The 56,044-nt window shown below is 65.2% G+C and carries 53 protein-coding genes (2 of these 53 only partly in view); 32 read left to right on the top strand and 21 right to left on the bottom strand.

The window, feature by feature from the left end; translation table 11 throughout:
• The 4 genes in view from F8197_RS19945 to F8197_RS19930 are tightly spaced (at most 2 nt apart) and all read left to right on the top strand, a layout consistent with a single transcriptional unit that may run on beyond the window.
• Positions 1 to 1,658 carry the 3' end of a response regulator gene (locus F8197_RS19945; protein ID WP_152883302.1) on the top strand. The gene continues 1,897 nt to the left of window position 1, outside the view, so only the last 1,658 of its 3,555 coding nucleotides appear in the window; its start codon lies beyond the left edge, outside the window; it ends in the stop codon at positions 1,656 to 1,658.
• Positions 1,658 to 2,473 (top strand): protein-glutamate O-methyltransferase CheR, encoded by an 816-nt coding sequence (locus F8197_RS19940; protein ID WP_019923940.1) that lies wholly within the window; start codon positions 1,658 to 1,660, stop codon positions 2,471 to 2,473. Before F8197_RS19945 ends, F8197_RS19940 begins: the two co-directional genes overlap by 1 nt.
• A gap of 2 nt (positions 2,474 to 2,475) precedes the next feature.
• Positions 2,476 to 3,099, top strand: a complete 624-nt coding sequence (locus tag F8197_RS19935; protein ID WP_056142421.1) for a chemotaxis protein CheB — start codon at positions 2,476 to 2,478, stop codon at positions 3,097 to 3,099.
• Positions 3,099 to 4,298, top strand: a complete 1,200-nt coding sequence (locus tag F8197_RS19930) for a hybrid sensor histidine kinase/response regulator (RefSeq protein ID WP_152883301.1) — start codon at positions 3,099 to 3,101, stop codon at positions 4,296 to 4,298. Before F8197_RS19935 ends, F8197_RS19930 begins: the two co-directional genes overlap by 1 nt.
• Positions 4,299 to 4,348: 50 nt before the next feature.
• Here F8197_RS19930 and F8197_RS19925 read toward each other — a convergent pair whose 3' ends face one another.
• The 5 genes from F8197_RS19925 to F8197_RS19905 form a co-directional block, all read right to left on the bottom strand.
• Complete coding sequence (locus F8197_RS19925) at positions 4,349 to 4,789, bottom strand: EF-hand domain-containing protein (RefSeq protein WP_227012330.1); 441 nt, start codon at positions 4,787 to 4,789, stop codon at positions 4,349 to 4,351.
• 160 nt (positions 4,790 to 4,949) lie between these two features.
• The gene (locus F8197_RS19920) at positions 4,950 to 5,438 is read right to left on the bottom strand and encodes a nucleoside deaminase (RefSeq protein ID WP_152883300.1); all 489 of its coding nucleotides are present in this window, start codon (positions 5,436 to 5,438) and stop codon (positions 4,950 to 4,952) included.
• Between the two features lie 10 nt (positions 5,439 to 5,448).
• Positions 5,449 to 6,528, bottom strand: coding sequence for a BMP family ABC transporter substrate-binding protein (locus tag F8197_RS19915; RefSeq protein WP_019923935.1), 1,080 nt, complete (start codon positions 6,526 to 6,528; stop codon positions 5,449 to 5,451).
• Positions 6,529 to 6,559: 31 nt separating this feature from the next.
• On the bottom strand, positions 6,560 to 7,426 hold the full coding sequence (locus F8197_RS19910) for a hypothetical protein (RefSeq protein ID WP_019923934.1): 867 nt from the start codon (positions 7,424 to 7,426) through the stop codon (positions 6,560 to 6,562).
• Between the two features lie 80 nt (positions 7,427 to 7,506).
• Complete coding sequence (locus F8197_RS19905) at positions 7,507 to 8,220, bottom strand: GntR family transcriptional regulator (RefSeq protein ID WP_056142410.1); 714 nt, start codon at positions 8,218 to 8,220, stop codon at positions 7,507 to 7,509.
• Positions 8,221 to 8,479: 259 nt separating this feature from the next.
• Here F8197_RS19905 and F8197_RS19900 point away from each other — a divergent pair, with 259 nt between their 5' ends.
• From F8197_RS19900 to F8197_RS19880, 5 genes are all read left to right on the top strand, one after another.
• Positions 8,480 to 10,030: an ABC transporter ATP-binding protein gene (locus F8197_RS19900; RefSeq protein ID WP_152883299.1), complete on the top strand. Its 1,551-nt coding sequence runs from the start codon at positions 8,480 to 8,482 to the stop codon at positions 10,028 to 10,030.
• On the top strand, positions 10,017 to 11,093 hold the full coding sequence (locus F8197_RS19895) for an ABC transporter permease (protein WP_227012329.1): 1,077 nt from the start codon (positions 10,017 to 10,019) through the stop codon (positions 11,091 to 11,093). The genes F8197_RS19900 and F8197_RS19895 overlap by 14 nt, the downstream gene beginning before the upstream one ends.
• Positions 11,090 to 12,016, top strand: a complete 927-nt coding sequence (locus F8197_RS19890; RefSeq protein WP_152883298.1) for an ABC transporter permease — start codon at positions 11,090 to 11,092, stop codon at positions 12,014 to 12,016. Before F8197_RS19895 ends, F8197_RS19890 begins: the two co-directional genes overlap by 4 nt.
• A 167-nt stretch (positions 12,017 to 12,183) precedes the next feature.
• Entirely contained in the window at positions 12,184 to 13,845 is a 1,662-nt protein-coding gene (locus F8197_RS19885) for a PAS domain-containing methyl-accepting chemotaxis protein (RefSeq protein ID WP_152883297.1), read from the top strand.
• Between the two features lie 69 nt (positions 13,846 to 13,914).
• The gene (locus tag F8197_RS19880) at positions 13,915 to 14,226 is read left to right on the top strand and encodes a 2Fe-2S iron-sulfur cluster binding domain-containing protein (protein WP_152883296.1); all 312 of its coding nucleotides are present in this window, start codon (positions 13,915 to 13,917) and stop codon (positions 14,224 to 14,226) included.
• Here the strand turns inward: F8197_RS19880 and F8197_RS19875 are convergent.
• The gene (locus F8197_RS19875) at positions 14,174 to 15,079 is read right to left on the bottom strand and encodes an AraC family transcriptional regulator (protein WP_152883295.1); all 906 of its coding nucleotides are present in this window, start codon (positions 15,077 to 15,079) and stop codon (positions 14,174 to 14,176) included. The genes F8197_RS19880 and F8197_RS19875 overlap by 53 nt on opposite strands.
• Positions 15,080 to 15,189: 110 nt before the next feature.
• Here F8197_RS19875 and F8197_RS19870 point away from each other — a divergent pair, with 110 nt between their 5' ends.
• Positions 15,190 to 15,726: a carboxymuconolactone decarboxylase family protein gene (locus F8197_RS19870; RefSeq protein ID WP_152883294.1), complete on the top strand. Its 537-nt coding sequence runs from the start codon at positions 15,190 to 15,192 to the stop codon at positions 15,724 to 15,726.
• Positions 15,727 to 15,729: 3 nt separating this feature from the next.
• Here the strand turns inward: F8197_RS19870 and F8197_RS19865 are convergent, their stop codons facing one another.
• The 5 genes from F8197_RS19865 to F8197_RS19845 all read right to left on the bottom strand — a co-directional run bounded on the left by F8197_RS19865 (position 15,730) and on the right by F8197_RS19845 (position 19,981).
• The gene (locus tag F8197_RS19865) at positions 15,730 to 16,050 is read right to left on the bottom strand and encodes a hypothetical protein (RefSeq protein ID WP_152883293.1); all 321 of its coding nucleotides are present in this window, start codon (positions 16,048 to 16,050) and stop codon (positions 15,730 to 15,732) included.
• Positions 16,051 to 16,131: 81 nt separating this feature from the next.
• Positions 16,132 to 17,367: an ABC transporter permease gene (locus F8197_RS19860; protein WP_152883292.1), complete on the bottom strand. Its 1,236-nt coding sequence runs from the start codon at positions 17,365 to 17,367 to the stop codon at positions 16,132 to 16,134.
• Between the two features lie 9 nt (positions 17,368 to 17,376).
• Positions 17,377 to 18,057, bottom strand: coding sequence for an ABC transporter ATP-binding protein (locus tag F8197_RS19855; protein WP_152883291.1), 681 nt, complete (start codon positions 18,055 to 18,057; stop codon positions 17,377 to 17,379).
• Positions 18,054 to 19,307 (bottom strand): efflux RND transporter periplasmic adaptor subunit, encoded by a 1,254-nt coding sequence (locus F8197_RS19850; protein WP_193333487.1) that lies wholly within the window; start codon positions 19,305 to 19,307, stop codon positions 18,054 to 18,056. The genes F8197_RS19855 and F8197_RS19850 overlap by 4 nt, the downstream gene beginning before the upstream one ends.
• The gene (locus tag F8197_RS19845; protein ID WP_193333486.1) at positions 19,307 to 19,981 is read right to left on the bottom strand and encodes a YIP1 family protein; all 675 of its coding nucleotides are present in this window, start codon (positions 19,979 to 19,981) and stop codon (positions 19,307 to 19,309) included. Before F8197_RS19845 ends, F8197_RS19850 begins: the two co-directional genes overlap by 1 nt.
• Before the next feature lie 855 nt (positions 19,982 to 20,836).
• Between F8197_RS19845 and F8197_RS19840 the strand changes: the two genes are divergently transcribed.
• Genes F8197_RS19840 through F8197_RS19810 form a run of 7 tightly spaced genes read left to right on the top strand, consistent with a single transcriptional unit; the run spans position 20,837 to position 28,203 of the window.
• Positions 20,837 to 22,783 (top strand): hypothetical protein, encoded by a 1,947-nt coding sequence (locus F8197_RS19840; protein WP_152883288.1) that lies wholly within the window; start codon positions 20,837 to 20,839, stop codon positions 22,781 to 22,783.
• Entirely contained in the window at positions 22,776 to 23,606 is an 831-nt protein-coding gene (gene mpaM, locus F8197_RS19835; RefSeq protein ID WP_152883287.1) for a daptide-type RiPP biosynthesis methyltransferase, read from the top strand. Before F8197_RS19840 ends, mpaM begins: the two co-directional genes overlap by 8 nt.
• Positions 23,603 to 24,778, top strand: coding sequence for a M50 family metallopeptidase (locus F8197_RS19830; protein WP_152883286.1), 1,176 nt, complete (start codon positions 23,603 to 23,605; stop codon positions 24,776 to 24,778). The genes mpaM and F8197_RS19830 overlap by 4 nt, the downstream gene beginning before the upstream one ends.
• Before the next feature lie 4 nt (positions 24,779 to 24,782).
• The gene (locus F8197_RS19825) at positions 24,783 to 26,030 is read left to right on the top strand and encodes an aminotransferase class III-fold pyridoxal phosphate-dependent enzyme (RefSeq protein ID WP_193333485.1); all 1,248 of its coding nucleotides are present in this window, start codon (positions 24,783 to 24,785) and stop codon (positions 26,028 to 26,030) included.
• Between the two features lie 24 nt (positions 26,031 to 26,054).
• On the top strand, positions 26,055 to 26,696 hold the full coding sequence (locus tag F8197_RS19820; protein ID WP_152883284.1) for a YIP1 family protein: 642 nt from the start codon (positions 26,055 to 26,057) through the stop codon (positions 26,694 to 26,696).
• Positions 26,693 to 27,457 (top strand): SDR family NAD(P)-dependent oxidoreductase, encoded by a 765-nt coding sequence (locus tag F8197_RS19815; protein WP_152883283.1) that lies wholly within the window; start codon positions 26,693 to 26,695, stop codon positions 27,455 to 27,457. The genes F8197_RS19820 and F8197_RS19815 overlap by 4 nt, the downstream gene beginning before the upstream one ends.
• Positions 27,457 to 28,203 carry a hypothetical protein gene (locus F8197_RS19810; RefSeq protein ID WP_152883282.1) on the top strand — a complete coding sequence of 249 codons (747 nt, stop codon included), beginning with the start codon at positions 27,457 to 27,459 and terminating at the stop codon, positions 28,201 to 28,203. The genes F8197_RS19815 and F8197_RS19810 overlap by 1 nt, the downstream gene beginning before the upstream one ends.
• A gap of 48 nt (positions 28,204 to 28,251) precedes the next feature.
• Here F8197_RS19810 and F8197_RS19805 read toward each other — a convergent pair whose 3' ends face one another.
• The gene (locus F8197_RS19805; RefSeq protein ID WP_152883281.1) at positions 28,252 to 28,785 is read right to left on the bottom strand and encodes a DUF2812 domain-containing protein; all 534 of its coding nucleotides are present in this window, start codon (positions 28,783 to 28,785) and stop codon (positions 28,252 to 28,254) included.
• 9 nt (positions 28,786 to 28,794) lie between these two features.
• Positions 28,795 to 29,109, bottom strand: a complete 315-nt coding sequence (locus F8197_RS19800; RefSeq protein WP_152883280.1) for a PadR family transcriptional regulator — start codon at positions 29,107 to 29,109, stop codon at positions 28,795 to 28,797.
• A gap of 166 nt (positions 29,110 to 29,275) precedes the next feature.
• Here F8197_RS19800 and F8197_RS19795 point away from each other — a divergent pair, with 166 nt between their 5' ends.
• The gene (locus F8197_RS19795) at positions 29,276 to 30,010 is read left to right on the top strand and encodes an ATP-binding cassette domain-containing protein (RefSeq protein ID WP_152883279.1); all 735 of its coding nucleotides are present in this window, start codon (positions 29,276 to 29,278) and stop codon (positions 30,008 to 30,010) included.
• Positions 30,007 to 31,167, top strand: coding sequence for an ABC transporter permease (locus F8197_RS19790; RefSeq protein WP_152883278.1), 1,161 nt, complete (start codon positions 30,007 to 30,009; stop codon positions 31,165 to 31,167). Before F8197_RS19795 ends, F8197_RS19790 begins: the two co-directional genes overlap by 4 nt.
• Before the next feature lie 20 nt (positions 31,168 to 31,187).
• Here the strand turns inward: F8197_RS19790 and F8197_RS19785 are convergent, their stop codons facing one another.
• A complete protein-coding gene (locus tag F8197_RS19785; protein ID WP_152883277.1) occupies positions 31,188 to 31,796 on the bottom strand; it encodes a TetR/AcrR family transcriptional regulator in 609 nt (202 codons plus the stop codon).
• An 82-nt stretch (positions 31,797 to 31,878) separates the two neighbouring features.
• Here F8197_RS19785 and F8197_RS19780 point away from each other — a divergent pair, with 82 nt between their 5' ends.
• Complete coding sequence (locus tag F8197_RS19780) at positions 31,879 to 32,967, top strand: MBL fold metallo-hydrolase (RefSeq protein ID WP_152883276.1); 1,089 nt, start codon at positions 31,879 to 31,881, stop codon at positions 32,965 to 32,967.
• Between the two features lie 21 nt (positions 32,968 to 32,988).
• Here the strand turns inward: F8197_RS19780 and F8197_RS19775 are convergent, their stop codons facing one another.
• Positions 32,989 to 33,246 (bottom strand): hypothetical protein, encoded by a 258-nt coding sequence (locus F8197_RS19775; RefSeq protein WP_373996916.1) that lies wholly within the window; start codon positions 33,244 to 33,246, stop codon positions 32,989 to 32,991.
• A gap of 328 nt (positions 33,247 to 33,574) precedes the next feature.
• Between F8197_RS19775 and F8197_RS19770 the strand changes: the two genes are divergently transcribed.
• The gene (locus F8197_RS19770) at positions 33,575 to 34,588 is read left to right on the top strand and encodes a substrate-binding domain-containing protein (RefSeq protein WP_152883275.1); all 1,014 of its coding nucleotides are present in this window, start codon (positions 33,575 to 33,577) and stop codon (positions 34,586 to 34,588) included.
• Here F8197_RS19770 and yjjJ read toward each other — a convergent pair.
• The 5 genes from yjjJ to F8197_RS19745 form a co-directional block, all read right to left on the bottom strand.
• Complete coding sequence (yjjJ, locus tag F8197_RS19765) at positions 34,585 to 35,934, bottom strand: type II toxin-antitoxin system HipA family toxin YjjJ (RefSeq protein WP_152883274.1); 1,350 nt, start codon at positions 35,932 to 35,934, stop codon at positions 34,585 to 34,587. The genes F8197_RS19770 and yjjJ overlap by 4 nt on opposite strands.
• Before the next feature lie 89 nt (positions 35,935 to 36,023).
• Entirely contained in the window at positions 36,024 to 36,437 is a 414-nt protein-coding gene (locus F8197_RS19760; RefSeq protein WP_152883273.1) for a RidA family protein, read from the bottom strand.
• 64 nt (positions 36,438 to 36,501) lie between these two features.
• Positions 36,502 to 39,798, bottom strand: a complete 3,297-nt coding sequence (gene icmF / locus F8197_RS19755) for a fused isobutyryl-CoA mutase/GTPase IcmF (RefSeq protein ID WP_152883272.1) — start codon at positions 39,796 to 39,798, stop codon at positions 36,502 to 36,504.
• Between the two features lie 11 nt (positions 39,799 to 39,809).
• Positions 39,810 to 43,361 (bottom strand): indolepyruvate ferredoxin oxidoreductase family protein, encoded by a 3,552-nt coding sequence (locus F8197_RS19750; RefSeq protein ID WP_152883271.1) that lies wholly within the window; start codon positions 43,359 to 43,361, stop codon positions 39,810 to 39,812.
• Between the two features lie 262 nt (positions 43,362 to 43,623).
• Positions 43,624 to 44,559, bottom strand: coding sequence for a LysR substrate-binding domain-containing protein (locus F8197_RS19745; RefSeq protein WP_152883270.1), 936 nt, complete (start codon positions 44,557 to 44,559; stop codon positions 43,624 to 43,626).
• Between the two features lie 145 nt (positions 44,560 to 44,704).
• Between F8197_RS19745 and F8197_RS19740 the strand changes: the two genes are divergently transcribed.
• Positions 44,705 to 45,922: an HD-GYP domain-containing protein gene (locus tag F8197_RS19740; protein ID WP_152883269.1), complete on the top strand. Its 1,218-nt coding sequence runs from the start codon at positions 44,705 to 44,707 to the stop codon at positions 45,920 to 45,922.
• Here F8197_RS19740 and F8197_RS19735 read toward each other — a convergent pair.
• Positions 45,919 to 46,962, bottom strand: coding sequence for a GGDEF domain-containing protein (locus tag F8197_RS19735; RefSeq protein WP_193333484.1), 1,044 nt, complete (start codon positions 46,960 to 46,962; stop codon positions 45,919 to 45,921). The two genes, F8197_RS19740 and F8197_RS19735, sit on opposite strands and share 4 nt — an antisense overlap.
• A 285-nt stretch (positions 46,963 to 47,247) precedes the next feature.
• Here F8197_RS19735 and F8197_RS19730 point away from each other — a divergent pair, with 285 nt between their 5' ends.
• From F8197_RS19730 to F8197_RS19685, 10 genes are all read left to right on the top strand, one after another.
• The gene (locus tag F8197_RS19730) at positions 47,248 to 47,433 is read left to right on the top strand and encodes a Flp family type IVb pilin (RefSeq protein WP_040378099.1); all 186 of its coding nucleotides are present in this window, start codon (positions 47,248 to 47,250) and stop codon (positions 47,431 to 47,433) included.
• 60 nt (positions 47,434 to 47,493) lie between these two features.
• Positions 47,494 to 48,048 (top strand): prepilin peptidase, encoded by a 555-nt coding sequence (locus F8197_RS19725; protein ID WP_152883268.1) that lies wholly within the window; start codon positions 47,494 to 47,496, stop codon positions 48,046 to 48,048.
• Positions 48,049 to 48,162: 114 nt separating this feature from the next.
• Positions 48,163 to 49,569 (top strand): ATP-binding protein, encoded by a 1,407-nt coding sequence (locus tag F8197_RS19720; RefSeq protein WP_152883267.1) that lies wholly within the window; start codon positions 48,163 to 48,165, stop codon positions 49,567 to 49,569.
• Positions 49,566 to 50,411: a Flp pilus assembly protein CpaB gene (cpaB, locus tag F8197_RS19715; RefSeq protein ID WP_152883266.1), complete on the top strand. Its 846-nt coding sequence runs from the start codon at positions 49,566 to 49,568 to the stop codon at positions 50,409 to 50,411. The genes F8197_RS19720 and cpaB overlap by 4 nt, the downstream gene beginning before the upstream one ends.
• 7 nt (positions 50,412 to 50,418) lie before the next feature.
• Complete coding sequence (locus tag F8197_RS19710; RefSeq protein ID WP_152883265.1) at positions 50,419 to 51,858, top strand: type II and III secretion system protein family protein; 1,440 nt, start codon at positions 50,419 to 50,421, stop codon at positions 51,856 to 51,858.
• Positions 51,859 to 51,873: 15 nt separating this feature from the next.
• Positions 51,874 to 52,143: a hypothetical protein gene (locus tag F8197_RS19705; RefSeq protein WP_019923908.1), complete on the top strand. Its 270-nt coding sequence runs from the start codon at positions 51,874 to 51,876 to the stop codon at positions 52,141 to 52,143.
• A 9-nt stretch (positions 52,144 to 52,152) separates the two neighbouring features.
• A complete protein-coding gene (locus F8197_RS19700; protein WP_152883264.1) occupies positions 52,153 to 53,325 on the top strand; it encodes a CpaE family protein in 1,173 nt (390 codons plus the stop codon).
• Between the two features lie 9 nt (positions 53,326 to 53,334).
• A complete protein-coding gene (locus tag F8197_RS19695) occupies positions 53,335 to 54,726 on the top strand; it encodes a CpaF family protein (RefSeq protein ID WP_152883263.1) in 1,392 nt (463 codons plus the stop codon).
• A gap of 3 nt (positions 54,727 to 54,729) precedes the next feature.
• Positions 54,730 to 55,716, top strand: a complete 987-nt coding sequence (locus F8197_RS19690; RefSeq protein WP_152883262.1) for a type II secretion system F family protein — start codon at positions 54,730 to 54,732, stop codon at positions 55,714 to 55,716.
• A 14-nt stretch (positions 55,717 to 55,730) separates the two neighbouring features.
• Positions 55,731 to 56,044: the 5' portion of a type II secretion system F family protein gene (locus tag F8197_RS19685; RefSeq protein WP_152883261.1), read on the top strand. 619 nt of this gene lie beyond the right edge of the window; 314 of the gene's 933 nt are visible here — the first part of the coding sequence; it begins with the start codon at positions 55,731 to 55,733; its stop codon lies off the right edge, out of view.

Raw genomic sequence — 56,044 nt, 5'->3', positions numbered from 1 at the left:
TGGGCGACGATGCGGTGGCGTTCTCGGTGCACGATACCGGCATCGGCATCCGCCCCGAAGACCAGCAGGGTATCTTCAATGCATTCCAGCAGGCCGACGGCACCACCAGCCGCAAGTACGGCGGCACCGGCCTGGGCCTGTCGATTTCGCGCGACCTGGCGCACTTGCTGGGCGGCAGCATCAGCCTGGCCTCCGAAGTGGGACAGGGCAGCTGCTTCACGCTGACCATGCCGCTCGCCTTTACCGCGCCCGAAGCCGGTCCCCGCCTGGGCAGCGCCAGCGCGCCGGCCGAGCTCGATGACACCGGCCGTACACATGCCCCGGTAACCCTGCCACCGGTCGCGCTACCGGCCGCCGCGCCGTGGAAGGCGATGGCGCCCAAGCCGGCTGCCGCGCCCACCGAACCGCCACCACCGCGCGTGCGCGCGTTTGCCGATGACCGCGACCTGCTGGCCGATCATGGCGTCAACCAGCGCACCGTGCTGGTAATCGAGGACGACCCCAATTTCGCCCGCATCCTGTACGACCTGGCCCATGAAAAGCAGTACCGCTGCCTGGTGGCGTTCCACGCCGACGAGGGCCTGGAACTGGCGCGCAAATACCGGCCGGATGCGGTATTGCTCGACATCCGCCTGCCCGACCGCTCCGGCCTGTCGGTGCTGCAATTGCTGAAAGACGACGCCACCACCCGCCACATCCCGGTGCACGTGGTGTCCGGCAGCGAGAACGGCGAAGCCGCGCTGCACCTGGGCGCCATCGGCTACGCCTTGAAACCGGCCACGCGCGACCAGTTGATGGACGTGTTCCGCCTGATCGAAACCAAGCTCACGCAAAAGATCAAGCGCGTGTTGCTGGTGGAAGACGATGACCGCCAGCGCGACAGCGTGGTGCAGCTGATTTCCGACGACGACGTGGAAATCGTGGCGGTCGGTACCGGCGAAGAAGCGCTGGCGCTGCTGCGCACCAACATCTACGATTGCATGATCATCGATTTGAAATTGCCCGACATGCAGGGCAACGAGCTGCTGCAAAAAATGGCGGCCGAACAGCTGGCGGCATTCCCGCCGGTGATCGTGTACACGGGCCGCAACCTGTCGCGCGCCGAAGAGGCGGACCTGCACAAGTATTCGCGCTCTATCATCATCAAGGGCGCCCGTTCGCCGGAACGCCTGCTCGATGAAGTGACGCTGTTCCTGCACAAGGTGGAAGCGGACCTGTCGTCCGAGCGCCAGACCATGCTGCGCACGGTGCGCTCGCGCGACCGCGTGTTCGAGGGCCGGCGCATCCTGCTGGTCGATGACGACGTGCGCAACATCTTCGCACTGACCAGCGCGCTCGAACAAAAAGGCGTGCTGGTGGAAGTGGGCCGCAATGGTTTCGAGGCAATCGAGAAAATGGACGCCAACCCGGACATCGACCTGGTGCTGATGGACGTGATGATGCCGGGCATGGACGGCCTGGAAGCAACCCGCCGCATCCGCGCCGACGCCCGCTTCGAACGCCTGCCGATCATCGCCATTACCGCCAAGGCCATGAAGGACGACCAGGAGCAATGCCTGGCCGCCGGCGCCAGCGACTACCTGGCCAAGCCGATCGATTTGTCGCGCCTGTACTCGCTGCTGCGCGTGTGGATGCCCAACGGTGAACGGGGCGCATAATGCACAGCGATACCGACATTGAAATCAAAGTGTTGATGGAAGCCATCTACATGAAGTACAGCTATGATTTCCGCGATTACACGGGCGCCTCGCAAAAGCGCCGCGTGCTGCATGCCATGCGCGACATGGAGTGCGAAACCATCTCGGCGCTGCAGGCGCGCATCATGCACGAGCCGGCCGCGTTCAGCCAGCTGCTGCAATATCTGACCATCCCGGTGACGTCGATGTTCCGTGACCCCAGCTACTGGCTGGCGCTGCGCGAACAGGTGATGCCGGTGCTGCGCACGTATCCGTCGCTGAAAATCTGGATCGCCGGCAGCAGTACCGGCGAAGAAGTGTATTCGATGGCGATCCTGCTCAAGGAAGAGGGCCTGCTGGAGCGCAGCATGATCTACGCCACCGACATCAACCCGCAGTCGCTGGAAAAAGCCCGCAAGGGTGTATTTCCGCTCGACGCCATGCGCGAATACACGGCCAACTACCAGGCTGCCGGCGGCACCCGCAGCTTTTCCGATTACTACACGGCTGCCTACAACGCCGCCCTGTTCGACGGCGCGCTGTGCGAAAACGTCACCTTTGCCGACCACAGCCTGGCCACCGACGCCGTGTTTGCCGAAACCCATTTGATCAGCTGCCGCAACGTGATGATCTACTTTAAAAAGAAACTGCAGGAGCGCGCGTTCGGCCTGTTCCACGAGTCGCTGTGCCATCGCGGCTTCCTGGGACTGGGCAGCAAGGAGAGCATCGACTTTTCCGCCTACGGACCCGCGTTCGAGCCGATCGTCAAACGCGAACGGCTGTTTCGCAAGCGCTAGCCATGCTCGATGCCGCCACCGCGCTTGCCGCGATCGACGCCGTCCTGGCCAGCCACCGCACCCGCATCGAGGCGGTCATCATCGGCGCCTCGGCCGGTGGCGTCGGGGCGCTGCTCAAGCTGCTGCCGGGCTTGCCCAAGCAGTATGCGCCGGCCGTGGTGGCGGTGCTGCACGTGCCGGAAAACCGGCAAAGCCAGCTGGCCGACGTGTTCGCCCAGCGCATGGCGCTGCCGGTGCGCGAAGCGGCCGACAAGGAAACCTTGACGTCCGGGACGCTCTACTTTGCCGGTTCCGGCTACCATTTGTCTGTCGAGTCGGATTACTGCTTTTCGTTAAGCTGCGAAGCGCCGCGTAATTTTGCCCGGCCATCGATCGACATCCTGATGGAGTCGGCGGCCGATGCCTACGGGCCGGCCCTGATGGGCATATTACTGACCGGGGCCAACCATGACGGCGCCGCAGGCATGGCGGCCATCGGCCGCGCCGGCGGCCTCACCGTGGTGCAAGACCCGCAAGATGCCGAAGTGGCGACCATGCCGCAGGAAGCGATCCGCGTGCGCCACCCCGACCTGGTGCTGCCGCTGGACGCGATCCATACATTGCTGTTGAAGCTGGAGAAGAACTGATGCAAGCCGAGCAACCGACCAAACTGCTGATCGTTGACGATCTGCCGGAAAACCTGCAAGCCCTGAACGCCGTGATCCGGGGCCCGGGCCGCGAGATCTTCCAGGCCGGTTCGGGCGACGAAGCGCTGGCGCTGCTGCTCCAGCACGACTTCGCCATGGCCTTCCTCGACGTGCAGATGCCGGGCATGGACGGTTTCGAACTGGCCGAACTGATGCGCGGCACCGAGAAAACCCGGCAAATCCCGATCGTGTTCGTCACTGCCGCCGGCAAGGAACTCAATTACTCGTTCAAGGGCTACGAGGCCGGCGCCGTCGATGTGCTGTACAAGCCGCTCGATTCGCGCGCCGTGCGTGGCAAGGTCGAAGTGTTCGTGGCGCTGTGGGAACAGCGCGAAGCGATGCGGCGCCAGGTGCAGGCCCTCGAGGAAGCACGGCAGGCGCAGGAAGCCATGCTGGCCGAACTGAACGTGGCGCAAGCGCAGTTGCAGCGCGCGCTGGCCATGCGCGACGAATTCATGTCGATGGTCTCGCACGAAATGCGCACGCCGCTCAACACGCTGTACCTGGAAACGCAATTGCGCAAGATGCAGCTCGAACGCGGCAACATGGCGGCCTTCGGCGCCGAGCAGCTGCAGCGCATGGTCGCGCGCGACGACCGCCAGATCCAGAGCATCATCCGCCTGATCGACGACATGCTCGACGTCTCGCGCATCCGTTCCGGCAAGCTGTCGTTGCGGCCGGGCTGGGTGGAAATGTCTGGCCTGCTGCGGCGCGTGGTGCACGACCTGACGCCGCAGGCATCGACTGCCGGTTGCAGCATCGGCCTCGACGCCGGCACGCCGGTGTCCGGCTGGTGGGACGAGTTCCGCATCGAGCAGATCGTCGTCAACCTGCTGACCAACGCCATGCGCTACGGCGCCCAGCGGCCGGTGGCGGTGGTGCTTACCGTGCAGGAGGAACAAGTGCTGGTGGAAGTGCGCGACCAGGGCCCCGGCATCGCGCCCGAGCTGCAACAGAAAATTTTCGAACCGTACGAGCGCGGCGTGGGCAACGAAGTGCCGTCCGGCCTGGGCCTGGGCCTGTACATCTCGCGCGAACTGGCCGAGGTGCACCAGGGCAGTCTGACCGTGCGCAGCGTGCCGGGCGAGGGCGCAATCTTTACGCTGGCGCTGCCCCGCTCGGACGCGCCGCCGGTATAGGGCGCAAACCTGCTGCGCGTCCCGCGACGGTTTTCGAGGCCCTATGCTCCCTATCTGGAATTGGCTTCTTCGCGGCGGCGGATCAGGTAGGCGTTGACGTCGTCGATGGTGACGTGGCCGCGCTGGGCGGTGTCGATATTGTCGAAATTTTTCTCGACCACCGACAGGCCGGCCTGGTGCGCTTCCTCGCGGTTGAGCGTGCCGCTGTTGTCGAGGTCGGCATCATTGAACCGCTTTTTCAGGTTCTGCATCGGTTGCAGGCGCAGCAGTATCGGCCCCGGACCGGTTGCAGGAGCAGGGGCGACATCGCGCTTTGGCTGGCGCATCGAGCGCGGCACATAGGCATCGGAATACGGCGTGGACACGGCTGCCTTGGCCGTCATATTCGCGGTCAGGTCGGCAGGTGGTGTCTGGGCCTGGGCCGGCGTCGGCGCCATGGACAGGCTGCCGACCGTTGCCGCTGCGGCGGCTAATAATTGTAATCTCGTCATAGTTATCTCCCCCGCATCGCGTGATGCCTGGTTCAGGGTGATACTGTGATCCGATTACGAAAAATTAGCAATCGCTGTCGATTGCAGCCAGCCCACGCGCCCGCATGCCAGCCCCGGTTGTGGCCCGGAAGCATCACTTGCGGGCAACAACCTTGTTCGATCAGCTATTTCCACCGCCATCCCAAAACCCCGCATGCGCCAGCCGGGCCTCGTCCTCGCGCAGCGGCCCGATCACTTCAGTCGGGCGCTGGCCGGCTGCGAAGACGGTGCGGCATGGCAGCGCCAGGGTCGGATTTTCGGGATCGCTACCGGTCAGTTGCAACAGGCTTGCTTCCGACAGCGCATACACGACCCTGCCCACGCCGCTCCAGTAGGTGCCGCCACTGCACATGGCGCATGGTTCGGCGTTGGCGTACAACGTGGCCGTGGCCAGTTCGGCCGGGCCGTACTGCTGCGAGGCCAGGCGCAGCGCGTTCATCTCGGCGTGCGCGGTGCGGTCGCTCGATGACGCATTCATCGCCGACGAAATCACCGTGCCGTTTGCCGCCACGACCATGGCGGCAAACGGATGGTGGCCCTCGTCGCGCGAGCGCTGCGCCAGCGCCAGCACTTCGGTGATGAATGCGTGATCCTGCGCGGTGGCGGTCATTGTGCGCTCCTTATTTTGGAATCTTGCCATCGACGCCCTGCACGTAGAAATTCATCTGCAGCAGGTCTTTTTCCGGCGCGCGCACACCAGCGGCGTACTTGACGGCGCCCGTCTGATCCTTGATCGGACCGGTGAACGGGGCAAACGTGCCGGCGGTCAGCGCAGCCTTCTTCTCCTCGTAAATCTTGGCCGCATCGGCCGGCACCACCGCGTTCAGTTTCGACATCTTGACCATGCCTTCCTTCAGGCCGCCGCGATAGTCGCTGGTCTTCCAGGTACCGGCGATGACTGCCTTGGCGGTGTCGATGTAGTAGCCCGACCAGTCGTTGGTGGCGGCCGTCAGGTGGGCCTTCGGTGCGAAGCGCGACATGTCGGAATCCCATCCGAATGCGTACACGCCTTTTTCCTGCGCCACTTGCAGCGTGGCCGGCGAGTCGGTGTTTTGCGCCATCACGTCCGCGCCTTGCGCCACCAGGGTTTCCGCTGCCTGGCGTTCCTTGGCCGGGTCGTACCACGAGTTCACCCAGATCACCTTGGTCTTGATTTTCGGATTGACGCTTTGGGCGCCGAGCGTAAACGCGTTGATGTTGCGGATCACCTCGGGTACCGGGAACGAGGCGATGAAACCGAGCGTGTTCGACTTGGTCATCTTGCCGGCCAGGATGCCGTTCAGGTACGAGCCTTCGTACAGGCGCGATTCGTACGTGGCCAGGTTCTTGGCGCTTTTGAAACCGGTGGCATGGACAAAGGTGACACCGGGCGCCGACTTGGCGACTTTTTCGGTGGCGTTCATATAGCCGAACGACGTGGTGAAAATCAGTTTATTCCCTTCGGCGACCAGCTTGCGGATCACGCGTTCGGAGTCGGCGCCTTCGGGCACGTTTTCAACGAAGGTGGTTTTCACCTGGGCGCCCAGGGCTTTTTCCAGCGCCAGGCGACCCTGGTCGTGGGCGTAGGTCCAGCCGGCGTCGCCGACGGGGCCCACGTACACAAAACCCACCTTCAACGGCTCGGCGGCGAACGACGGGATGGCGGCGGCCAGGGTGCAGGCGGCGGCGATGGCGGTCAATGCGGTGCGGCGATTCATCATGCGTTTTCCTTGAAGGGTGAATTAAAAGTGATCAGAAGTGATATTCGGCGCGGACCATCGGCGTGCGGGCGGTGGCGCCGTTGTTGTTGCGGTCCGGGTTGCCGAACTTGTTCTTCCAGTACTGGTACTCGACGCCGACCTTGAACGTGTTCTTCCCCGCGCCGATGGCGCCGCTCATGTCGTACATGATCTGCATGTCGATATTGGTTTCCGGCGCGGTGCCGCCGCCGAATTCATTGGTGCCCTTGGCGGTGATGAAGTTGGCATAGCCCTCGAAGCTGAGCGGAATGCCGATGTCGAACGGGATGCCCCAGGCGCCGGTCAGCATGGCGTGGGTCTTGTACGAGTAGCGCGGCGTGGCCTGGTTGGTGAAGGTGCTGTACGGCGCGTTCGATTCCCAGATCGCCAGCACGCTCACGTCGAGAAAGCCGGGTACGTCGAACATCAAGGTCGGGCCGGCGACGACCATGCGCTTCTTGGAGTTGTAGCCGGCGTCGGTCTTGCTGTTGTAGTCGAAGCCCAGGGTGGCGCCCACGCCGCGCACGGGGCCGAAGGCGTAGCTCTTGCCGGCGATCTTGCCGAAGTCCAGCGTGTGGCGGTACACCGCGTACGCCTCGTGGGCGCCGCTGTTGGAGCCGGCCGACGACGGGTCGAGATTGGACGACATCAGCAGATCGACGCTGAAAAAGTTCTTGCCGTACTTGTAGCCGGAGACGTGGCTGAAGTTGACGATGTTCTTGGTGATGTCGTTGTCGTTGAACGGCTCGGCGAACTTGGTGCCGTAACGGTAGCTGAGCGACGTGTCGCTCCAGTCGGCCGCCTGGCTGGTGCCGACGGTGCTGGCGGCAAGAAGTGCGAGAACTGCGGTGCAGCGGATCAGACGTGAACGACGTGGCATGTGCGGGCTCCGGTAAGTTGATGGTCAATGCATTCCTGCCTATCCCTTTAGCAAGGATCAGGCCAGCGTTTTTAATTCATTTACAGGCCGCTGAGCGCCTGCGCCAGGTTCACCTTGCGGTCCTGTCCCGCCAGGTGCAGGCGCGCTTCGATCGCCAGCAGGTGATGTTCGATCAGGTGGATCGCTTCCTTCACTTTGCCCTGCTCGATCAGCGTGGCCAGGTCCTGGTGTTCGTCGTTTTCGCACATGGCGCTGCCCGGGGTTTCATACAGCGCGATGATCAGCGAGCAGCGCGACACCAGCTCTCCCATGAAGCGCAGCAGCACGTGGTTGCCGGCCAGTTGCGCCAGCAGCAGGTGGAATTCGCCGCCCAGGCGTATCCACGCGGCGCGGTCGCCGCTGCGCCGGGCCGCGTCTTCCGCTGCCAGCGCGGCGCGGATTTGCTTGAGCGATTCCGGCGTGGCGTGGCGGATTACCAGCGGCACGATCTCGCGTTCGAGCGCGCGGCGGGCGGCGAAAATCTCGCGCGCCTCCTGCGGCGTGGGCGAGGCGATTACTGCGCCACGGTTGGGCCGCAGCTCGATGATGTGGTCGTGCGCCAGGCGTTGCAGCGCCTTGCGCACGGTGGTGCGGCTCACCTGGTAAAGCTCGCAGAAATCGGCTTCGCCCAGGTGGGTGCCGGGCGGCAGGCGGTGGCTCATCACGGCGGTAACGACCGCCTTATAGATACGCATGTCGATGGCGGTGGTACCGCGTTTGACGGCAGCTGGATCGGCTTTGCGCGGGTCGGGCATGGTTGGGCTCCATATCAGTAGTACTGCCCGTACAAAGCAGGAAGCGTGCTAGCAGAAGCAACAGAATCGCCGCACGATTGTGTACGAAATCACTTTGTTTTTGCATCCACTCGCACCCTTTTGGGGAGCCGTGCATCCTGCTTTAGTGCGGCGCGCACAGCGAGGCGGCATGCGTACCCACAGGCTCCGGTGGCATGTTACTTGCGTCTGTTGGCGTATTCGACGTGACTTCACTTTGTATACGATAAAGGACCGGCAGATGACTGAACCACGCTTGCAGATGCTGGGCATCTCCAAGATCTATCCCTCGGTGGTAGCCAACGCCGATGTCAACCTGACTGTCATGCCCGGTGAAATCCACGCCGTGCTGGGCGAGAACGGCGCCGGCAAGAGCACGCTGATGAAGATCATCTACGGCGTGGTGAAACCCGACGACGGCCAGATCATGTGGGAAGGCCGGCAAGTGCATATCAACTCGCCGCACGATGCGCGCAAGCTCGGCATCGGCATGGTGTTCCAGCACTTCGCGCTGTTCGAAACGCTGACCGTGGCCGAGAACATCGCGCTGGCGCTCGACGAGAAAACGTCGCCGGCGGCACTGGCGCCGCGCATCCGCGCCGTCTCGGAACAATATGGCTTGCCGCTCGATCCGGCGCGGCTGGTGCACAGCATGTCGGTGGGCGAGCGCCAGCGCGTGGAGATCGTGCGCTGCCTGCTGCAGTCGCCGAAACTGCTGATCATGGACGAGCCGACGTCGGTGCTCACGCCCGACGCGGTACTGAAACTGTTCGAGTCGCTGCGCCGGCTGGCGGCGGAAGGCGTGAGCATTGTCTACATCAGCCACAAGCTCGACGAAATCCAGACGCTGTGCGACAAGGCCACCGTGCTGCGCGGCGGGCGCGTGTCCGGCACCGCGTTGCCGAAGCAGGAAAGCGCGCGGTCGCTGGCCGAGTTGATGATCGGCCGCGAGCTGCCCGTGTGCGTCAGTACGCCGCAGCAGCCGGGCGACGTGGTGCTGCACCTCGACGCCCTCAACATCGAGAGCGACGACCCGTTCGGCACGCGTTTGAAAGATATCAGCCTGGCGCTGCGCGCAGGCGAGATCGTGGGCATTGCGGGCATTTCCGGCAACGGCCAGCAGGAGCTGCTCAAGGCCATCTCGGGTGAGCGGCCGCTGGGCCGGCGCCAGGGGGCGATCCAGTTGTTCGGTCAGGACGTGGGAGCGCTCAACGCGGCGCAGCGGCGCCAGCGCGGCCTGGGCTTCGTGCCCGAGGAACGGCTGGGCCGTGGCGCCGTGCCCGACCTGTCGCTGGCCGATAACGCGCTGTTGACCGGCTATGTGCCGCCGGCCACCGGCATGGTCAAACGTGGCCTGGTCAAACGCGGCGCCGTGGGCGCGTTCGCACGCGATGTCATCGAGCGCTTCAAGGTCAAGTGCGGCGGCGAGCGGTCGGCCGCTGCCAGCCTCTCGGGCGGCAACCTGCAAAAATTCATCGTCGGGCGCGAGATCATGCTGGCGCCGACCGTGATGGTGTTCGCCCAGCCCACCTGGGGTGTCGATATCGGCGCGGCCATGCTGATCCGCCAGGCCATCATCGACATGCGCAACGCCGGCGTGGCGGTGCTGGTGCTGTCGGAGGAAATCGAGGAGCTGTTCATGCTCAGCGACCGCATCGCGGTGCTGGCCGATGGCCGCCTGTCGCGCGCGGTGCCCACGGTGGACACCAGCATCAACGAAGTCGGCGTGTGGATGAGCGGCGATTTCAACTATCAAGGCGCAGTCAAAGGAGATTCGAATGTCCCGGCTTGAAAAACGTCCCGAACCGTCCCGGCGCATGATGCTGGCCTCGCCCCTGATCGCGGCGGCGGCCATGCTGGCCACCGGCTCGCTCTTGTTCCTGTTCCTCGGCCAGGAGCCGCTGCACGCGTTCTACGTGTACTTCATCAAGCCGTGGACCACCCTGTACGGCGTGGGCGAGCTGCTGCTGAAAGCGACGCCGCTGATCCTGTGCGGCGTGGGCCTGGCCATCGGCTTTCGCGCCAACGTCAACAACATCGGCGCCGACGGCCAGTTGACGGTGGGCGCGATCGCGGCCGGCGCCGTGGCGCTGCAATTTCACGAGGTGGAGGCGTGGTGGGTGCTGCCGCTGATGATCCTGGCCGGCGCCGTGGGCGGCATGCTGTGGGCGGCAATCCCCGCCTTGCTGCGCACGCGGTTCAACACGAGCGAAATCCTGGTGAGCCTGATGCTGGTGTACGTGGCGTACCACCTGCTCAGCTACCTGGTGCACGGGCCGATGCGCGACCCGGACGGGTTTAACTTTCCACAATCGAAAATGTTCAGCGAGTCGGCGACGTTGCCATTGCTGGTGGAAGGCTTGCGGCTGAATGCGGCGTTCATCCTGTCGCTGATCGCCGCCGGTGCGGCGTGGTTCTTTTGCCGCCATACCTTTGCCGGCTACCGCATGCAGGTGAGCGGCATGGCGCCGGCCGCCGCGCTGTACGCGGGGTTTAGCGAACCGCGCAACGTGTGGCTCGCGTTCATGGTCAGCGGTGCGCTGGCCGGCGTGGCCGGCGTGGGCGAGGTGGCCGGGCCGCTGGGCCAGTTGCAGCCGTCGGTGTCGCCCGGCTACGGCTTTGCCGCCATCATCGTCGCGTACGTGGGCCGGCTGCATCCGCTGGGCGTGGTGCTGTCGGCGCTGTTGATGTCGCTGCTGTACATCGGCGGCGAGACCGCGCAGATCGAGCTGGGCGCGCCGTCGGCAATCACCGGCGTGTTCCAGGGGCTGCTGCTGTTCTACCTGCTGGCGGCCGATTTGTTCATCCACTATCGCATCAAACCGCATAAGCGGATTTCAGGAGTACCAGCATGATGACCACCGAACTGTTGATCGCCTTTTTGGCCAGCACCGCCGGCGCCGCCACGCCGCTGGTCGTCGCCTCGATGGGCGAGCTGGTGACCGAGCGTTCCGGCGTGCTCAACCTCGGCATGGAGGGCATGATGCTGGTTGGCGCCGTGGTGGGCTTCGGCGTCACGCTGGGCACCGGCAGCATGGTGCTGGGCCTGCTGGCGGCGATGGCGGCCGGCATGCTGATGGCGCTGGTGTTCGGCTTCCTGGTGCTCACCCTGCAAACCAACCAGGTGGCTACCGGGCTGGCGCTGACGCTGTTCGGCATCGGCGTCTCGGCGTTCCTCGGTCGCAGTTTTGTCGGTCAGACCGTGGAGCGCATGCCCAACCTCGACATCCCGCTGCTGTCGGATTTGCCGTTCATCGGGCCGCTGCTGTTCCGCTTTGACGCCATGACGTATGCGTCGGTGGCGCTGGTGGTGGTGATCGGGGCGATGCTGGCGCGCACCCGGCTCGGATTGGTGATCCGCGCGGTGGGCGAGTCGCCGCACAGCGCCCACGCGATCGGCTTCAACGTCATCGCGCTGCGCTATGGCACGGTGCTGTTCGGCGGCGCCATGGCCGGCCTGGGGGGCGCTTACCTGTCGCTGGCCCTGACGCCGATGTGGGTGGAGGGCATGACGGCCGGACGTGGCTGGATCGCGCTGGCGCAGGTGGTGTTCGCGACCTGGAAGCCGCGCGGCGTGCTGGTGGGCGCTTACCTGTTCGGCGGGGTGACGGTGCTGCAATTCCACGGCCAGGGAATGGGGCTGGCGATTCCGTCGGAATTCCTGTCGATGCTGCCGTATGTCGCGACCATCGTGGTACTGGTGCTGATCTGCCGCAATCCGCAGACAATCTTGCTCAATAAGCCAATGTCGCTGGGCCAGAACTTCAAAGCGGACTGAACATTGTTGTATCGGTGCAAAAAAACACGGTATTGCGACAATTGGTGAGATTTCGCAATACCTAAACCTCTTATTCTCCGTCCACAGGTTAAGTCCGCCTGTGGCGCGCCCCAGCCCCCGGTCCGCCTCCCGCCAAGTACAACATCCCTGGTACACAAGGAGCCGCCATGCGCATGAACACCCCCATTACCCAGAACGAATACATCATGGAGGATGGTAAAACCATCGTCTCCAGCACCGATTTGCAGGGCAATATCAATTACGCCAACCCGTATTTTCTTGAAGTGAGCGGCTTTACCGAAGCGGAAGTGATGGGCGCACCGCAAAACATCGTGCGTCACCCCGACATGCCGGTCGAAGCATTTGCCGACCTGTGGGCCACCATCAAGGCCGGCATGCCGTGGACCGGGCTGGTAAAGAATCGCTGCAAGAACGGCGATTACTACTGGGTGCTGGCCAATGTCACGCCGGTGATCGAGCAGGGCAAGCAGGTGGGTTACCTGTCGGTGCGCACCAAGCCGTCGCGCGAACAGGTGCGCGCGGCCGATGCGCTGTACCGTGACATCAAGGCCGGCAATCCGCGCGGCCTGCGCATCCAGAACGGCCGCGCCGTCTCCGGCGGCGTGTTCGCGCGCCTGAAGGAATCGCTGGCAATGTCGCTCAACCAGCAGATCGCGCTGGCCACGGCAGTGGGCGCTGCCCTCATGCTGTTGCTGGCGTTGTGCCTGTTCACGCTGGGCGAGGCCACGCTGCAGCAGTCGCGCGGCTGGCTCGGGGGCATTGCGCTGGCGACGATTGCCGGCATGGCGCTGTTCGGTCGCAGCCTGTACGTCAACGTGGCGCTGCCGCTCAAGCACGCCACCAAGGCGGCGCGCATGATGGCCGGCGGCGATCTGACTGCCACCATCGACGTGCACCGCGACGACGAGATGGGCCGCCTGCTGGCCGCGCTGCGCCAGACCAATATCAACCTGCACAGCATCATCGGCGACGTGCGCGCCAATTTTGCCGAGATCACGACCGCTACTACCGAAATTGCCAACGGCAATATGGACCTGTCGGGCCGCACCGAGTCGCAGGCGTCGAGCCTGCAGCAGACGGCTTCGAGCATGGAGCAGCTGACGTCCACCGTGCAGCAGAGCGCCAACAACGTTGCCAGCGCCAACCAGCTGGCCGAGGAAGCCAAGCAGGTGGCCGCGCACGGCGGTGACATCGTCTCGCAGGTGGTGACCACCATGGGTGACATCAGTACTTCGTCCACCAAGATCCTCGACATCATCGGCCTGATCGACGGTATCGCCTTCCAGACCAACATCCTCGCGCTCAATGCGGCGGTGGAGGCGGCGCGCGCCGGCGAGCAGGGGCGCGGCTTTGCAGTGGTGGCGTCGGAAGTGCGCGGTCTGGCGCAGCGCTCGGCCACGGCCGCCAAGGAAATCAAGACCCTGATCGACATGTCGATTTCCAAGGTGCAGGCCGGCACTGCGCTGACCAATAGCGCCGGCGTGACCATGGGCCAGGTGATCGAATCGGTGAGCAAGGTGTCGCGCGTGATGGGCGAAATCTCGCACTCCACGCGCGAGCAGAGCAACGGCATCGGCCAGGTCAACCAGGCCGTGATCCAGATCGACGACATCACCCAGCAAAACGCCGCGCTGGTGGAGCAGGCCGCCGCTGCCGCCGGCAACCTGGTCGAGCAGGCGCGCAATGTCTCGCAGGCGATGGCCGTGTTCAAGCTCCAGCATGCGCCGCGTCCCGGCCCTCGGTCTGCCACACCGGCCGCGCGGCCAGCGGCCGTAAAAACCAAACCCAAGCTGGTGGCGCATGGCTAGTGGCGGGAATCAGGCCCCTTGCGGCTGAAGCGTGCCGTATCATGATGGTTTTGACCGGCGGGCTATTGCATGCACGGCACTATTATCATCACTCTGGCGGGGCAGGGCTGGACCTTCGAGGCTGACCCTGGCGCCACCGTGCTGGAGGCGGCGCAGCGGGCTGGCATCCGCTTGCCCAGCTCGTGCCGCAACGGCACCTGCCGCACCTGCCTGTGCCGGCTCGAGCGTGGCGCCATCCATTACAGGATCGACTGGCCCGGCGTGAGCGTGGACGAAAAGCGCGAGGGCTACATCCTTCCCTGCGTGGCCGTTGCCGATACCGATCTGGTCATCGCTGCACCCGCCGCCACGCGCCCGGTCCTGCCCCGTAGCGACGCTTGAAGGCGCGGTGGAACGCCGCCTCCGACTGGTAACCAACCATCTCCGCTACTGCGCCTGCAGCGTGCCGCCCCGACTCCAGTAAGCGTGCCGCCTGCGCCATGCGCAACTGCGTCAATACCTCCAGTGGTGCGGCACCGGCAGCCCTGCCGAACACGCGCGCGAAGGTGGCGCGCGACATGTGGCACAGGGCGGCCAGCGTGGCCAGCGTCCACGGCTGCTGCGGCGTTTCCAGCATGGCGTGCAAGGCCGGCTGCACGCGTCGCTCGGCCAGCACCGCAAACACCCCGGGCACGTCGGGCGACTGCGCCAGCCAGGCGCGGATCAGGAGCGCGAACAGGGCCGATGCCAGTTGCCGCACAATGGCGTCCGAGCCGTCGCCGGGCGCCTCGGCCTCGGCCTGCAACAGGTCCATCACCTGGCGCAGGCCGCGCGCTCCAGAGCCTGCGCCACGTACCACCAGCACCGGCGGCAGCGCCGCCAACAGGCCGCCGTCCGGGCTGTCGCTGTCGAAGCGGAATTCCCCGCACAGGATGTCGGTGGGAGCGCCGTCGCCGTCGTTGCCCTTGTAGCGCAGCAAGCCGTTGCCGTCGCCGTGCAGCGGCGTGGCCAGCGATGGGTCGCCAACGTGAAGGCGGTGCGCGGCGCCGTGCGGGAATACCACCAGGTCGCCAGCGCCCAGCACCAGGCCATTGACGCCTTCCAGGTGGGCGGCGCCGCACGTGACCAGGTGGTAGGGCGCCACGCCGCGCGCGGCCGGCGGATGGTCGAGCAGCCACGGCGCGCCGAAGTGGCAGCGCACATCGAGCGTGGTGCGCACGGGATAGAGCGAGAGCAGACGGCTGAGAGTATCCATATCGATCGCGGTTGAGACGAATGAGCAAATTATAGTGCCGGATGGGCATTCATTAGCTCGCCACACACGCCTACACTGTGTCTCATACCAACTCATTCAAGGAAGCCATCATGGAACGCCTGTTCAACCAGCCAGTCGATGCCGCCACCGGCAAAGCCGCCCAACTGTTTACCGCCATTCGCGGTGCGGTAGGCATGGTCCCGAATGCCTACGCTGCCATCGGCAACAACAGCCCGGTTGCGCTGGAAGCGGCGCTAGGTCTCGACGGAGCGCTGCGCAAGGGCAGCCTGTCGGCACGTGAACTGGAAGTGGTCAAGCTGGCCGTGAGCGAAATTGCCGGTTGCGACTACTGCCTGGCCGCGCACACGCTGTTCGCCGGCAAGCTGGGGCTGGCCCGGGAGACCATCGTCCAGGTGCGCCGCAATCAACCGACCGGCGACGCCCGCCTCGATGCGCTGACCAGCTTTGTGCACAGCGTGGTGGCCACGCGCGGCGAGGTGCCGGCGCCCGTGGTGGCGGCAGTGCAAGCGGCCGGCTACACCGATGCGCAGATTGTCGATACGCTGCTGGCGGTGACGTCGATCACTTTTACCAATCTGTTCAACCGGGTCAACGCGACTACGCTGGACTTCCCGGCTGCCGACTAATCGCTACCCGCCCTGCGGACCGCTGCCTTTCCTCAGGCGGTCGAGCAGGGCGTCGGTGGAAGCGCTGAGCGGCACGCCGTGGCGGCGCAGCAGCTGGATGTGCAGCACCAGGTTTTCCAGCACCAGCTTGGCCGCCACCGCCAGCAAGGTGAGCTGTTTGTCTTCCTCGCTGAAGTTGTCCATGGCCTCGGCCATCTCGCACAGGTGGTTGGCGATCAGGCCGCGCAGTTCCTGCTCCTCGAACGGCAATTCGGCGAAATCGATCGGATCTTCCTGCTCCACTTCCTGCATCAGCAGTTCCAGCTCTTGTGGCGTAATCGACATGCGGGGCTCCGATGGTGGTTGACGCGATCTCATTGTAGCGAATCGGCCGCGTCGCCGCGCCAGCTGCGCACCGGCTGCGGCCTACTCGTACCGCAGTGCGTCGATGACGTTGAGATCGGCCGCCTTGGCGGCCGGCAGGATGCCGAACAACACGCCGACTGCCGACGAGAACGTGAGCGACAGCACGATGGCCCAGAGCGGAATATCGGGCGCGGGAAAGCCCGGAATCAGGGCGCCGATCACGAACGCCAGGCCATAGCCCAGTATCAGCCCCAGCACCCCGCCGATCGAGGAGATCGCCACCGCTTCGATCAGGAACTGGGTCAGGATATGCGAACGCGGCGCGCCCAGCGCCTTGCAAATGCCGATTTCCCTGGTGCGCTCGGTGACCGAGACGAGCATGATGTTCATGATGCCCACGCCACCCACCAGCAGCGAAATGCTGACGATGCCGACCAGCACCACTGTCAGGCTGGACAGGATCTGGGTAAACGAGTCCGTCAGCTGCTGCGAAGTCTGTACCTTGAAGTCGTTTTTTTGCCCGGGCTTGAGCTTGTGCGCGCTGCGCAGCAACGCCGTCACCCGGCTCTGGATTTCTTCGAGCTGTTCGATGCGGTCGACGTTGAAGGTGATGCCGACGTCCTGGCTGGCAAGATTGCCTGCCAGTCCCAGGCCGACCGAGAACGGAATGATCATGTAGTCGTCCTGGCTGATGCCGAGGATTTCGCCGCGCGGCTCGGCCAGCCCCACCACCTTGAACCAGTTGCCGTTGACCTGCACGTATTGTCCGACCGGGTTTTTGGGCAGCAGCAGATTTTCGCGCAGCGTCTCGCCGATCACGCAGACATTGCGCCCCGATTCCTCGTCCGTCGCATTGAGAAAGCGGCCGGCCTCGGTGTAAGCCTCGTAGGCGTCCTGGTAGCTGGGCGTGCTGGCAATCACGCGGCTGTAGCTGGTCTTGTTGCCGGCCTTGACCGTAGTGCCGAATTTTCCCACTGGAGAAAACGACGGTGTAATGCTGGAAATGCCGTCGATGCTGCGCCGCACCTTGTCGAGGTCGGACAGTGTCAGGCGGTTCTGCTTGCCCTGCAGCTGTTCTTCGAACGAGGTGTCCGAGCGCAGCGTCAGGCTGTTGCTGCCCAGGCCCTTGAAGCTGGCCGCGATGGTCGACGTCAGCCCCTGCACCGTGGCGACCACGGCAATCACCGACGCCACGCCGATGATGATGCCCAGCGAGGTCAGAAAGCTACGCAAGCGGTGCGCGTGGATACTGGCCAGGGCCGACGCGAAACAGTCACACAGCATGCGGAAAGCCATCGCCACTCCCTAGTTTCTCGAATCTGAAACGATCTTGCCGTCGGCAAGCCGGATGACCCGCTTGCAGCGCTGCGCCACGTCCACCTCGTGGGTCACCACCACCACCGTGTGCCCCTGCGCATGCAGCTGGTCGAACAGTTGCATGATCTCGGCCGTGGTGGCCGAGTCGAGGTTGCCGGTGGGCTCGTCGGCAAGCAGGATGGCCGGCTCGCCGCACAGCGCGCGGGCGATCGCCACGCGCTGGCGCTGGCCGCCCGACAGCTGGTTCGGCAAATGGTGCATGCGGTGGCCCAGCCCGACCTGCTCGAGCATGGCCTGGGCGCGCGCGCGCCGTTCGGCCGGACGCATGCCGCGATAGATCAGCGGCTGCGCCACGTTCTCGAGCGCGGAAGACTTCGACAGCAGGTTGAAACTTTGGAAGATGAAGCCGATTTCGCGGTTGCGCACCTGCGCCAGCGCACCGACACTCATCTCGGTCACGCAACGCCCTTTCAGGGTGAACCGTCCGCTGCTGGGCACGTCGAGGCAGCCGAGGATATTCATCAGCGTTGATTTGCCCGAGCCCGAGCTGCCGACGAAGGCCACGTAATCGCCGGCGGCGATCGACAGCGACAGCTCCTGCAGCACCGGGATATCCTCCTGGCCCAGCCGGTAATGCTTGCTGACCTTGTCCAGTTCGATGACGTTCATCGGTAGCTGCCCGTTGCAGCCGCCGCCTGGCTCGCTGACGCGGCCGGCACAGCCGGCGGATGGTCGAGGCTGTCGCCATCGACCAGGTGGCGCAATTCGCGGTACGGGCCTACTACCACGGTCTCGCCCTGGCGCAAGCCGTCGGCAATGGCCTGGTACTGGTCGTTGGACACGCCGAGTTTCACCAACCGCTTTTCCGCGATGCCGTGGTTGCTCACGAAGACATAATTGAGCACTTCGGGGGCGCGCCGCTTGCCTTCCTGGCCGCCGGCGTTTTCATCGTTATTGCTCAGCACAGCCTGGACCGGCACGGTAAGCAGCTGGCCCGCCTGCTCCGCGTAGATCTCCGCCCTGAACGTCATGCCCGGGCGCAGGAGGATGCCGTCCGCTTGCTGCAGCGCGACCTTCACGCTGTAAGTCTTGCCCTGTGCACTCGCGCCCGCCTCGCCGGGCTTCCTCGGCTGCATGGAAATGCTGCGCACCTTGCCTTGCAGCGGCGCGTCCGGATAGGCCGAGACGTACAGTGCTACCTTGCTGTCCAGATTGAACGAGCTCATGTCCGCTTCGTCGACATTCACTTCGGCCATTAAGCTATCGGTGTTGGCGATGGTCATCATGCTGGCGCCCGGAATGCCGATCTGGCTGGCCACCGCAGTCTCGCCGAGCTTGATGTCCACGGCTGTCACCGTGCCCGACAGCGGTGCGCGGATCACGGTTTTTGCCAGCCGCTCGCGGGTTTGCCGCAGGATGGCGTCGGCCTGGGCCAGATTTTCCTGCGAGATGCGCAAGTCCAGCCGGGCGCGGTCGTAGGCGAACTGTGCATCGTCGAGTTGCGGCCTGGTGATATAGCCGCGCTGGTTCAAGTCCCTTTTACGGTCGAGCTGGTCCTTCTGGTTGGCGAGCGCGATGTTCTGCTGCTCGATGTTCAGGCGTTGCTGCCGCACGGCCGCCTCTTGCTGCTCGACCTCGGCGCGATACGCTTTTTCATCGATCAGCAGCAGCTCCTGCCCCGGCACCACGCGGTCGCCTTCCTTGACCAGGATGCGGGTGACCTTGCCGATCACCTCGGGCGACAGCTGCACCTGTTCCTGGAACGCCAGCGTTCCGGACGCCAGCACCGATGTGCTGAGCTTGCGCCACGTGACAGCAGCGGACTCGACCTGCTTGCCCTTGGCCGGCTTGAGCGCCTGGACGGCAAACGGCGCCGCCATCACCAGCACGATTGCGCCGATGGTAAGCGGTTTTTTCATCATCGCGCGCTCAGAGCGGTGCTCAGGGCCCACAGCCCATAAATGACGCCATAGGGCAGCAGCACGATCACGGCGGCGCCGGCGGTGCTGCGCTGGGTCCATTTGCGCACGCCCATGATCAGCAGGCCCAGGCTCCACAGGCTCAGCAGGTTGATGCTGTCGGTCAGCGATTGCCACGGCGCGCCGCTGGGCAAATGCAGCAGCAGCTGGTTGACGGTAAACGGATTGAGCTGCTCCGGGCTCAGCTGATAATTCAAACTCAGCAACAGTTGGGCCAGCGTCAGCGGCAGAAACAGGGCCGACGGCAGCGCCGTCCATGCCACCAGCGCAAACCATGCGCCGAAGCTGCGGCCCGAGTGGGTGATCTTGGCGGCCAGGTGCAAATACCCTGCCAGGAGCAACTGGGTCAGCGGCGTCAGGATGATGACGCTGATCAGGCTGCCGATCACGAGCGCCTTCATGGTCAGGATGCGTTTACCGGCTGCGCGCTGCGCCGGTTCCATCGACGCCACCAGGTTGTCCTGCAGCCAGGCAAAGTCGACTGCCTGGTAATACACGAGGAAGGCAGCAACCGAGGCCAGCAACACGACCGTTAATGGCAGCCACGCCTTGTTTTCGGTCTGTTCCGACACGAATGCCCGGCTGGGGTCGGTGAATATATTTAGTGCCGCCATTTTTGCGCTCATTGCCGATTCTCCCTGAAAAACGTCGTCGTTTAAATTACCTCTAGGCGTGCAATTTAATCGATGCGGTAAAAAGAGGTCAATGGGAACGTACAAAAAACAACGGCATGAAAACACACAATTAATTTTTAAAAATAGTTGAAAATTTTTTATTTAAAATTTTTTTGCCCGAAGTGATTTAACTGTTTGATATTTGCTTTAAATACTCACGAATTGTCACAAAAACATGAAAATGATGTGTTAAAAGCATGAAAAATGGCGAAATTTGTGTCTTGCGTTCAAAAAAAATCACATGCTAGGATGGTTGCCAAGAGCTGCAATCGCACTCTTCCCGGTACAGACAGCAGCGGTTTGCCGATGTGCCGGGACCAGGCCCTGGCAACGGGGAATTAATAGGGACTATTGAAAACTCGGCTTGCTGAATTGAATATTCAGCCGGATTGGGGGCTCTTTATTCTAAATTTTATAATTTAAGGAACTGCTATGGAATTGCACACCGAAGCGCTGCCGGAAATCAAGGCCCCTATGACCGACATGGAATGGGGTATTCTCGTCGGCATCGGCATCGTGATCGTCGCAACCTAATCTTTCATTCAAATATAAAGGGATAAATCATGGAACTGCAAATCGAAACTTTACCTGCCGTTAAGTCGCCGATGTCGGACGCTTTCTGGGAAGGCGTTGCCATCGGCATTGCCATCGGCGTTGCTGTTGCGACCTAAGGCAATGCCCTAAGCCGTAGCAGAAAGACCCTGAGCGGTTCCTGCGGGAGCCGCTCGTCATGACCGATGCGGGGACACTGTGAAAACCATAAGCTTTGCCAGAGTAAAACTTGACGTAGAACACGTGAGCGGTGTGGGTTTCGATATCGACGATGCGCGGGTCGCGGCCGTGATGGCTGCGCAAGGACTGAGCGCAAAACTGTACCGTGGCCGGCCCGAGGGCCGGGCGTCCGACCTGGTCAGGCAGCTGCTGCGGCAGCGCACCGAGTCTTACCACTTTTCCATCACTCCGTACACTGCCGCGCCAACGCTGCAACTGCTGCGCGGCATCCATGCCCTGCAACCGCAGGCAGAATTTTTCCTGTCCGGCCCTCTCGACGGCGCCAACCACAAGGTTGCCGCCGAACTGCGCGAGCGCGGCGCGTGGCAGCCCGCGACGGAACCCGAGGCCGTTGCGGCATGGCTGTGCCGTCATGCCGGCAGTGCGCCGGCGGCGTTGCCATCGCCTTATCTCGGCGGCCTGTTGACGGCGCATGACGTCGTGCCGGCCGGGCTGGCGGCCGGGCCGCTGTTCGCTGCTGAGCTGCAATGGCTGGCCGAACAGGCCGGCGCCGACGCCGGCCCGGTGCCGGTGTGGGCGCTTTCGCTGGCCGAGCCAGCCTTGCTGGCCACGCTGGAGACCTTGCTGGCGCACGGCGGGGCCCGCCGTTACCAGCTGCACGCCGACAGCGGCGCGTTTACCGCCGCCGCGCATGCGCTGTGCGCGCCGGCGCTGGTGGCGGCGATCGAGCTGGCCGGCGCCGACCTGGCCCCCGACTTGCAGGTGCAGCTGGCATCGGACCCGCGCTGCACCATCGACAGCGGCGCCCACCGCAGTGCGCGCAGCCAGCTGTACGGCACCAATGGCCACCTTGCCTTGCGCACCGGCAGTTATTTCGACGCCAAGCAACTGGCGTCGCTGAACCACCTGGAACTCGATGCCGACCTGCCGGCTGCGGCGCGGCGCGCCGCCTACGCGTGGGCGGCAGCCGACCTCGATCTGCGCAGCGCCGTGGTGCTGCGCGCCAGCGACAGCCGCTATAACGCGCTGCTGCCCGATCTGCGCACGCCGGCCCTGGCCGAAACCGATGGCTGGCCCAAGCACGCTTACGTGCAGGTGGCGGCGCCGCAGGCTGCGCAGGCGCGGCTCGCGCTCGACGGCAAGTCCGTGACGTTCCCCTCGGAAGACCTGCCCCTGGCGCAACTGGACGCGGCTGGCCCGACGCTGCGCGCGGGCGTGCAATATTTTCTCCAGATACGTGACGCCGCCGATGTCGCAGCCTTGCGCGCGCGGCTCGACCTGTTCGAGCGCAGCGGCCTGGTGCAGGGCGCCGCGCCGGCCGTCACGCTGGCCGTGGACAACCGCTGCCGCTGGGGCGGCAGCGGCAGTTGCCGCGTCCACCTGATGCGCCGCATCCAGGTGGGGCCGCAGGGCGAAGTCCGCACTTGTCGCGATACGCCCGCCCTCGGCAGCATCGCGCAGAGCTACGATGCGCTGGTGCTCGAGGCGCGCAAGCAGCAGCAGCTGGCGTCGGTCAGGCGCGATTGCGCAACCTGCCCGGTGCGCAGCCAGTGCAGCCAGTGCAGCCAGATGCCGGCGGCGTTTGCCGGCCAGTATTGCGAGATCCGCCGCGCCTATCCGAACCTGGCGCTGTTCTTCGACCTGCTGGCGCTGCCGGCTGCGCTGGCGTCCCTGCTGGGCTCAGGCAGCGATGCGTCCCGCATGCAGGTGTCGAGCGCCGGCATGGCCAACCGCTTTTATGGCGGCGCTTGCGGCACCGCGCGCGCCGGCGAGCGGCCGCAAATCATTGCCATCGGCGGCCAGTACATCGTCTGGTGGCGCCACCAGCGGCGCCTGCTGCGCATCAGTCACGCCATGGCCGTCATCGCCGAGGCCTGGTGGACCGGCGCCGCCGATGCCGACCTGTGCGCCAGCCTGAGCGGGCAATTCGGCGTGACAGCCGACGACGCTGGCGCCAGCCTGGCCACAGCCCGCACCAACTTACAGCAACAAGGAGTGATCGGTGACTAATCTTGCCCTGCCGGATGACGGTAATTATTTCGGGATTTTTAACAAGTTGCACCAGCTGGGCGTGGCCGCCGAAAGCACAGGCGACCTGTATGGCCCGCACTTCGCCGGCTTTTACGACCGCTTCCTGGGCACCTACGTCGAAGACCTGCCCGCCTTTGAACGCTATCTGCGGCCCGGCATGCGCGTGCTCGACCTGGCCTGCGGCGCCGGCCGCCTGAGTTTCCCGCTGGCGCGCCTGGGCGCCAGTGTCGACGGCCTCGAGCTGTCGGCCGACATGCTGGCGCTGGCAGCGCTGCATGGCGCCCAGGACCAGGCCGACGTGGCCGACCGGGTGCGCTTCGTGCAAGGTGACATGTCACGCTTCGCGCTCGACCGCGAATACGATCTCGTCATTCTCGGCATTACCAGCATCAGTTTGCTGCGCACCCCGGAACTGCGCGCCGGCCTGTTCGCCTGTGTCGCCCGCCACCTGGCGCCGGGCGGGCGCTTTGTGTTCGATACCATCGACCCCGACGGTTCGAACGCCGGCCTCTACACCACCATGACCGACATGTGGTCGCGCGAGGACGACGAAGGTATCGATTTCGCCTTGATCGGCCAGCAACTGAGCGCCGACGGCGGCACCCTGCAATTCAATGTGTACCGCGAGCAGCTCGACTGGGCCGGCGCCACCCGCCGCAGCCTGGGCTGCAGCAGCAAGGCGTGGCTGCCGCGCGCCATGCTGCACGCGGAGATCGCGGCGTCGGCGCTGGCGGTCGAGACGGAATTCACGCTGGCGGACCTGCGGTTCTACGTGCTCGCGCACCGGGGGGCTACGCCATGAACGCGCCAGCTGCGGGCGCTCCCCGCGTTAACGCCGAGCTCGAATTTGAGGCCGTGGTCGACGGCAAATGCGTGGTGTTCGACCGCCGCCACAAAAAATATTTCCGCCTGGGCGAGCGCGAAGCGGGCTTCCTGCGCAGCCTCGATGGCGAGCGGTCCGCCGAGCAGTTATGCCTGGCGGCGGGCGACTTCACTGGCGCCCAGGTGCGGACCTTGCTGGACTGGTTTTCCAGCAACGGCATGCTGCACGATCCCGATCAGGCGGCGCCCCCCAGGCCGCTGCTGGAACGGCTGGCCGCGCTGACCAGCGCCAAGCTGGTGCTGTGGAATCCGGACGCCTTCCTCGACCGGCACCGGCAGCGCATCGCGCACCTGTTCGGCCTGCCCGCGCGGGCGGCATGCCTGGTTGTGTGCCTGCTGCCGATGCTGCTGTTCGTGCTGGCGCCGCGGGCGCTGGACCAGCCGTTGCCGGCGTACCTGTACCAGCTCGACGTCACGCAGGCGGCGCTGGTGGTCGCCATCATGCTGCTCGTCGTTGCCGGCCACGAAATGAGCCACGCCGTGGTGTGCAAATATTTCGGCGGCGCCGTCGAAGCCGTGGGCGTCAGTTTCATGTATCTCGCCCCCATCGCGTATTGCGACGTCAGCGCTACCTGGCGCCTGACGTCCACGGGCGCGAAGGTGGCAGTGGCGCTGGCCGGCGTGGTGTTCCAATTGCTGCTGTCGTGTTTGCTGCTGAGCGCCTGGATAGTGTGCGGCATCGACCTGCTGATGACGCTGGTCATCGTGAACAGCGTGATCGCGTTGCTGAACCTGTTCCCGTTCGTCAAGCTCGACGGCTACTGGATCGCGGTGCACCTGTCGGGCCTGCCCAATCTGCACGAGCGCGCAGTGACCGCCGTCTGGCGCCGGGCAGCGCGCCTGGCTGGCCAGGCCTCGGCAGCGCCTGCCAGGGATCCGGCCTGGCTGTTGTGGTTCGGACTGGGCGCCACGCTGGCGATTCCCGCATTCTGGATAATGGGCTTGCTCAACATCTACCGCTGGCTGGCGCCATTCTCGCCGGCGGGGGCTGCCGCACTGGCCGCGGCGGCGGTCGCGCTGCTGCTCTACCGTGGCGTGCGCCATGCAGCAGTCCACGTTCACCAGTTACGCAAAGGGGCCGTGCATGGATAAGCACATGGATAACTTGTGGCGGCCGTTTTCGGCGCCCGGCGCACCTGCGTCGCTGCGCCTGCGCGCCAGCACCGGCCTGGTGGTGACCGATGACCGCAACATCGAGTACCTCGATTGCGCCAGCGGCTTGTGGAATATGGCGCTGGGCGGCGCCCACGACGCAGTCACCGGCGCCATTGCGCGCACCCTGGGGCAGCTCGGCTACGCCACCCTGTTCGATACGTCGCACGATTACGCCGAGCAGCTGGCGCAGTTGTTGCTAGACAAGTGTGCGCTACCCGGCGGCGCCGTGTACCTGTCCACCACCGGGTCTTCTGCGGTGGAGACCGCGCTGCGCCTGGCATGCGTGTACCAGGAGCGGGCGGGGCGCCCCGGCAAGCGCGCTGTCGTCAGCTTCGACGACAGCTATCACGGCGGCAGCTGGCTGGCGGCCCTGGCCGGCGGCCTGCTGCAGGCGGAACTGGCGCCGACGGAGCAGCTGGCGCCGGCGCTGTTTCGCCGCATTCCCGGGCCGCGCGACGAAGCGGCCTCGCTGGCTGCACTGGCCGCGCTGCTCGACGCCGAGGGTGCGGCAGTGGGCGCCCTGATCGTCGAGCCGGTGCTGGGATCGGCGGGTGTGATCGTGCCCGGCCAGGCCTACTGGGCACAGCTGCAGCTGCTGTGCCGCAAGCACGACGTGGTGTTGATCGCCGACGAGGTGGCAACCGGCGCGGGCCGCTGCGGCACCTTCCTGGCCGCGCAGGCGCTGGGCCTGCGGCCCGACATTGTCGCGCTGTCCAAGGGACTCAATGCCGGCTACCTGCCGCTGGGCGCAACCGTGCTGGCAGCGCCGCTGGCCGCAGTATTTCGCGGCGCCGTGCCGGCGGTGGCGATGGGCTCCACCCAGGACGGCAATCCGCTCGGCTGCAGCGCCGCGCTGGCCACCCAGCAGTTCATCGATCAGCACGATGTGCTGGCCGGCGTGCTGCGCAAGGGCGAGGCGATCCGCTGCGCGCTGGCCGAGCGCGCCTACGCATGCGTGGCCGCTGTCCGTGGCCTGGGCCTGATGATCGGCATCGAACTGCAGCACCTGGGCGGACAGCGCTTCACCGTCGCCGAGTCGCAGCGCGTGCGTGCCGAGCTCAAGGAAAATGGTTTGCTGGTGTACCACTTCGATGGCGGCATCAGCTTGTTTCCTGCGCTCACCATCAGCGACCACGAGATCGACGACATGCTCGACCTGCTGGACACCGTCCTGTGTCGGCTCTTCTGACCACCTTTATCCCGAGGCACTCTCATGCAAATTTCTCCCCTGGCCCGCGTGCTGCTGACGCCCGCGGCCGTGTTCCGCCAGATCGAGCGGGTACAGACCGGCAAGCTGCTGGCCACCATGCTTGCAGTGCAGCTGCTGATCTCGCTGGTGAATATACCGTTGTTTACCAGCGGCACCGAGCAGGCGCTGAGCCAGCTGCCCGTCGGCATTGCGCCGAACAAGTGGTTCGTGGTGGGCGCGGCGCTGGCGATGTCGGCGCTGATGCCGATGTTGCTGATCCTGTTCATGAGCGCGATCTTTTTCCTGGCGGCGGCGCTGGGCGGCAACATCATGTACCGGCCGCTGCTGAGCATGACGGCGCTGGCCAGCGCGCCGGTGTTGCTGGCCAGCGCCCTGCGTGCGCTGCTGGGCGTGGTGCAGGGCGGCGACGGCAAGTCCAACCCGCTGTCGTTTGCCGCGCTGCTGCACCTGGACCCGGCAACCGGCTGGCTGCGGGTGTGGAGCTATATCGACCTGTTCGACCTGTGGACGTACGGCCTGATCGTCGTCGGCTTCGCGTGGACCGTCAAGAGCCGGCGCGTGGGCGCGTATGCTGCCGCCGCGCTGCTGTGGGGCTTGTTCCAGCTGGTGCTGCTGAAAGTGCAGATGATGGGAGCGCATCCATGAGCGCCTTTGGCCTGCAGGGCAAGGTCGCGCTGGTGACGGGCGGCGGCACGGGCATCGGCCGGGCCACCGCCTTGGCCCTGTGCCACGCGGGCGCGGCAGTGGCGATCACGGAGGTGGCGCCCAGGGCGGGGGCGGCGCGGGACGTGGTGGCCGAATTGCAGCGTGCCGGCCACCGGGCCATGGACCTGACGCTCGATCTGCGCTCGACCATCACCATTCCGGCCGTGATCGCGCTGGTCCGCAAGCAGTTCGGGCAGCTCGACATTTTGGTCAACAATGCCGGCACCCAGCTGTTCAAGAGCGCGCTGGAACTGGAGGAAGAGGAGTACGACGAGGTACTGGCGATCAATCTGAAAGGCGCTTTCTTCAGCGCCCAGGCGGCCGCGCTGGAGATGAAGGAGCACGGCGGCGGCTGTATCATCAACATCGCGTCCCAGCATGGGGTAGTAGGCAATATCAATCGGGCGCCATATTGCGCCAGCAAGGGCGGCCTGATCAACCTGACCCGCGCGCTGGCCGTGGAGTGGGCGCCGCTGGACATCCGCGTCAATGCGGTCAGTCCTACCTTCGTGGTCACCGACGACAACCGGGCCTTGCTGGCGCAGGCGCCGTTTGCCGACGAGATTGCCCGTGATATTCCGCTCGGTACGGCAGCCACGCCCGAGGACGTCGCTGCGGCCGTGGTATACCTGGCGTCGCCGGCGGCGCGCATGATCACCGGGCACAACCTGATGATCGACGGCGGCTGGACGGCGCGCTGATGAACCGTCTGGTTCTGACCATGCTGCTGAGCTGCGCGCTGGCAGCCACCGCCGCCCGTGCCGCCGACCGTGCCGATGCGCTGCCGCCCGAGGCGCCGGTAGCGATAACGGCGGTGAAGAATCCCGGCACGCTCAACTACGCTTCCTACTACGGCCTGCAGAGCAAGCTGCTCGGCTACATGCCGCCCGACCGCGCCTACCTGCAGCCGCTGCTGCGGCTGTCGTTTACCGATCTTACGGCCGATGAGCAGGATCGCTACGAGCCGGCGGACTGGGCGGTGACGGTGGTGGGCGACAGCGTGGAGCAGCCCGTGTCAACGCTGCGCGGTGGCTACTTCCTGCTGCCGCCGGTGGCGCTGGCGCAGGGCGAGCAGGCCAGCATCCTGTTCAATGCCAAGACCAGGGCGCGTTTCCTGTCGGTTGCGTGGTCGATTCCGCCCGAGGTCTGGCCCCGGCTCGATGCGCAGGCCGTGCGCGCGGCGCTGCGCGAGCTGCGCGCGACCCAGGCCAATATTCCGTGGTATGTGCTGGGACTGCGCACCGAGAAATATGACAGCCCGGACCTGCTGAAAGTCTGCTTCGACGGCGCTGGCAGCGTGGCGCTGGGCGGCAAGCACTATGCCAGCCGTGACAGCGGCTGTGCGCTGGTGCCGCTGGACGACGTGGACGCGACTGCCACGCCCGCCATCGCGCTCGATGGCCGGGTCGCGTTCATCAGCCTGGGCAGCAGCGCCGGCTACCGGTAGCGCGACGGTGTGCCACCGGTCGTGCTGCTGGTCGTACTATAGGTCGTACTACAGGTCGCGCAGCCGGCGCATGCGCGACAGCACGCCGAAGGCGGCAAACAGGTTCAGGCCGATCAGTCCGTAGAGCAGGCCGCGCACGCCGACCGAGATCAGCAATGGCTCCTGGCGCAGCAATGCGCTGGTGCCGGGACTGAGCGCGACCACCACGGCCGGCAGCGTGGAGATGCCGAGATACCAGAGTATGCGCTTGAACTTGGCGCGCTTGGAGGCGCTGTCGGTGAAGATCTCGGCCTCGGCGCCATCGGTGCCGCGCGGTGTGCGCCAGTATTGCCAGCCGAAGTAGCTGGCCACGTGCTCCCAGCCGGCGTCCGTGTAGAGCTGGCGGTAATGGTCGCGGCGCGGGCCGAACTCGACATCCATCCGGTAAACCATGTTGCCGGGCTCACCCCTGGTAAAACGGTAGGCGCCCAGCATGCCGACCGAGGCTAGGTGCAGGCCGCGCTGCGCCTGCTCGGCCAGCCATGCCTGCTCGGCCAGGTCCTGCCATGGCCACCAGAATTTGAATTTGCGTACAACGTCCATTGCGCTTCCTTACCCGTTCTGCGCCAGCCAGCCGGCATTGCCCAGCAGGCGCCGGGTGCGCGCCAGCTGTGCCTGCAACACGGCGCGGCCCTCTGCCGTCAGCGCATAAATCTTGCGCCGGTCCTCCTCGCGCACCATCGCAATCAGCTTCTGCTTTTCCAGCATGTTGAAGGCGCCGTACAAGGTGCCCGGCCCGATACGGACCTCGCCGTCGCTCATGTCGGCCACCCGTTGCATGATGCCGTAGCCATGGCGCGGCTCATCGAGGCTGAGCAGGATGTAAAAGGTGGACTCGGTCAACGGCAGGTATTTGTTTGCATCCATATTTTTCCAGACATTAGGTCGCCAGACGACATATCGCTTGACGATGTATCGGTGGACGACATAATATCATTTTAACGCGCGATCGCAGGTCGATCGAACGCCGTACCCGTCGTACCGGTTGCAGCCGGCGGCGACGCCTTTTTTACATCAGATCAAGAGCCCAATCATGATAGAAGTTATGAAAGCGAGCAAGTCTTTTGGACATCTCCGCGCCTTGAACAAGGTATCGTTCAAAGCGGGCAATGGAAAAATCACCTGTCTGCTGGGGCCCAACGGCGCCGGCAAGACCACGCTGCTGCGCATGCTGCTGGGCCTGATGCCGCGCGATGGCGGCGAGATCCGCGTCGACGGCCTCGACCCAGCTATCGCTTCGGAAGCCGTACGTGCCTCGATCGGCTTCCTGCCCGACCAGGCCGGCCTGTACGACAGGCTGACCACGCGCGAATACCTGCTCTATTTCGCCCGCCTGAACGGCATGGGCACGGCGCCGGCGCAGTCACGCATCGCGGAAGTGACGCGCATCTTCGAGCTCGACGACATCATCGACCGCCGTATTGTCGGCTTTTCGCAGGGCCAGCGCATGAAGGTCTCGGTGGCGCGCGCCACGCTGGCCAATCCGCGCAACCTGATCCTCGACGAACCCACGCGCGGCCTCGATGTCATGAGCGCGCGCAGCTTGCGCCGCGCGCTGTTGTCCCTGCGCGACGCCGGCTGCTGCATCGTGCTGTCCACCCACATCATGCAGGAGGTGGCCCAGCTCAGCGACCACATCGTGGTGATGGCGCGCGGCAGCGCCATTGCGGCAGGGTCGCAGCAGATGCTGCGCGAACTGACGGCAGCGGAAGACCTGGAAGAAGCTTTCGTCAGCCTGGTCGATACCAAAACGGCGGAGGCCGCATGAACAAGCTGCTGGTAGTGATGCAAAAAGAGGTGCGCGAATCGCTGCGCGACCGCCGTACCCTGATGATGCTGCTGCTGTTCGTGTTCGTCTATCCGGCCATGCTCGGCATGCTGCTCAATAACCGGATCGAGGAGGGCGGTGCGGCGCGCGGGCACTTCGTGCAGGTGGCGGTGGCATCTTCGCCCGACGCGCCCGCGCTGGTCGCATTCCTGCGGCGCAGCGGCGCCGATGCCGCCGTGGTCAATGACAGCAATGCTGCGCAAACCGCGCATAGCGGAAACCCGGAACGCGTCGGCATCGTGCTGGAGCAGACCGGCATGCCGGCGCGCATCCTCCAGGCCGCGCTGTACTACGACAGCACCGGCGTACCGGCCTCGGCCTATGTCAAGCTGGTCGGCCTGGTCCAGCAGTTCAATGTCGAGGCGTACCGGCGCCTGCTGCCGCCCGGCCAGGCTGAGGCCGACGCCGGTACGCTGGCCACGGTGGCCGAGCACGATGTCAGCTCCAGTGCGCAACGCGCCGGCCGGCAGATCGGCGGCTTCATCGGCCTGTTCTTCATTCCCGCCTTCTTCCTGTGCATGAGCACGGTCATCGACAACTCGGCCGGCGAGCGCGAGCGCAAGACCATGGAAGTGCTGCTGGCCCAGCCGGTCAGGGCGCTGTTCCTGATCATCGGCAAGTGGCTGGCCGCAGCACTAGTCGGCATGGTCGGGCTGACGCTGGAACTGGCGCTGGTGCACATCGTGATGAGCACGTTGCCGCTGGCGCAGATCGGCCTGTCGTGGAGTGTCACGCTGCCGCAGATCGCCGGGCTGATCGTGGCGACGCTGTCGCTGCCGCTGTTTGCCGCCGCCGCCGAGCTGGCGCTGGCGCTCAATGCCCGGTCCTACAAGGAAGCCCAGACCACGGTGGGGATGTTGTCGCTGCTGCCGATGGTCGTGTCGGTGGCGTTCGGCATGGCGCAAAACAGCAGCGCCTGGGCCCAGCTGCTACCGCTGATCAGCAACCAGTACCTGATGTCGCAACTGGCGTCCGGCGCCGTGGTGCCGCCCGGCCAGTATGCGCTGACCTGGCTGGTCAACCTGGCCTGGGCGCTGCCGTGCGTGCTGTACGCGGTGGCGCGGGTGCAGTCGCCGAAATACCTGGCAACGGTCTGACCCGGCAGTTTGCTCAGGGATCAGGCGCCGTAATAGGCCAGGAACATGTCCACGGTCGCCTCCACCACCGTGGTCTGGGTGGCCGTATCGAGCGGCGGCTGGTTGAGCGTGACCTGCGGCCAGAAGGCGAAGGTCTTGAGCTGGCCGTGCAACATGTGCGAGGCCAGCAGCGGATCGGCCGCGCGCAGTTTGCCATCGGCTTGCGCGGCGCGCAGCCAGCGCGTAATCCCTTCTTCCTTGGCGCTCAGGCGCGCCACCATTTCGTGGGCGCGCTCGGGCGAGTGGATCGCCTCGGCAATCGCCACCCGCGCCAGGTCGAGGAAATAGGCATCCTTGAGCATTTCCATTTTTTTCCACAGCATGTCCAGCAGTTGCCCGCGCAGGGGCAGGGCGCTGTCGTACGGCGTGTCTTCCAGCGACGAGGTACTGCACCACAGCTGCTGCAGGATGTGCGCGAACAGCTCGTCCTTGCTGGGGAAGTGGTTGTACACGGTGCGCTTGGACACACCTGCCGTGGCGGCGATCTTGTCCATGCTGGTCGATTCGAAACCGCTGACGCGGAACTCGGCAATGGCGGCATCGACGATGGCCTGGCGCTTGCGGTCGGTAAGCTTGATGGGAGCATTCATGCAGCTATTTTACACCCACCAGTTTACTTTCTCAAAAATCGGAACTACACTGTGTAGTGTATTTTCCACCTTGAGGATTCCCATGGCTTATCCATCCGTCATTGCAGAAGCTGCGACCAACAACCTTGACGCGCTGACCGCACCCGGGGCGCCGCGTACGCGCGACGGCCAGTTCCGCAATCCGGCGCGGATGCACAAGATGGGGTTGCTCAAGGGACTCAGCATCATGGTGCGCATGTTGTTCGACAAGCCGGCCGACACCGTGCCGCGCGCCGCCATTCCCGTTCATGCGATGACGCAGCAGCAATTATTGGCTGCTCCGGATCGCACTCTTTACCGCCTCGGCCATTCGACCGTGTTGCTCAAGCTCGACGGCGGCTTCTGGCTCACCGACCCGGTGTTCTCGGAGCGCGCCTCGCCGATGCAGTGGGCCGGTCCCAAGCGTTTCCACCAGCCGCCGATCAGCATGCAGGACTTGCCGCTGCTTAAGGGCATCATCCTGTCGCACGACCATTACGACCACCTCGATCATGCGGCGGTCATGGCGCTGGCGCCCAAAACCGAGGTGTTCATCACCCCCCTGGGCGTGGGCGACCGCCTGATTGCCTGGGGTATTCCGGCCAACAAGGTGCGCCAGCTGGGCTGGTGGCAAAGCACACAGGTCGATGGCATTCGCCTGCTGGCCACGCCTACCCAGCATTTCTCGGGCCGCAGCCTGACCGACCGCAACAAGACGCTGTGGGCGTCGTTCGTGATCGAGGACCGCGAGGCGCGCATCTTCTTTTCCGGCGACAGCGGCTATTTCGACGGCTTCAAGGAAATCGGCCGCCGCTATGGCCCGTTCGATCTGACCATGGTGGAGACCGGCGCTTACGATCCGCAATGGCCCGATGTCCACATGCAGCCGGAGGAATCGCTGCAAGCCCATATCGACTTGCGCGGCAAGGTGATGCTGCCGATCCATAACGGCACGTTCGATTTGTCGCTGCACCCGTGGCACGATCCGTTCAGCCGCATTGCCGGGCTGGCGGCCGAACGCAGGCTGCCACTGGCCACGCCGGAAATCGGCATGCCGATGTCCATCATGGCGCCGTTGGAGACGGTGGCACAGCAGCAGTGGTGGGCGCCGCTGGTGGCGCAGGAAGCTGCGGCCCGCGCAGCAGTGGCGTGAGACCGGGCAGCGTAAAAAACGTCAGGCAGTGACGTTGATGAACTTGCCGATGGTCTGGCCCAGGGAATTGACCTGGGGCCGGCTGGCGGCAAATAATCCCGGCAGGGCCTGCTCGGCGCGCGAGGGATTTTCGATGGCGCGGTTGAGATTGAACGCAGGCGCGGGCTCGAGCGCAGGACGCGCGGCCTGGGTGCTTTCGCGCTGGTTTTGCGCCAGCGATTCGCGGTCCCGGCTCAGCTGATTCTCGCTCTGGTCCAGGCGGGCCGCATCCTGGTTCACGCGTGTTTCTCCCTGCTGTACCTGGCGCTCGGCCCGGACAACTGCGGATTGCAATGCGTTAATAGAAGTTACGGTAACCACGACTTATTCCCTTCAATCAAGAACCTCGGGCATGGCAGTGCAGATTTGACATCACTCAAGGAAAGATTAGGCCAGAAAAACGAAAAAGGCAAGGAGGCAACATGAAATATGGCGGACGTGGCGTTAGCCGCATCGCTAGCAGGTTTTTTGCCGATTTTTGTTGTATTTATTGCGATTAACATCTGTTGTCATGGCGGCAGCGTTGGCCACCCCGCTATAATCAATGATCAACATTGAATGTTACCCTATGAACTTGCAGCGCCTCGCTAATTTTCTCGGGATGTCGAAAACGACCGTGAGCCGGGCCTTGAACGGGTATCCCGAAGTCAACGTCAAAACCCGGGAACGCGTGCTCAAAGCGGCCCAGGATGCCGGCTACCAACCCAATCCCATGGCGCGCAGCCTGGCGCTTGGACGCAGCAATGTCTATGGTCTGATCTTCCCCCTGCTCACTGCCGACCTGGCCGACCCGATGTTTCTCGACGTGGTTGCCGGCATGTCCGGCGCGCTCGAAACCTTCAACAAGAACCTGATCCTTGCCCCCGTCTCGCCCGGCACCGAGCAGCGCGCCTACCAGCAGATCGTGCGCGGGCGCCGCGTCGATGGCCTGGTCGTCTCGCGCACGCTGGTGCACGACGAGCGCATCGCTTTCCTGACGCAAGCCAAGTTCCCCTTCATCGCTCACGGCCGCACCCAGCAGGATGCGCCGTACGCGTGGTTCGACTATGACCATGCCGCCGGCGTGGAACTGGCGCTCGAACGCCTGCTGGCGCTGGGCCACCGCCGCGTGGCGCTGGTGAGCGCTTCGCTGGACATGAATTTTGCCCGCGAGCGGCGCGACAGCTTCATGGCGTCGATGGCGGCCGCCGGCCTGGCGGTCGATCCGCGCTACCTGATCGCCGACTGCATCGACCGCCGCAGCGGCCATCACGCCATGCAGCAGTTGCTGGCCTGCTCGCCGCGACCGAGCGCCGTCATCGTCGACAACCACATGTCCGGCGCCGGCGTGGTGCGCGCCATGCGCGACGCCGGCATCGAGATGGGCAAGGACATGTCGGTGGTGGTGTGGGGCAGCATGGCCGATTCCCTGGCTGGCGGCAACGTCGCCACCATCGACCAGCCCGAACCACGCAAGGCCGGCGCGCGCATGATCGAAATGCTGCTGGCGCTGGTGAACGGCACGCCGGCGGCCGACTTGCAGGAGATGTGGCAGCCGGTGTTGTTGCCGGGGGGGACTATCGGGGTGTGTAGCGAGAATTAAGCAGTCGCCAGCGGCTGTATGGCGCGCAGGTGGTTGTTTGCCACGGTCTTGAAATCCGCCGAGATGCGCGTGTCTTGCAATACATCGTGCCAGAACTCCAGCGCCATGCCGTGGCCGCGCGACAAATGGCGTAATGCCACGTTCCCCAGGTAGTCAGGCTTCCATGCGCGCTCGACAATCTCGCCGTGGGCGTTCGGGCGATACAGCATGGGCAGCATGTCATATGCTTCAAGAAGGCGGTGCTGGCGTTCCAGCGTCCAGCGCACGGCAATATTGCCGTGGTGCTTGTCGGTGTTGCCGATCAGTGCACCGAACAGGTCGAGCAGTTCGACCGTGATGACGTCGTCCTGCGGCAGCACGCCGAGGCGGCCGAGCTCCTGGGCGACGGCGGTCCAGTTCCGGTCCATCATGCCGAGATCGCCATCGAGGGCAGAGAAGGTCGCCATCGGGCGCCGGCCCGTCAGGCCCACGCGATCGACTCTCACCACTTCCAGAAACACCCGGCCCTCGTATTCCAAAATCGAGGAAGTCGCCGCGGCGATGCCGTTGCGTAACAGCGTTTGCAAAGCCAGGTGTTCGCAGACCAGCAAGTCACCCCAGCGCCGCCCCGCCGCCGTGCCTGTCTGCGGCGAGAACTTGACGATGACCGGTTCGACCCGGCGGGGAGTATGAGCGCGCCGGACGGCGGCGGTGAACTTCGGTTGTTCGCCGCCGGCAGACGAACCTGGCGCATCGCCCTGCATGGCGTCGTCGGCCATCTGCGGATAGCGCTGCATGCGCTCCTGCTCGGTCAGCACCGCAGCCTCCTGCGCTGCCAATGACGCCAGGTAGCGCGCGTACGAATCATTGCCAAGGATAAGATCGCCTGCGGCGTTATCGCTGCGCCGCGCGATGTACTTGAGCACGTTTTCATCGGTCCAGGTCAGGATATCGGCAGGCAGCTCCAGGTCGCGGTGCTTGCCCGGCTCCAATCGGCCCAGGAAGCCTTGCGGGCGCAAGTCGCTGACGAAAAAGGGCATGCCCTGGTGCAGCTCGTAGCGCGTGCCTGCCAACGGTGTCATGGCGTAGAAACCGCCTTGCAGCACATCGAGGTGGCCGATTGGCATGATCAGGCCGTTCGTGGCAACACGAAATACCGGTATCGGCGCATCGACCCCAGCAACCTGCCGTCGCAGCGCATACTGCCGCGCCTTGCTCGCGCCCAGCACTACGCCGTCCGGCACGCCGGACCACAGCCGTGAAAAGGTTGGCTGGCTGATGTTCAACGCTTCCAGCAGCGCGGCAGCCTTGGCCGGACCGTTTTGCAGAAGCTGCCGAACCCGCTCGATGTTTTGAATTTTGGACACTTATTCAGCAATCCGTGAATAGCAAATTTTAGCGATTTCTCATAGTAGCATCATGCGTTTTTGAATGGCAAAGTGAATAGCATTTCAGCTTAGATTTTGTCGGCAAGAAGACTGGCAATCGCCGTTGCCTCGAGCTCGAACAACATGCCGTCGAGCGCCAGGCGCGGTACCGGGATCAGGGTGCAAGCCGGCGGCGGGGCGTCGGCCCAGGCAGCGCGCAGCGCGGTGCTGAAGATGGCGAGCCTGGCTTCGTCGTGGTCGACGATCAGCGCGGTGACCTTGGCCACCTGCGCCAGGGTGGCGTCGGCCGCTTGCAGTGCGGCGCGCAGGTTGGCCAGCGCTTGCTCTACCTGCGTCGCAAAATCCTCCGACAGCACACCGTTGACGTCTTCGCCGCCCTGGCCGGCGATGTAGACCAGCCGTGCCGGGGCCTCGGCGATGACGACATGGGTGTAGCCGTTCGGGCGCGGGTCGTACAGGGTTGCGGGATTGATGAATTGCATGGAAAGCCTCCTTGGTGAGCAATCCCGCCAGTCTAGAACCTCAATATAACTTGAGGTCAAGCCCCTACATATTGCGCCGGTACTGGCCTCCCACCTCGAACAGCGCCGTGGTGATCTGGCCGAGCGAACAGACCCGCACCGCGTCCATCAGCTTTTCGAACACGTTGGCGTTGGCAATCGCGGCCTGCTGCAACGCTGCCAGCGCTTGCGGCGCTTCGTTGGCATGGCGGGCGTGGAAGTCGGCCAGGCGGGTGAGTTGCGACTGTTTTTCGTCGTCGGTGGAGCGCGCCAGTTCGATTTTTTGCGGCGCTTCGCTGCCCTTCGGATTGCGGAAGGTGTTCACGCCGACGATGGGCAGGGTGCCGTCGTGCTTCTGGTGCTCGTACAGCATCGATTCCTCCTGGATCTTGCCGCGCTGGTAGCCGGTTTCCATCGCGCCCAGTACGCCGCCGCGTTCGGCAATACGCTCGAATTCCTGCAGCACCGCTTCTTCCACCAGGTCGGTCAGTTCGTCGAGGATGTACGCGCCCTGGTTGGGATTTTCGTTCTTGGCCAGGCCCCATTCGCGGTTGATGATCAGCTGGATCGCCAGCGCACGGCGCACCGATTCGTCGGTGGGCGTGGTGATCGCTTCGTCGTAGGCGTTGGTGTGCAGCGAATTGCAGTTGTCGTAAATGGCGATCAGCGCCTGCAAGGTGGTGCGGATGTCGTTGAAGTCGATCTCCTGCGCATGCAGCGACCGGCCCGACGTCTGCACGTGGTACTTGAGCTTTTGCGAGCGGTCGTTGGCGCCGTACTTGTCGCGCATGGCCACGGCCCAGATACGCCGCGCCACGCGACCCAGCACCGTGTATTCGGGGTCCATGCCGTTGGAGAAGAAGAACGACAGGTTCGGCGCGAAGTCGTCGATGTGCATGCCGCGCGCCAGGTATGCCTCCACGAACGTGAGGCCGTTCGATAGCGTGAACGCCAGCTGCGAGACCGGGTTGGCGCCCGCCTCGGCGATGTGGTACCCGGAAATCGACACCGAGTAGAAATTACGCACCTGGTGGTCGACGAAATACTGCTGGATGTCGCCCATGACTTTGAGCGAAAACTCGGTGGAGAAGATGCAGGTGTTCTGGCCCTGGTCTTCCTTGAGGATGTCCGCCTGCACCGTGCCGCGCACGTTTTGCAGCACCCACGCGCGGATGCTGGCTGCCTCGCCGGCGTCGGGCTGGCGCTGGTGTTCGGCCACGAACTTGTCGAGCTGCTGGTCGATCGCCGTGTTCATGAACATGGCGAGAATGGTGGGCGCCGGGCCGTTGATGGTCATCGATACCGACGTCGAAGGGCTGCACAGGTTAAAGCCGTCGTACAGCACCTTCATGTCGTCGAGCGTGGCGATCGATACGCCCGAGTTGCCCACCTTGCCGTAGATGTCGGGGCGCAGCGCCGGGTCGGCGCCGTACAGCGTGACCGAATCGAACGCGGTGGACAGGCGCTTGGCATCCATGCCGGTGGAGACCAGCTTGAAGCGGCGGTTGGTGCGGAAGGCGTCGCCCTCGCCAGCAAACATGCGGGTGGGGTCTTCGCCCTCGCGCTTGAACGGGAACACGCCGGCCGTGAACGGGAACGCGCCCGGCACGTTTTCCAGCATCAAAAAGCGCAGCACCTCGCCGTGATCTTCGTAGCGCGGCAGCGCCACCTTGCGGATGCGCGTGCCGGACAAGGTGTGCTGGACCAGTTTGGTGCGCAGTTCCTTGTCGCGGATGGTGGTGACGTAATCGTCGCCGGCGTACGCAGCTTGCAACGCCGGCCACTGCGCCAGCAGTTTTTTGGCGCCGGCATCCATGGCGCTGTCGCGTTCCAGGATCACGTCGTCGAAGTCGGCAAGGCTGATGGATTTGCCGGCGGCGGCCAGCATGCGTTTCGACTCGGTCAGTTGCTGGCGCTCGCGGGCCAGGGTGACCTGTTTGCGCGTGTGGCGGTGATAGCCGCGCACGGTGTCGGCGATTTCGGCCAGGTAGCGCGCGCGCGCTGGTGGCACGATCACGTTCTTGCCGCTCGAGTGGCGCGCGGTTTCCGGGGCCAGCCTGCCGGCGGTCGTGTGCAAGCCGAAGCGGGCCAGGAGCGGCAGCAGGCCCTGGTACAGGGCCGTGACGCCGTCGTCGTTGAAGCGCGAGGCCTGGGTGCCGTACACGGGCATCTCGTGCGACGGTGTGCTCCACAATTCCCGGTTGCGCTGGTATTGCTTGGCGACGTCGCGCAAGGCGTCTAACGCGCCCTTGCGGTCGAACTTGTTGATCGCAATGATGTCGGCAAATTCGAGCATGTCGATTTTTTCCAGCTGCGACGCGGCGCCGAACTCCGGCGTCATCACGTACATCGACACGTCGACGTGCGGCACGATGGCAGCATCGCCCTGACCGATGCCGGACGTCTCCACGATCACCAAATTGAAGCCGGCCACCTTGCAGGCGGCAATCACGTCGGGCAGCGCCTGCGAAATCTCGGAGCCGGCATCGCGCGTGGCCAGCGAACGCATGAATACACGTGCTTGGCCATTCCAGGGATTGATGGCGTTCATGCGGATACGGTCACCGAGCAGCGCGCCGCCGGACTTGCGGCGCGACGGGTCGATCGAGATCACGGCGATGTGCAAGGCGTCGCCCTGGTCGAGGCGGATGCGGCGTATCAGTTCATCGGTCAGCGACGATTTGCCGGCGCCGCCGGTGCCCGTGATGCCCAGCACGGGCACCGCCAGGCCGGCAGCAGCAGCGAGCAGTTCGGTGCGCAGCGCTGGCACGGCGCGGTCGTTCTCCAGTGCGGTGATCAGCTGCGCCAATGGCCGGTGGCGGCCGGCCACGTCGCCATCCGTGAGCGGCGCGAGCGACGTGGGCGAATACTGCGACAGGTCGATATCGCACTGCGCCACCATCCATTCGATCATGCCCACGAGACCCATGCGCTGGCCGTCCTCGGGGCTGAAGATGCGGGTGACGCCGTAGGCATGCAGTTCGGCGATTTCCTCGGGCACGATCACGCCGCCGCCGCCACCAAACACCTTGATGTGGGCGCCGCCGCGCTGGCGCAGCAGGTCGATCATGTATTTAAAATATTCGACGTGGCCGCCCTGGTAGCTGGAGATCGCGATGCCCTGCACGTCCTCGGCCAGGGCGGCAGTCACCACTTCGTCCACTGAACGGTTGTGGCCCAGGTGGACCACTTCGACGCCGTTCGATTGCAGGATGCGGCGCATGATGTTGATCGAGGCGTCGTGGCCGTCGAACAGCGAGGCGGCGGTGACAAAACGGATTTTGTTGGCTTGCTGTTGCTGCTCTGCAGCGGCGGCCAGACGTGGCGTGGAGAGGTCGTTCATGGGTATCCTTTCTATGCTGCGCGCTGCTGCGCCAATTGCGCCAGCAGGCGTGCTTTATCGGTGCGGAAGGTGGCAACAGCTTGCTCCTTCACATGGCCGAAGCCCCGTACTTTTTCCGGCAGCGTGGCCAGTTCCACGGCCAGCGCGTGGTTGTCCGGTGTGAGCTGGGCCAGCACGGCGCCGACCATCTCGCGATATTCGGTGATCAGCGCGCGCTCCATCTTGCGCTCGGCCGTATAGCCGAAGAGGTCGAGCGCACCACCGCGCAAGCCCTTGAATTTGGCCAGCAACTGGAACGCCTTCCACATCCACGAGCCGAATTCCGCTTTTACCAGGTGGCCCTTGGCGTCCTTCCTTGCCAGCAGCGGCGGCGCCAGGTTGAATTTCACCGAAAAATCGCCGTCGAACTGCTGCTTCAGTTGTTCGACAAAGCGGCCGTCGGTATACAGCCGCGCCACCTCGTATTCGTCCTTGTACGCCATCAGCTTGAAATAGTATTTCGCCACAGCCGTGGACAGCTTGTTGCCGAGTCCGAGCGCGGTTTCGCGTGCGCGCACGGTGGTCACCAGGTCGCTGTACCGCGCCGCATAGGCGGCGTCCTGGTAGGCGGTCAGAAACGCCACGCGCTTGTCGATGACGGTATCGAGGCTTTGCGGCATGTGCAGCACCACTGCCTGCGCCGGCGTGGCCACGCGTTCCACCCGCGCCAGGTCAAACGCCGCGCGCCGGCCCCACAGGAAGCTTTGCTGGTTCGATGCCACGCCCACGCCGTTCAATTCGATCGCGCGCAGCAGCGCCGCTTCGGACAGGGGAATGCGGCCCCGTTGCCAGGCATAGCCGAGCATGAACAGGTTGGCCGCGATCGAGTCGCCCATCAGCGCGGTGGCCAGCCTGGTCGCGTCGATGAAGTCGGCCGCGCCGTTCCCCACCGATTGCGCGATCAGCGCCTGCACTTCCTCGGCCGGGTACTGCCAGTCGGCGTCCTGCGCGAAGGTGCCCGGCGGCTGCTGGTGCAGGTTGACGACAGCGAGCGTGCGGCCGGCACGCATCTTCGAGATGGCGTCGGCGGCGCCGGCGGTGAGCATGTCGCAGCCGAGCACCAGGTCGGCCTCGCCGGTGGCGATACGCTGGGCGCGCAGGTGCGCCGGGGTACGGGCGATTTTGACGTGCGACGTGACGGAGCCGTTTTTTTGCGACATGCCGGTCATGTCCAGCACCGACGCGCCTTTGCCTTCCAGGTGCGCGGCCATGCCGATGAGGGCGCCGACGGTGATCACGCCGGTGCCGCCGATGCCGTTGATCAGGATGTTGTACGGCTGGTCGCACGACGGCAAGACCGGCGCTGGCAGCGGGCCGAAGTCGTCGATCCGGGCTGCTCCGGCGCGGCTCTTCTTGAGCGTGCCGCCTTCCACCGTCACGAAGCTGGGACAGAAGCCCTTGGCGCACGAATAGTCCTTGTTGCACGACGACTGGTCGATGGTGCGCTTGCGGCCAAACTCGGTTTCCTTGGGCAGGATGGACACACAGTTCGACTGCACGCCGCAGTCGCCGCAGCCTTCGCACACGGCTTCATTGATGACCATGCGCCTGGCCACGTCCGGATAGTCTCCCTTTTTGCGGCGACGGCGCTTTTCGGCGGCGCAGGTCTGGTCGTAGATCAGCACCGACACGCCGGCTACCTCGCGCAGCTCGCGCTGCACCGCGTCCATATCCTTGCGGTCGTGCAGCGTGATGTGGGCCGGTAGGGCACTGCGATCGTGGTAGCGCGACAAATCTTCGGTGACGAGCGCGATGCGCTGCACGCCTTCGGCCGCCATTTGCCGCGCGATCAGCGGCACCGACGTGATGCCGTCCACCGGCTGGCCGCCGGTCATGGCCACCGCATCGTTGTACAAGATTTTATACGTGATGTTGACCTTGGCCGCCAGCGCGGCGCGGATCGCCAGGTAGCCCGAGTGGAAATAGGTGCCGTCGCCCAGGTTCTGGAACACGTGGGGAATGGTGGAGAACGCCGCCTGGCCGATCCACGGTGCGCCTTCGCCGCCCATGTGGGTGGTGAGCTTGTTGAACTCGGGGTAAATCGAGGTGGCCATGACGTGGCAGCCGATGCCGGCCAGCGCCAGGCTGCCTTCCGGCACCTTGGTGGACGTGTTGTGCGGGCAGCCGGAGCAGTAGAAGGCGGGCCGGAACGGCGTGTTGACGGCGCGCGTCAACACGGCATCCTTGGCGTCGAGGAAGTCGAGCCGCGCGGCGATCTGTTCGCACGTGGCCGCGTCGAGGTCGAACCGCTTGATCCTGCTGGCGATCACGCGGGCCACCTGCGACACCGAAAAATCGGCCTTCGAGGTGAGCAGCCATTCGCCGCGCGGCGCCACCCATTCGCCTTTTTCGTCGAACTTGCCGATCACGCGCGGGCGCACGTCGTCGCGCCAGTTGTACAGCTGTTCCTTGAGCTGGTATTCGACGATCTGGCGTTTTTCTTCGACTACCAGGATTTCGTCCAGGCCTTGCGCGAACTCGCGCACGCTGTCCGGTTCCAGCGGCCACGGCATGGCCACCTTGAACAGGCGCAGACCCACCCTGGCGGCCATGGCCTCGTCGATGCCCAGTTCTTCCAGTGCTTCGAGCACGTCGAGGTACGATTTACCGGAGGCGATGATGCCCAGCTTGGCATCGGGGCTGGTGATGGTGGTGTGATTGAGGCGATTTTCGCGCGCGTAAGCCAGCGCCGCATAGATTTTATAGTCCTGCATCAGCGCTTCCTGGTTGCGCGCCTGGCGCCCCAGCGGAATGCTCGACAGCCGCGCGTTCAGGCCGCCTTCGGGCATGACGAAGTCGTGCGGGATGTTGACCTGCACGCGGAACGGATCGGCATCGACCGAGCTTGACGATTCCACCGTGTCGGCCAGCGCCTTGAACGCCACCACGCAGCCGGAAAAGCGCGACATGGCCCAGCCGTGCACACCGAGGTCCAGGTATTCCTGCACATTGCACGGGTACAGCACGGGGATCATCGACGCCGAAAACAGGTGGTCGGACTGGTGGGGCAGGGTGGACGAATACGCGCCATGGTCGTCGCCGGCCACCAGCAGCACGCCGCCGTGCTGCGAAGTGCCGGCATGGTTCATGTGCTTGAAGACGTCGCCGCAGCGGTCCACGCCGGGGCCCTTGCCGTACCACATGGCGAACACGCCGTCGTACTTGGCCTCCCCGATCAGGTCCACCTGCTGCGAACCCCATACGGCGGTGGCGGCCAGGTCTTCGTTCACGCCGGGCACGAACTGCACGTGGTGCGCGGCCAGGTGCGGCTGCGCCTTCCACAGGTTTTCGTCGAGGCCCCCGAGCGGCGAGCCGCGGTAGCCGGAAATGAAGCCGGCGGTGTTGAGGCCCGCAGCCTGGTCGCGCACGCGCTGCATCAACGGCAGGCGCACCAGCGCCTGGATGCCGGACAGGAAAATGGGGCCGCTGGTGGCGGTGTACTTGTCGTCGAGGCCGACGTCGAGGTTGACGTTGCTGTCAGGGGCCCCTGCGGCGAGCGCAAGGCCCGTGGTGTCGTCTGGCATGGCGGTGTCTCCGTTATGTGCCGTTCTTGCCCGGCCCTGCGAGCACCGGGTAGGCGCGCCAGGATCGGGCTATGGGCCGCATGGTGGCGGCACTGGCAGATAGTTTAGGCTTAAATTACCTGCTTTGTAGCGCAGTATGGGCGCGTTGGCTCCGGCGTGGAAATACCGTTTGCGGATGGGGGTATAAGGAAAAGTGATGGGGTGGGCGCGGTGCTGCTGCGCGGGAATGACGGATCTTGGGCTGGCGGTTCGTGACTGGTGCTCAGCCGTCGATCACGGCGGCGCCGGGCCAGGCGCCGTTGGCGCACAGCTCGCCGCACACGCTGCGCACCAGCGCACCTACTGCCTGCGCAGCATTGGTCAGCGGAATGTTTTTCGACGCGCACAGCACCACCGTGCGCGCGATCGCCGGCTCGCCGATCGCCTGCGCGCGCAAGGTGCCGCGCTGTAATTCATCCAACACCGGCGCCGACGGCAAAATGGTCGCGCCCAGATCGGCCAGCAGCGCCGATTTTAAAATCGCAATCGAATTGATTTCGATCACCGACGACAGCGCCAGGCCGGCGCTGCGCAGTACGCTTTCGATGCGCGGCCGCACGCCGTGCTGCAAGCCGGGCAGGATCAACGGCGTGGCCACCGCTTCGCGCAAGGTGAGCGCGCGCTGGCCCAAGGCGTACGGGGCGTCGGCACGGCAGATGAAGCGCAGCTCTTCCTCGACCAGCGGCGTGGTGGCGAACTGGCCCAGCTGGCCGTCGTCGAACAGCACCGCCAGGTTGACCCGGCCCGAGCGCAGTTGCTCGTTGAGGTTGCCGGTCAGCTCCTCGGTCAGTTGCAGCGTGATTTCGGGATAGCGGGCGCGCGCAGCGGTGAGCAGCGGCAAGGCCAGCGCGCCGGAAATGCTATGCGGCAGCCCCAGGGTAACGCTGCCGCTGGGACGCTCGGCCGATTGCACTACGGCCGAGCGGGCGTCGGCCACCTGCTTGAGTATCGCCTGCGCGTGTTCGTAGAAAATTTTGCCGGCATCGTTGCTGAGCATGCCCTGAGCGGAGCGGTGCAGCAGTTGCACGCCCAGTTCTTCTTCGAGCTGGCGCAGTTGCTGGGTCAGTGCCGGCTGCGCCACGTGCAGTGCCAGCGCCGCGCGCGACAGCGAGCCGTGATCGACGATAGCAACAAAATAGCGAAGTTGGCGCAGTTCCATGTTTGTTGCAGTAGTCCGACAAGCGCGGTGAAAGGATCGTGCCGCACAGTGTAGCACCGGCTCCTGATGATCCTGACGAGAAACTATTTGTTATACTCGATTCAGGTTTTCCGCATTTCTTCCAGCCTTGATAACGGGTGCCCGTATGTTCAAGAAAGTCGACGCGTCGCAGCTCAAGGTGGGCATGTTCATCCAGGACCTCAGTTGCGACTGGATGGCCCACCCGTTCGTGCGCAACCGGTTCCTGATCACCAGCGATGCCGAGATCCGCAAGATCATCAACGCCGGCATCCACGACGTGGTGATCGACAGTGACAAGGGCCTGGACGTGGAGGCGCCCACGCTGGCCGAGGCGCAGGCAGCCACCGAGCGCGAAATTATCGATCTGATCGCCAAGTCGCCGGTGGTCACGCGGGTGGCGCTGGGCGAGGAAATGCGGCGCGCGGCGCACATCCGCCACCAGGCCTCGACCCTGGTGCGCTCGGTGATGCAGGACGCGCGCCTCGGCAAGGCTATCGAGCTCGACCAGGTGGCGCCGGTGGTGCAAACCATTACCGAATCGATCCTGCGCAATCCCGGCGCGCTCACCGGCTTGCTGCGCATCAAGAACGCCGACGACTACACCTTCCTGCATTCGGTCAGCGTGTGCACCTTGCTGGTGGCCTTTTGCCGTTCGCGCAATCTTGATGCCGAGACCACCCACCAGGCCGGCCTGGGCGGGCTGCTGCACGACACCGGCAAGGCGCTGGTGCCGGACGCCATCCTCAACAAGCCGGGGCCGCTCACCGACGAGGAATACGAGATCATCCGCCGCCATCCGCAGGACGGCTACGACCTGCTGCGGCAGTCGCCCGAGATCGGCCCGATTCCGCTCGACATTACCTTGCACCACCACGAGCGGCGCGACGGCAGCGGCTATCCGAACCGCCTGGCCGAACGCCAGATCAGCGACATGGCGCAAATGGCGGCGATTGTCGATGTGTACGACGCCCTGACGTCGGACCGCTGCTACCACAAGGCCATGCCGGCGGCTGCTGCGCTGCGCAAGATTTACGAGTGGAGCAAACACCATTTCAACCCGCAGTACGCGCAGGAATTCATGCGCTGCATCGGTATTTATCCGGTGGGGACCATGGTGATGCTGGAATCGGGCCGCCTGGGCGTGGTGATCGAGCCGCACGAGACGAACCTGCTGGCGCCCAAGGTCAACGTGTTTTTCAATACCAAGCAGAACGTGTACATCAAGCCGGAAACGGTCGATCTGTCGCGCGGTCTCGGTTTTGGCGGCGCCGACAAGATCGTCGGCCATGAATCGGCCGCCAAGTGGAATGTGGACCCGATGCGGTTTTTAACCCTGGCCTAGAAGAATTCCGCCGTGTCGTTCGATTCGGTGCTCTGCAGCAGTCCCTCGCTGAGCAGCTCGTCGTAGTGGCACACCAGGTTGCGGCCGTGGCTCTTGGCGTAGTACAGCGCCTGGTCGGCGCGGCCCAGCACGATCACCGGCGGCTCGAACGCGGTGATGCTGACAAAGCCCACGCTCACCGTCACCTTGCCCACCTGCGGAAAATCGTGCGACGCCACGTTCTGGCGGAAGCGTTCGATGATTTTCCAGGCATTGTCCTGGGTGGTGCCGCGCAGCAGCACCACGAACTCTTCGCCGCCGAAACGGAACACCCGGTCCTGCGCGCGGAAAGACGTATTGAGCAGGTTGGCGATCAGGATCAGCACTTCGTCGCCGTACAGGTGGCCGAAGCGGTCGTTGACGTGCTTGAAATGGTCGACATCGACCACCGCCAGCCATTGCCGCTCTTCCTCGCCGTGCTGGCGCCGTTCCAGTTCGCCGGGCAGGGTCAGCGACTCCTGGTCGGCGCTGGCAGCGAGCATCTTGGCCAGCTGGTCATCGAAGGTTTTGCGGTTGAGCAGGCCGGTGAGCGAATCGCGTTCGCTGTAGTCGAGCAGGTTCTGGAAATTGCGGTACACGCTGACCACGCCGCCGATCACCTGGATGGTGGCGCTGGTGTAGGGCGTGGGATTGACGATTTCGAGGCAGGTGTCGGCCTTGTCGCCGAGCCAGATCGGCAGCCACAGCGTGTGGCCGCCGCTGTCGTTGGTCACTTCCGCGCTGGCGTCGTGGCGGGCCAGGCAAGCCGCCAGCGCCGGGTAGTGTTCGATCGGCTCGCCCGGTTGCTGGAGGTCCGACATCCCGACCATGGTGGCCGCCTCGCCGGCGACAATCTGCGCGCGCGGGCGTACGAACATCTTGCCGCGCACAACGGCAAGAGTCAGTACCCGGGTACAGCTGGCATTGGCGAGTTCCTGCACCGCCGAGATCACGGAGATGTCGAGCATCGTATGATCGCGGTGGCCGGTCATGTCCACCATGTGTTTCAGTAGGGAATCCATTTTCTTCTCTGGAGAAAAATGCTGTCCTGCGCAAATGGGCAAGCTAAGCAGGATAATAGCTTTTTGCAATCTAGGCAATTCATGTGTGCGAAAAAAAACTATACCAGCACAATCGTGTGGTTCCTTGCGCTTGAAAAATAGTTCCACATGGAAAACTTGTCTCAAGTCAACTCTCCCAAAAGCCCGCTCCGTATAGTTGATTGCAATGGCGCAGCGACGGCAAACCACCGCCGCCGTGCTGCTACCGCGCCAGGGTCATCCTTTCCACCTTTACGGGAGTTCATCATGACATCGCTTCTTGCAGCAGCAAAAGTGTTTGCATCCGACGAGGAGGGCATCACCGCCATCGAGTATGGCCTGATTGCCGCCACTATGGTCGCTGCGGTCATTGCGGCGTTCTCGTTCCTCTCGCCGGCGTTGAAAGACGCTTTCGAAAAGATCTCGGATGAGATCGCCGCTCATAACGCTTGACGGCTTGGCTTTCCAGTCGCAGTCCGGGCTGGAAAGCCTTTTTATTTTCGGAGCGTGCCCATGTGGACCGCCATCGACATCCTCGTGCTCTGGCTGGTCGCGCAGGCAGCAGTGACCGACCTGGCGCTGCGCAAAATTCCCAATGTCCTCGTGCTCGGCGGCCTGGCGCTCGCGCTGGTGTTGCAGTGGCTGGCTAACCCCTGGCTGACCGCGCTCACCCACTGGTTCACCGGCCTGCTGGCCGGTTTTTTCCTGTTGCTGCCGCTGTACCTGTTGCGCGGCATGGCCGCCGGCGACGTCAAGCTGATGGCCATGGTGGGCGCGTTCCTCGGCCCGCAGGCGGCGCTGCACGTGGCGCTGCTGACCTATCTGTTTGGCGCACCGCTGGCGCTGGCCACGCTGCTGTGGCACGGCTGGCGCCAGGGCGATGGTCTGGCCACCGCGCGCCGGCTGGGCCGCAACCTGTGGCGCCTGGTGCAGCCGTGGCTGGGGCGCCTGGCGGGCCTGCCATTGGCGCCGCTGCCGCGCGAGGCGATTGCCAGCGTGGGCGGCATGCCGTACGGCGTGGCAATCGCGCTGGCCACGGCAGCGGTTGTGGCGTGGCCGCATCGTTAGGCCACCCGTTGGCGCCTTCTTGCTGCCGGTCAATATCCGCCAGGCAAGCCTCGCTAGACTCGATTCCTCAGTGAAATATTTTCAGTCGTCCCTACAGCAGCGCGGAGAACAGTCATGCTCAGCCTCGATTCCTTACCTTATTCTGCCCCTGCCACCGCCCACCTGGCCGACACCGAAGCGGCCAGCGTGCTGCCGCCGCCACCGCGTTCGCTGCGCGACACCGGCCTGCCGCAGCAGTTCGTGGTGGAGCTGGTGGCCAAGGCCTTGTACCTGGCCGGCAAGACCCATCTGCCGGTGCTGACTACCCGGCTGCACCTGCCGATCACGGTGCTGCGCGAGGCGCTCGACTTCATGGTGGCCGAGCACGTGGCCGAAGTGGCGTGGCGCGGCGAATCCGATATCGATATCCAGTACCAGCTGACGGCGGGCGGCAAGCAGCGCGCGGGCGGCTGGATGGAGCGCTGCCGCTACGCCGGCCCGGCGCCTGTCACGCTGGAAGCTTACCGCGCCATGGTCGAGCGGCAGTCGCTGCCGGTGTCGATGCTGGACCCCGGCGAGCTCGGCGTCGAACTGGCCGACCAGTTGCTGGCGCCCGGCGTGCTGCAAATGCTGGGCGCGGCCATGTACGCCGGCCGCACCATGCTGTTGTACGGGCCGTCGGGCAGCGGCAAGTCCACGCTGGCGCGCAAGCTGGGGGCGCTGCAACAAGGCGTGATCACGGTGCCGCATGCGCTGCTGGTGGGGCAGGACGTGGTGCAGGTCCATGATCCGCAAGTGCACCTGCCGCCGCACGGGCCCAATGCGCGCCACAGCCGCGTGGCGGCCGATCGGCGCGGCGTCGATGCGCGCTGGGTGCTGTGCCAGCGGCCGGTGGTGGCGCTCGACGCCGATGTCACCGCCGACATGCTCGACCTGCAGGCGGACACGCCCAACGGCTGCTACCGCGCCGCGCCGCAGCTCAAGGCCAACAACGGCCTCCTGATCGTCGACGACCTGGGGCGTCAGCGCATGGCCGCCACCGAGCTGCTCAACCGTTTCACCCAGGCCCAGGAGCTGCGCCGCAGCCAGTTGTCGCTGGCCGGCGGCTACCACTTCGAGGCGCCATGCCGCATGCGGCTGGTGTTTGCCACCAGCCTGGCGCCGGAAGCGCTGCTCGACGCGGCAGCGCTGCGCCGCGTGGGCTACAAGATTCCGGTGGGAGCGCTGGGGGAGGCGGCATATCGCGCGCTGTTCCGCCAGCAGTGCCTGGCCGCCGGCGTGCTGTACGACGAGGCCGCGCTGCGCTACCTGGTCGATGAGCTGCACGCGGGCAGCGGCCTGCCGCTGCTGGCCGCGTATCCGCACGAGATCGTGGGCCGCATTGTCGATTTTGCCGGCTTCAATGGCGCGCCGCCCCGGCTCACCATCGGCGCGCTGGACCAGGCCTGGACCAGCATGTTCGCCGGCTCAATGTCGGTACCCGCGCCGTCCGCCAGCGACCTGGCGCCACTGATCGACCAACTGGCCCAGCACATCGTATGAAAAACCGCCGCGCACTGTGGATGATGGCGCTGGCCGTCGTGTTCGGGCTGGCGGCGGTGGCGCTGGCCTCGCGCTGGCTGCTGGGCCAGGCCCCCACCGCCGCCAACCGCATCGTGGTGGCCGCCACCGACATCAGCCTGGGCCAGCGCCTGACGCCCGAGATGATGAAGACGCTCGACTGGCCGGCCGACAACCTGCCGCACGGCGCGCTGCGCGATCCGGCCAAGCTGGCGGGGCGGGTGCTCAAATCGAGCGTGCTGCGCGACGAGCCGCTCAGCGAAGCGAAGCTGGCGCCGGCCGGCACCGTCGGCGGCCTTTCCGCGCTGATCACCGAGGGCAACCGCGCCATCACCGTGCGCGTCAACGACGTGGTGGGCGTGGCCGGCTTCGCGCTGCCGGGCAATTTTGTCGATATCCTGGTCAACACGCAGTCGGCGCGCGGTGGCGACAATGCGATTTCCAAGATCGTGCTCGAACGGATACTGGTGTTGGCCGTGGCGCAGGAAGTGGGGCGCGACGAAACCAAGCCGCGCGTGGTCAACGCCGTCACGCTGGAAGTGACGCCCGGCCAGGCCGAAAACCTCGACCTGGCGCGCAGCGTGGGCACGCTGTCGCTGGTGCTGCGCAACCAGGTCGATCCGCGCCCCGGCACCACTGACGGCGCCACCAAGGCCTCGCTGCTGGGGATGGCGGCGCCGGCGGTTGTTGCAGTAGCTGCGCCTGCGCCGACCGGCGGGGCCACCGCGCCAGCCGCGCCGCGCGCCCGGCTGGCTGCCGCCGGACCGGCGCGCCACTGCGTGGGCGTGATCGCCGGTGTACAACGCAAGCAGGAATGCCTGTGAGGACGCCATGATGATCCGGTCATCATTCTCTCTTCGCGCCAGTGCCTGGCAACTGGTCCTGGCGGCGGTCCTGGCCGTGCCGGCCACCGCGTTTGCGCAGCCCGATCGCGCCAACACGAGCCTGCGCTGCGCCGGCCAGGCCGCCGCGCCCGGCCACCTGGCTCTGCAACTGGGCAAATCGACGTTGATGCGCATGCCCGAAGCGGTGGCCGCGCGCAGCGTGGGCAACCCGGCCGTGCTCGAGGCGATGCTGGTGGCGCCGGACACGTTGTACGTGGCCGGTATCGACATCGGCACCAGCAACATGATCGTGCAGGGCAGGAGCGGCGTCTGCAACGTGGTCGAGGTGGTGGTGGGCATCGATCCCGGCGCCTTGCAGGCCTCGCTGGCGGCGTTGATGCCGGAGCAAAAACACATCGTCGTCACCGGCGCCGGCGACACGCTGGTATTGAGCGGCACCGCCAGCGACACCCAGGCGGCCGGGCGCGCGCTGGAACTGGCCCAGGCCTTCGTGCGGCGGCCAGCGCGCGCCTTGTCCGCCGGGGGCGAGAAGGAGGGCGCAACTCCCACCAATCCCACCACTGGTGCCGGCGCGGGAGCGGGCACCGGCGCCGCGCAGGCCCGGGTGATCAACTTCCTCAACGTCGGTGCGCCGCAGCAGGTGATGCTGGAAGTGAAAATCGCCGAAGTATCGAAGACCCTGCTCGACAAGCTCGAAAGCGGCGTCGCGCTCGGCGTGGGCGGTGGCAGCTGGGCCAGCGTGCTGGCGTCGAACTTCCTCAGTGGCACCCTGCGCGGCGGCCTGGCTGTGGGCCGCGCCACCGGCGACCGCTTCGGGGTCCAGGCGGAAAAACAGGAAGGCCTGGTGCGCATCCTGGCCGAACCGACGGTGATGGCGATCAGCGGCCAGGAAGGCAGTTTTCTTGCCGGCGGCAAGATCCTGATCCCGGTGGCGCACGATAACAACAAGGTCACGCTGGAAGAGAAGGAGTTTGGCGTGGGCGTGCGCTTCACGCCCACCGTGCTGGCGGGCGGGCGCATCAACCTGCGGGTGGCGCCGGAAGTATCGGAACTGTCGCGCGAGGGCGTGGGCATCTCGGCCTCCGGCTTTACCGGCGCCGCGATCCTGCCGTTGATCACCACCCGGCGCGCCGCCACCACGGTGGAGCTGCAGGACGGCCAGAGCTTCGCCATCGGTGGCCTGATCAAGAACAACCGCACCACCAACATCAACGGCCTGCCGATCCTCGGTGAATTGCCGATCCTGGGAGCGCTGTTTCGCAGCACCGATTTCCAGCACGACCGCACCGAACTGCTGTTCGTGGTCACCCCGCGCCTGGTGCGGCCACTGCCGGTCGATTACCAGCTGCCGACCGACAGCGTGACCGCACCCACCCGCACCGAGCTGTTTTTGGGCGGCAAGCTGGAAGGCGCACCACCTCGATAAACTTCAGGAACCTCTATGCGACTTCTTTTCGTGATGCTGGCGGCATGCACGCTGGCCGGTTGCGCGGTTTTTTCTCCCGCGCCCACCACCCCGTACTGGGACACCCACTTCGGCGCCATCGCCCGCCTGGCGCTGGCGCAGCAGGTACTCGATGCCAACGCCGGCCGCAATCCCGATCCCGTGGCCGGCATCGACGGCAAGGCTGCACAGCAGGGTTATGTGCGCTATCAAAAATCGTTCAGCGACCCGCCGGCGCAGCCCACCTTCGTCATCGACGCCAAATAAGGAAATCCCATGAGAGCACTGATGATCAGCAATGACAGCCTGCTGCACGCCGAAGTGGCGGCGCAGGGATCGGCGCGCCTGCCGGCGGTGCAACTGGTGGCCACGCGCCACGGCCTGCGCGACGCCATCGAGCGCCAGTTGCCGGAAGCGCCGGACCTGGTGATTTTCGACGCCAGCGACGTCGAGCCGGCCGAGGGCGAACTGGTGGAGCGGCTGTCGAAGCAGTACCCGGCGGCGTCGTTCATGCTGCTCACGCGCGCGCCGCAGCACGACCTCCTGATTCGCGCCATGCGCGCCGGCATGCGCGAGGTGCTGCAGCTGCCGCTGGTGCACCGCGCCTTCCACGAGGCGATGGACCGCATCGAGGTGGCCGCCGGCGTCAGTCGCATGCGCGACGGCCGCGTGCTGGCTTTTATCTCCTGCAAGGGCGGCAGCGGCGCCACCTTCTTGTCCACCAATTTCGGTTATGCGCTGGCCGCGCTGGCCGATAAAAAAGTGCTGCTGATCGATTTGCACGGCCAGTTCGGCGACGCCACGCTGTACGTCTCGGACCAGAAACCGGCCATGACGCTGTCCGACATCTGCGGCCAGATCGGCCGCATGGACGGCGCGTTTCTCGATTCGTGCCTGGTGCACGTGGCGTCCAACTTCGGCGTGCTGGCGGCGGCCGACGACCCGCAGCACCTGGTGGAGATGAAGCCCGAGCACATGGACACCATCCTGCGCGTGGCGCGCCAGCACTACGACTACATCGTGCTCGACGTGGGCCGCCAGATCGACGCCATCTCGCTGCGCGCGCTCGACCAGGCCGATTCGATTTTCCCGGTGCTGCAACTGGCGCTGCCCGACATCCGCGATGGCCGCCGCCTGCTCGACATCTTCCGTTCGCTCGGCTATCCGGGAGAGCGCATGCGCCTGATCGTCAACCGCTACGAAAAGGGCGGCAAGCTGCGCCTGGTGGACCTGGAGCAGGCGCTGGGCGCGGAAGTGATGCACACGGTGCCCAACGATTACCTGTCGGCCACCGATTCGGTCAACCAGGGCATCCCGGTGCTGCAACTGTCGCGCAGCAGCGCGGTGGCGCGCAGCCTGGCCGACATGGTGGAGCTGGTGACGGCGCGCCGCGTGGCGGAAAGCCGGGGCCTGTTCGACCGCCTGTTCGGCCGCAACGACAACGACTAGGAGAACGATATGAGCTTGCGTGAACGCCTGGCGGTAGCCGGCGATGGCCGCCACGGCGTGCCCGGCATGGCTGGCACGGGTGGCACGATTGGCATCGGCGGTGCGCCCGGCACGCCCTCGCTGGCTGCCGCCGCCTACCAGGATCTGAAAAAAAGCATGCACCACATGATCATGGAGCGCATCGACCTCGAGCGCCTGCAACGGCTTACGCCCGAGCAGTTCAAGCACGAGCTGGCGCTGCTGGTCCAGCGCATCATCGAAGAAGAGCGCATCGTGCTCAATCAGCACGAGCGCCATAGCCTGGTGCTCGACATCCAGCACGAGATGCTCGGCTTCGGCCCGCTCGAACCGCTGCTGGCCGATCCCGGCGTCTCCGACATCCTGGTCAACACCGCCGCCATGGTGTACGTGGAGCGCGCCGGCCGCCTGGAGCTGACCGACGTCACCTTCAACGACAATGCCCACCTGATGAAGATCATCGAGAAGATCGTCTCGCGGGTGGGCCGGCGCGTCGATGAATCGAGCCCGATGGTGGACGCGCGCCTGCCCGACGGCTCGCGCGTGAACGCCATCATTCCGCCGCTGGCGATCGACGGCCCGATCCTGTCGATCCGCCGCTTTGCCGTCAACCCGCTCACCATCGATAACCTGCTGGCCAACCGCAGCCTGACGCCGCCGATGGTGGAGGTGCTGCAGGCGCTGGGCCACGCCAAGGTCAACATCCTGATCTCGGGCGGCACCGGCAGCGGCAAGACCACGCTGCTCAACGTGCTCTCGGGTTTTATTCCCGCCGCCGAGCGCATCGTCACCATCGAGGATGCGGCCGAGCTGCAAATGCGCCAGCCGCACGTGGTGCGGCTGGAAACCCGGCCGCCCAATATCGAGGGCAAGGGCGAAGTCAATCAGCGCTCGCTGGTGCGCAACGCGCTGCGCATGCGGCCCGACCGCATCATCCTGGGCGAGGTGCGCGGGCCGGAGGCGCTCGACATGCTGCAGGCGATGAACACCGGCCACGAAGGCTCGCTGGCCACGGTGCACTCCAACACCCCGCGCGATGCGCTGTCGCGGCTGGAGAACATGGTGGGCATGGCCGGGGTGAACCTGACCCCGCGCGCCACGCGCCAGCAGATCTGCTCGGCCGTCACGGTGGTGATGCAGGTCTCGCGCCTGACCGACGGCACCCGCAAGCTGGTCAGCCTGCAGGAGGTAACCGGCATGGAAGGCGACGTGATTGCCATGCACGAGATCTTCCGCTTCGAGCAGCGCGGGGTCGATGCCAACGGCCGCGTGCAGGGCACGTTTTCCGCCACCGGCGTACGGCCCCGGTTTGCCGACCGCCTGCGCATGTTCGGCGTGCCGGTGTCCGAGTCGGTGTTCGATCCCGACCGGGTGTTCGAGTAGCTCATGGACGCCGTCTTTTCCGCGTTTGCGGTGCTGCTGTTCGCTGCCGTGATCCTGCTGGTAGAAGGGGCGTGGCTGTGGTGGTCGGCGGCACATGGTGGCGGCGCGCGCCGCATCTCGCGGCGCCTGCGCCTGATGGCAGAACGCGGGCCGGGCGGCGCCGAGCGGGTGGACATCGTCAAGCGCCGCACCTGGAGCCGCCGCCCGGCGATCGAACGCCTGCTGCGCCGCATCGGCCCCTGGTGCCGGCTGGCCGCGCTCGACTGCCTGTTGCTGCAGGCCGGGGTGCGCTGGTCGGTGGCGCAGTTTCTCGGCACGATGCTGCTGCTGGGCGTAGCCGGCCTGTTGACGCCCCGGATCGTGGGCCTGCCGGGCGTGGGCGCGTTGCTGGCGCTGGGCCTGGCCCTGGCGCTGCCGTGGATGGTGCTGCTGCGCACGCGCCGCGAACGGCTGGCCAGGCTGGAACAGCAACTGCCGGAGGCCGCCGATTTTTTCGGCCGCGCGCTGCGCGCCGGCCACTCGTTCGCCAACGTCATGCAAATGGTGGCCGACGAATTGCCCGAGCCGATCGCCGGCGAATTTCGCACCGCCTACGAGGAGATCAACTACGGCGTGTCGATGAGCGAGGCGTTGCACAACCTGGCCCACCGCGTGCCGCTCACCGACCTGCGCTACCTGGTCATCGCGGTGCTGATCCAGCGCGAATCGGGCGGCAACCTGGCCGAGGCACTCGGCAACATCAGCCGTCTGATCCGCGCCCGCCTGAAACTGCTGGCGCAAGTGCGGGTGATGTCGGCCGAAGGGCGCATGTCGGCGTGGATCCTGGGCGTGCTGCCGCTGGTGGTGATGTTCCTGATGTCGCTGACGAACCCGGAATACATCAGCGTGCTGTGGACCGATCCGATCGGCGTCTCCCTGATGTGGTACGCGGGGGCGATCGCGGTCGGCGGCGTGTTATGGATGCGAAAACTGATACGCATCCGCATCTGATGAGGGAGCATGGCATGGATGCACAGCATTTGATCTTCCTGGCGCTGGTTTTCCTGGTGGTGGCAGGCCTGGTGTTCATGGGCGTGCGCTTGTTCGCGCCGGTGCAGGTGCGCGAGCGCCTGGGGGGCGTGGTCGCCCCCGAAACGCAAGTGGACACGCTGCAGCAGGGCTGGGTGGAAAAGGTGGCGCACGCGGCGCAGCCGTTCTCGCGCCTGTCGGTGCCGGAGGAGGGGTGGGAACGCTCGCCGCTGCGCACCCGCTTCATGAATGCCGGCTGGCGCAGCGCCTCGGCGCCGTCGCTGTACTTCGCCGCCAAGACCGTGCTGGC

Origin of the sequence: Duganella sp. FT27W (assembly GCF_009295655.1) — a bacterium.
Lineage (GTDB): Bacteria > Pseudomonadota > Gammaproteobacteria > Burkholderiales > Burkholderiaceae_D > Rugamonas > Rugamonas zoogloeoides.
The sequence above is the reverse complement of the archived record's forward strand: the minus strand, read 5'-3'. Positions and strand labels throughout refer to the sequence as shown.

Bases quoted from the DNA above. Each gene is read 5' to 3' on its own strand.
- F8197_RS19940 (WP_019923940.1), top strand. From the start codon at position 1,658: ATGCACAGCGATACCGACATTGAAATCAAAGTGTTGATGGAAGCCATC.
- F8197_RS19935 (WP_056142421.1), top strand. From the start codon at position 2,476: ATGCTCGATGCCGCCACCGCGCTTGCCGCGATCGACGCCGTCCTGGCC.
- F8197_RS19930 (WP_152883301.1), top strand. From the start codon at position 3,099: ATGCAAGCCGAGCAACCGACCAAACTGCTGATCGTTGACGATCTGCCG.
- F8197_RS19925 (WP_227012330.1), bottom strand. From the start codon at position 4,789: ATGACGAGATTACAATTATTAGCCGCCGCAGCGGCAACGGTCGGCAGC.
- F8197_RS19920 (WP_152883300.1), bottom strand. From the start codon at position 5,438: ATGACCGCCACCGCGCAGGATCACGCATTCATCACCGAAGTGCTGGCG.
- F8197_RS19915 (WP_019923935.1), bottom strand. From the start codon at position 6,528: ATGATGAATCGCCGCACCGCATTGACCGCCATCGCCGCCGCCTGCACC.
- F8197_RS19910 (WP_019923934.1), bottom strand. From the start codon at position 7,426: ATGCCACGTCGTTCACGTCTGATCCGCTGCACCGCAGTTCTCGCACTT.
- F8197_RS19905 (WP_056142410.1), bottom strand. From the start codon at position 8,220: ATGCCCGACCCGCGCAAAGCCGATCCAGCTGCCGTCAAACGCGGTACC.
- F8197_RS19900 (WP_152883299.1), top strand. From the start codon at position 8,480: ATGACTGAACCACGCTTGCAGATGCTGGGCATCTCCAAGATCTATCCC.
- F8197_RS19895 (WP_227012329.1), top strand. From the start codon at position 10,017: ATGTCCCGGCTTGAAAAACGTCCCGAACCGTCCCGGCGCATGATGCTG.
- F8197_RS19890 (WP_152883298.1), top strand. From the start codon at position 11,090: ATGATGACCACCGAACTGTTGATCGCCTTTTTGGCCAGCACCGCCGGC.
- F8197_RS19885 (WP_152883297.1), top strand. From the start codon at position 12,184: ATGCGCATGAACACCCCCATTACCCAGAACGAATACATCATGGAGGAT.
- F8197_RS19880 (WP_152883296.1), top strand. From the start codon at position 13,915: ATGCACGGCACTATTATCATCACTCTGGCGGGGCAGGGCTGGACCTTC.
- F8197_RS19875 (WP_152883295.1), bottom strand. From the start codon at position 15,079: ATGGATACTCTCAGCCGTCTGCTCTCGCTCTATCCCGTGCGCACCACG.
- F8197_RS19870 (WP_152883294.1), top strand. From the start codon at position 15,190: ATGGAACGCCTGTTCAACCAGCCAGTCGATGCCGCCACCGGCAAAGCC.
- F8197_RS19865 (WP_152883293.1), bottom strand. From the start codon at position 16,050: ATGTCGATTACGCCACAAGAGCTGGAACTGCTGATGCAGGAAGTGGAG.
- F8197_RS19860 (WP_152883292.1), bottom strand. From the start codon at position 17,367: ATGGCTTTCCGCATGCTGTGTGACTGTTTCGCGTCGGCCCTGGCCAGT.
- F8197_RS19855 (WP_152883291.1), bottom strand. From the start codon at position 18,057: ATGAACGTCATCGAACTGGACAAGGTCAGCAAGCATTACCGGCTGGGC.
- F8197_RS19850 (WP_193333487.1), bottom strand. From the start codon at position 19,307: ATGAAAAAACCGCTTACCATCGGCGCAATCGTGCTGGTGATGGCGGCG.
- F8197_RS19845 (WP_193333486.1), bottom strand. From the start codon at position 19,981: ATGGCGGCACTAAATATATTCACCGACCCCAGCCGGGCATTCGTGTCG.
- F8197_RS19830 (WP_152883286.1), top strand. From the start codon at position 23,603: ATGAACGCGCCAGCTGCGGGCGCTCCCCGCGTTAACGCCGAGCTCGAA.
- F8197_RS19825 (WP_193333485.1), top strand. From the start codon at position 24,783: ATGGATAACTTGTGGCGGCCGTTTTCGGCGCCCGGCGCACCTGCGTCG.
- F8197_RS19820 (WP_152883284.1), top strand. From the start codon at position 26,055: ATGCAAATTTCTCCCCTGGCCCGCGTGCTGCTGACGCCCGCGGCCGTG.
- F8197_RS19815 (WP_152883283.1), top strand. From the start codon at position 26,693: ATGAGCGCCTTTGGCCTGCAGGGCAAGGTCGCGCTGGTGACGGGCGGC.
- F8197_RS19810 (WP_152883282.1), top strand. From the start codon at position 27,457: ATGAACCGTCTGGTTCTGACCATGCTGCTGAGCTGCGCGCTGGCAGCC.
- F8197_RS19805 (WP_152883281.1), bottom strand. From the start codon at position 28,785: ATGGACGTTGTACGCAAATTCAAATTCTGGTGGCCATGGCAGGACCTG.
- F8197_RS19800 (WP_152883280.1), bottom strand. From the start codon at position 29,109: ATGGATGCAAACAAATACCTGCCGTTGACCGAGTCCACCTTTTACATC.
- F8197_RS19795 (WP_152883279.1), top strand. From the start codon at position 29,276: ATGATAGAAGTTATGAAAGCGAGCAAGTCTTTTGGACATCTCCGCGCC.
- F8197_RS19790 (WP_152883278.1), top strand. From the start codon at position 30,007: ATGAACAAGCTGCTGGTAGTGATGCAAAAAGAGGTGCGCGAATCGCTG.
- F8197_RS19785 (WP_152883277.1), bottom strand. From the start codon at position 31,796: ATGAATGCTCCCATCAAGCTTACCGACCGCAAGCGCCAGGCCATCGTC.
- F8197_RS19780 (WP_152883276.1), top strand. From the start codon at position 31,879: ATGGCTTATCCATCCGTCATTGCAGAAGCTGCGACCAACAACCTTGAC.
- F8197_RS19770 (WP_152883275.1), top strand. From the start codon at position 33,575: ATGAACTTGCAGCGCCTCGCTAATTTTCTCGGGATGTCGAAAACGACC.
- F8197_RS19760 (WP_152883273.1), bottom strand. From the start codon at position 36,437: ATGCAATTCATCAATCCCGCAACCCTGTACGACCCGCGCCCGAACGGC.
- icmF (WP_152883272.1), bottom strand. From the start codon at position 39,798: ATGAACGACCTCTCCACGCCACGTCTGGCCGCCGCTGCAGAGCAGCAA.
- F8197_RS19750 (WP_152883271.1), bottom strand. From the start codon at position 43,361: ATGCCAGACGACACCACGGGCCTTGCGCTCGCCGCAGGGGCCCCTGAC.
- F8197_RS19745 (WP_152883270.1), bottom strand. From the start codon at position 44,559: ATGGAACTGCGCCAACTTCGCTATTTTGTTGCTATCGTCGATCACGGC.
- F8197_RS19740 (WP_152883269.1), top strand. From the start codon at position 44,705: ATGTTCAAGAAAGTCGACGCGTCGCAGCTCAAGGTGGGCATGTTCATC.
- F8197_RS19735 (WP_193333484.1), bottom strand. From the start codon at position 46,962: ATGGATTCCCTACTGAAACACATGGTGGACATGACCGGCCACCGCGAT.
- F8197_RS19730 (WP_040378099.1), top strand. From the start codon at position 47,248: ATGACATCGCTTCTTGCAGCAGCAAAAGTGTTTGCATCCGACGAGGAG.
- F8197_RS19725 (WP_152883268.1), top strand. From the start codon at position 47,494: ATGTGGACCGCCATCGACATCCTCGTGCTCTGGCTGGTCGCGCAGGCA.
- F8197_RS19720 (WP_152883267.1), top strand. From the start codon at position 48,163: ATGCTCAGCCTCGATTCCTTACCTTATTCTGCCCCTGCCACCGCCCAC.
- cpaB (WP_152883266.1), top strand. From the start codon at position 49,566: ATGAAAAACCGCCGCGCACTGTGGATGATGGCGCTGGCCGTCGTGTTC.
- F8197_RS19710 (WP_152883265.1), top strand. From the start codon at position 50,419: ATGATGATCCGGTCATCATTCTCTCTTCGCGCCAGTGCCTGGCAACTG.
- F8197_RS19705 (WP_019923908.1), top strand. From the start codon at position 51,874: ATGCGACTTCTTTTCGTGATGCTGGCGGCATGCACGCTGGCCGGTTGC.
- F8197_RS19700 (WP_152883264.1), top strand. From the start codon at position 52,153: ATGAGAGCACTGATGATCAGCAATGACAGCCTGCTGCACGCCGAAGTG.
- F8197_RS19695 (WP_152883263.1), top strand. From the start codon at position 53,335: ATGAGCTTGCGTGAACGCCTGGCGGTAGCCGGCGATGGCCGCCACGGC.
- F8197_RS19690 (WP_152883262.1), top strand. From the start codon at position 54,730: ATGGACGCCGTCTTTTCCGCGTTTGCGGTGCTGCTGTTCGCTGCCGTG.